Below are 54788 nucleotides of genomic sequence, written 5' to 3' on the forward strand. Positions count from 1 at the left end.
AGATGTGTATAAGAGACAGATACTAAGACCATCCGGCAGCGTTTGAACAAAAACATTCTGCCCTGGCTGGGATCCCGCCCGATAGGAATCATCACCCCCTCGGAAATCCTGGAAGCTATCCGACGAATTGAGGCCAGAGGAGCCCACGAGACGGCCCGCCGCTGCCTCAGCTCAGCCCGCTCGAACCTCAGGCCCATGAGCAACATGGCCATGCTGGCGGCCTTGCGATCCCTAGGGATCACCCAAGCGGAGATGACCTGCCACGGCTGGAGAGCTACAGCCCGTACCTTGTTGGATGAGGTCTTGGGCTACCTGCCCCATTTGATCGAGCACCAACTAGGACACACGGTCAGGGATCCCCTAGAAAAAGCACCGTCGCTGTGCTTTTTTGATGAGCGCTTTTCGTGTATCTTGAGGTTAGCCTCAGGGTTTGTCTTGGAGTTTCCCTGGGGTGAGCTGGGCAGCTCCTACCAAGGAGGTGGACGCTGGCAAGGTTTTGTATTTGCAAGGAGATCTGCTATGGCTTCCCGCAACTCAAAACCTCGCCTTCGTCACCCGCTAGCCCCCCTGATTTTGGCTTCCTCCCTAGCGGGAGGCGTGGCTGCTTGTTCCCTTACTTCTGATCCCCCGGCTGTTACTCAGGTTCCACCGACAATTTCTGCTCAGGTGCCGGAAATAGCGGAGCGGGGTTCTGAGAGCATTGCCTTCTACTACGACGGGGTAAAGACCTCGGTCACTGCCAAGGATGCAGCGGTGCTCTTTGCCGTCTGCACCCTCAACACCAGTGACCCCGCGAGGATTGTTAACTTCGTCAATAACACGCTCAAAGTGCCGATTACGGCTAGTGATGTTACTAGGCTGGGTGACCCGCGCAGTCCGGCCATCTCTGACTTCACGGGCGACGGCAGAGTTGACTGCAGCGATGCAGCGGTGCTGTTTGCCGTAGCCACGAGGGGGAGAGATGCGGCCAGGGTTAACGAATTTGTGTCCGGCACCCTGAAGGTTCAGGGGGTAAGTGTTACTCAAACTCGGTTGGATAGCTTTTTCAGCCCAGCCCCGGCACCGACGCCCACCCCGCCTGTAACGCCCACACCCACTCCGGCTCCGACGCCGACAGCGAGGCCGACTCCGACACCGGTGACTTTTCAGCTTGCTAGCTCTGCTTTTGCCCCCTCAGAACCCATCCCCTCCCGCTACACTTGTGAAGGGGAAGACCTTTCTCCCCCCTTGACCTGGTCGGGGGCACCTGTAGGAACCCGAAGCTTTGCCTTGATCATGGAAGACCCAGACGCGCCTGGAGGCACCTTTGTCCATTGGGTAGTCTACAACTTGCCTGCCAGGGTCACGAGTCTGCCAGAAGGGATCCGCTCCGACAGCGATCTCCCCCAGGGGGCCGTCCATGGGCGAAATAGTTTCGGTCGGAACAACTATGGCGGCCCTTGCCCTCCCAGGGGCCCTCACCGCTACTTCTTCACCCTCTACGCCCTGGACAGGCAGCTAGCCTTAGCTCCAGGAGCCACCAAAGAGGCCTTGCTACGGGCCATGGAAGGCCACATCCTCGCCCAGGCGCAGCTGATGGGCACCTATCAAAGGAGGGGAAGCTCGGGGTAGGCCCCCCATCCCTGCGTAGATCTTAGACTGAGGAGATCCCACAGCTCTTCTCTCCACACCACCGAGCCAGCCACTGCTTTTCTACCCAAAACGGGGATCCCTACCTGGGCCGGCAACTGCCAGACCAAGGCAGGCTCTAGTCGGGAGGAGAGGGCTGGTGCCGCTTCCAGGAGCACCCACCCTAGGCAGTCGGCCTTGGTTTGCCGCAGCAAAGCTGCAAAGGCGGCTGCTTGGCTAAGGGCAGCTTCTTCAGGCAGCGTCAGAAGTACCTTGAACCCCCACGCAGCAGCTAGGTCAGCCCAGGTTTGGCCAGGCCCCAGAGGGTCGGCAAGGCTTCCGGGCACCACCAGCAGCGGGGCCTTCTCTCCCTCCCAAGCAACCATCTGCCGCCAGAGGGTTCTAAGCTGGGCTTCAGAAGGGCTGGGATCCACCTCGAGCAGGCCCCAAGGGGCTTGCACCGCTTGCTGCCAGGCCTCTGCCACTCCTAGTGCTGCCCGACTTCCAGGCCAGGTGTCTGCCACCATCACTCTCATGGCTCCCCTGTCTCAGCTTCCCAGAGGCTTAGAAACTCGGGTTGCACCTCAAAGCCAAACACCAAGGCCATGTCGCGCAGCATCGAGACCGATCCCAGTTTCTGCTGCTTAAACCAGCGCATCAGCACAAAAATCTTCTGGTAGACGAAGATCTCCAATGCCTCCGGGTTGTAGACGATCCCTTCGCGCGGGTTGAATTGGTGAGGCACCAGCATGGCGGCGTAACGGGCCAGCTCACCACTGCGCCAGTCGAGAAAGTAGGGCATCCAGGGGTAAACCGTGTCCCAGCGGATGAACCACAGGCGCACTTCTGGGATCTCCGAGAGCTCGCGCGGATCGTCGGGGCTGCGCGGCCAATCGATGGCGCACTGAACCTGCTGAGCGGCGCCAACGGGATCCGCCATCAAGGTTTTCACCAACTCATGGCCCGGCGTTAAATCCAGGGTTTGAATGGCTTTGGCCGGCAAGTAGAAGGTAATCGGCACGACGACAAGCAGTTACCTTAACGTCTTAAGTCCTGGCCAGGGATGTGGATAGCATCAACCCCTTGCAGCTTATCTCAGCTCTGGGCTATTCACCCCTGCCAGCGGGATCCCCAGCCGAGTTAGGTCGAGGACAAAGCCTGCCGCCACCAGGAACACCTGGTCTGCCAGCGGGGCCAGCTTCTGGGTGAGCTCCCCCATCCGATCGCGAAACTGACGCCCCAACGGATAGGCAGGCACCACTCCCCAGCCTACTTCTTCGGAAACCAGGATCACTTTTCCTCGGCAGCCTTGCAACGCTCTCAAGAAGGATTGCGCCAAGGGATCCCATTCCCCAGGCGAGCAGTCCAAGCTCTGGGCCACCCAGCCCCCCAGCGAATCCACTAGGGCACAGCAGGGCTGAGGTAGCTGCTGCAGTTCGGCGCCCAGGTCAGGCCCCGTTTCCCAGGTTTGCCAGGTGGGAGGACGCCGCTGCCGATGCTGTCGAACCCGCTCCGCCCACTCTGGGTCAGCCTCAGGATCCGGCTTGGGCCCCGTGGCCAGGTAGAAGACCGGCAGGCCGGAAGCGGCAGCTAGGCTCTCCGCCAGCCGACTTTTGCCGCAGCGGGCAGGGCCGCAGATAAGTACAATCGGCATTAGACATCAGTCAGGAAGAAGTTTATCGCTAGGTTAGCTTAGCGGTTAGCAGCTTCTACCTCTTCTGGCTTCGTTCGTAATTAGGTTAAGATCTGGAAGCTCCTAGGCGGATTTTGAGCCCATTCTACTGAGGCTTGCGTTCTGGCAGGTGAAGCCCCGATCTAGCGACCTAAGGTTCTATGCCCATCCGCATCGAACATAGTCCCCAACTGGAGGAGAAAACATACTTTGCCTACAGAGGCTTAGCACCATTTCCCTTGGTTACTATTGGCTCCCTAAGCTATGGATATGAGTTCTTTATCCATTGGATGGGAGAGCCTTCGCAGGTAAAGATTGGCCGCTGTAGCTCGATTGCACGAGAGGTGCATTTTTTTGCAGGCTATGAGCACCACACTGACTGGGCCACTACCTATCCCTTCACTCATCTACCTGAGTGTTGGAGCGAGCTGCGCGCCCTGGAAGGCCACCCTCTGACCCGGGGGGACATTGTGGTTGGCCATGACGTTTGGATTGGCCACGGTGCCATGATTCGCTCAGGAGTGACAATTGGAAATGGAGCAGTTGTTGGAATGGGTGCAGTGGTGACTAGGGATGTCCCACCATACGCGATTGTTGCGGGTGTGCCAGCCAAAGTAGTTCGCTATCGCTTCTCACCTGAGGTCATCGAGCAGCTCAGCCAGCTTAGCTGGTGGGACTGGCCTCTTGAAGCCATACGTAAAGCGGCGCCTCTTCTTTGTTGCCCCCTGAACCAAGAAACTCTTTCGGCACTAGCTGAGTTTAAGCAAAAGCTCCTGGCTCCGTGAGTTTGGAGCTAGGATAAGGCTCAATTAGGAGCAGTTTTACAAGAGGCATGACGGATCCCAAGCCAGCATCTTCCCCTGGCCAAAATGCTGCTTCAGCTGCCTCGCCAACCTTTCCTCCCCTTTGGCTGAGCCTGGCGTTGGGGATCACCACCGCGCCGGTTTTGTTGGGCTTGGTCTTGGCGGATCGGGCGGGGAAGTGGCTGGGATCTCTGAACTGGGAGGATCCGGGCTGGTGGTTGGGGGAACGGCTGCCCAACCTCGACAGCGCCTCTCTCGGCTGCCAGGCGCAAGAGCACCCTGATTCTGAGCCGGTGAAGTAGCTGGCCTGTTGCCTGCATATCATCATAGGTAGAACAGGTTCCTAGCAGGAGTGAGCAGTCTTTGCGGAGATCGCTTAGGCCAGCCCGAGATTTCACCTCCAGCTTCTTGGGAGAGGTGGGTTGGCTAGTGGCTTTTTTCTTTACGGCAGTGGTGAGCGGCTGCGTGGGTTACCTCTTCGGCCAACGTGCTCTCTCGGGGGTCTCCTCCCCAGTTACCGAAACCAGCACTTCTTCTGCCTCGCGGGTCATTCGCGATCCCCGCACTGTGCCCCTCCTCAACGAGGCAGAGGTGATTGCAGCAGCGGAAGCCCTTCTTCGCCCGCCTCCCCCTCCTACTCCGCTTTTCACACCCCCACCCGTAGCCATTGCCCCTCCTACCCCCACTCCTCCACGCCGCTTGTCTCCCGAGTTGGCCTCGGCTCCCTCTCCCTTGTCTACCCCGCAGCCTGTTTCCCCCTCTCCGCCGCCGCGTCCTTCGCCACCACCTCTGTCCACGCCCTCTCCTTCGCCTCTCCAAGTGGCTGCCAGCGGGCAGGTGGCCATGCAGGTGCTCTCCGTGCGTCGCGAGGGAGGGCAGGTGGTTTTAAACGTTGCTCTGCAAAACAATTCACCGGAAACGGTGCGCTTTCTCTACAGCTTCCTCAACGTTACCGACGACAACGGCCGGCCAATCGACGCTCTCATTGAAGGCCTGCCTGGAGAGCTGCCTCCCAACAGCCAAGTTTTCCAGGGAACGATCCGCATCCCTGCCTCTAGCCTAGCTGGCTCCCGCTCATTGTCTTTGAGCCTAGCGGATTATCCCAGCCGCCGCCACCAAGTTGGGGTCAGCGGGATCCCTGTGCCACCCTAGCCCCTTCTTCTGCCCGTGGAGTTGAGAACCGGTGCCCAGCCCAGCCTTTGAGCGCCCTGAGCAAATCCGGGAGCTCTTTGACCGCATTGCTCCTCACTACGACGCCCTTAACCAAACTCTAAGCCTGGGGCTGCATCAGGTTTGGAAGCGCATGGCCGTACGCTGGTCGGGTGCGGCTGCGGGGGAGCGGGTGTTGGATCTCTGCTGTGGCACTGGCGACCTGGCCCTGCAACTGGCCCGGAGAGTGGGACGAAGTGGACTGGTGGTGGGACTGGATTTCTCCCCAGCCATGCTGGCCATTGCCCAGCGCCGGGCCCGGCAATTGTTCCCCGACTACTCCCTGGAGTGGGTCTTGGGCGATGCTCTGGCCTTGCCTTTTCCGGATGGCAGCTTTGACGCCATTACGATGGGCTACGGCCTGCGCAACGTAACCGACATTCCTCAGGCCCTGCGGGAGATTTGCCGGGTGCTCAAACCTGGCCGCCGCGCTGCCATTTTGGATTTCCATCGCCCCAGGGGGATCCCTTTCCTGGAGAGCTTTCAGCGCTGGTACCTCAGCCGCTGGGTTGTGGCCCAGGCCAAAGCCTTGGGATTGGCAGCCGAATATGCCTACATTGACCCCAGCTTGGATCGCTTCCCCTCCGGAGAACAACAGCAGCAAATGGCCTTGCAGGTGGGATTTTCTGCTGCCAAGTTCTATCCTCTCGCCGGCGGCATGATGGGGGTGCTGCTGGTGGCTCGCTAGTCTTCCACCACCCTAGCGCTGAGGAGAACCTTGCCGCCAAGTTCTGGCAGGGCAGGGGCGGCCGTAACCAGCACTTCTTGGACGCGCGCCTCCTTGGAGGGGGGTTGCGGCAGGCGCAAGGCAACAATGGCGGTGCCCTGGGCATCTACCTGAAAGCTGCCGCAGTAGAGCATCTCCTCAGTGTCCAGCTTGAGCCAAAGGTGGTAGCGCTCCCCTTCAGGCAGAGGGGGCAGAGCCCTTGCTGCCAAAACCACCGCCTGCCACTCCCCCGGGCGAAACAGCAAGTTAGCTGACCCTGCCTCCCCTTGCAAGGTAACTAGGCGAGATCCCGGCTGTTGGAGCAACTGGGCCAGCGCCTGCCCCGCTTCTAGGGGAGCTGGCTGCGAGGTCTGCCGTAGCCGCCAGTTATCGAAAGCCAGCAACAGCAGGGCCACTGCCCCTAGGCCCTTCAACCAGCGCTTTTTGAGGCGAGCCAGCCCTAGAGAGGGCAAGGCTGGCTGGGGGGGGATGGGCGGGGCGCCCGCTTCTGCCATCACCTGGCTTCGCACGCTGGCTGACGGGATCACCCCCGGCAGCCCATAGGGCAACAGATGCAGGGCTTCTTGGAGGGCTTGCAATTCTGCCGCTAGCTGGGGCTCTTGAGCCAAGCGCGCCTCTAGGGCCCTTGCCTGCTCGGGTGGCAAGATCCCCAGCAGATAATCGGCTAGGATTTCTTCTCCCAGCTCAGAGGAACATGTAGACATGGCCATCCCAAAGCCCCGCCGCCTTACTGGTCAAGCAGAGGCCGCAGGGATCTCCGCAACTTGCAGAGGGCTTGGCGAGAGCGGGCTTGGACGGTTGCCAGGGGCATCCCCAGCTCCTGGGCAATGTCTGCCGCGCTTAGGCCTCGATAGTAGAGTAACTCCAGCAGCTGGCGCTGGCTTTCCGAGAGTTGACTGAGAGCCTCCTGAACGGGCTGCCGCCGCTCTTCGACGGAGAGCTGCTCAAAGGGGGCTGGGGATCTATGGCTGGCAATCAGCAGAGGCTGCCAGGGTTTCCCGAGGCGGCGCTGGCTGCCTCGAGAGCGCAGACGCTCAAGGGCCTGCGCCCGAGTCAACCTACACAGAAGACTGTTGATGGATCCCTGCCTTGGATCGTGGCTGGGCTTCCGCCAGAGAAGGGCAAACACCTCCTGAGTCAGATCCTCCGCCTCAGTCATACAGCCCAGGATCTGGAGGGCCAGGCCATAGACCAAGCTGGCGTAGCGATCATAAAGGGCCGCTAAAGCAGCAGGCTGCCCCGCTTTGAGGCCTTCCATTAGCTCCAAATCGGTGCAGGCTGGCCAATTCCTCACCCGCTTGCGCCAGAGGAAACCGACCTGCATGTCCATCATTTGCCCCCCTGCCGCCGAAGTTGACAAGCAGTACGCCTAGGCCTCCGCCTAGCTGCGCTTCGGGGTTGGGAAAGATCCGGTGACCGCCTGGATCTTTTGCCGCCGCCCACCGCGCTCAATCTCCAGCTCCAGCTTGCTGCCTACCTCCATGCGCTCCACCTCTTGCTGCACCTGGTCGGCAGTGGTTACGGGGCGGCCATTGATGGAGAGAATGATGTCCCCAGCGCGCAGGCCGGCCCGCTCGGCTGGGGATCCCTGAACAACCTCGCCGATGAGCACCCCCCGATCCACCGTTACGAAAATGCGGCTGTTGGGATCCTGGTTGAGGCGTTCCTTCAGCTCAGGAGTGAGAGTAAGCATGCGGATGCCCAAGTAGGGGTGATCCACCCTGCCTCGGGCAATCAACTGCTTGGCCACCCGCTGGGCTGTCTCAATAGGGATGGCAAAGCCCAGCCCCTGCGCTCCCTGGATGATAGCGGTATTGACCCCAATCACTTCCCCTTGGGCGTTGAGCAGCGGACCGCCAGAGTTGCCGGGGTTAATGGCTGCATCGGTCTGGATGAAAGACACCCGCTTGTCGGGCACGCGGATCTCGCTGCTGGAACGGCCCAAGGCACTGATGATCCCAGCGGTTACCGTGTTGTCTAGCCCTAGCGGGTTGCCAATGGCAATGGCCCACTGGCCCGGCTCGAGAAGCTCGGAGCGGCCCAGCTTCACCGTTGGCAAGTTTTGGGCGTCAATCTTCACCACAGCAATGTCCGTAACTGGATCCGTGCCGATGACCTTGCCCTCAAAGCTACGGCTATCTTTCAGCGTCACCGTTACTTTGTCAGATCCCTCCACCACGTGGGCATTGGTGATGATCTGGCCGTCCGGGCTAATGATAAAGCCGGAGCCGGTGCCTTGCTGTCGCCGCTGTCGCGGCAGGGGAGGGATCACCTGGCCAAAGAACTCGCGGAAAAACGGGTCGCTAAAGAACTCCTCTGGGAAAGCCCCAGGAACGTTCACTGTCCGCTCCGCGTCGATGCGCACTACTGCCGGCCCCACCTTCTGGGCCACCTCGGCAATAAAGTTCAGGTTCGGCTGGGGCGGAGTTGCCGTCGTCTGAGCCAATACCCCCTTGCCTCCCACCAGAGCTGCCCCCAGACCCATGCCCAAGAGCACCAGCAGCACTGACGAGAGAAGAGCCCTTAGCGCCGAGACAGCCCAAGGCCGCAAAAAGGGAAAGCCTCTTTCCCCCTGCGACAAACAGTGCGGTTGGGCAGAAGCGCCTGAACTGGGGGAGAGTTGCTCTGGTGTGGAGGGGCTGTGCTTCATGGCCACAGGAAAAGGGTGTAAGCCCTACCTGAAGGGAGAAACCTAGGGCCTAATCTAGCACGGACAGCAGAGTTCCCAAAGCGGCGACGGCAGCGCTTTTCCGCACTTCTATTAAGGCCAAAGAGCAGCAGAATCTACTGGTTTGGGGTAGTCCACCCCACTTTTGGACGGGGTTTGATGGAGGGGGAATGCCAAAGTAGCTCTTGCCCTTGGCTTTGGCCAGCTTGCCGCTAACGTAGAAGTGGAGCTCAGGGATTGAGACCATGACCAACCTAGCCCGTCGCCTGTTGGCCCCTCTAGTGGGGGGGATGCTCTGGCTACCGGTGGCTACGCCGGTTCTGGCGCAGAGGGATCCCTTGCCACCTCCGCCCCGTGGCGAGGGATGGCGGCCTGTAAATCCAGGGACAGGCGGAAACGGCTTTGGCCAGCCCTTTCAACTGCGAGCCACGCTGCTGTTGCGCTCCGGAGACTTGATCCAAGCAGTGCACCGCTCTGCTGAGCCCCTTTTCTTGGCCCCTGGCGAAACTCGCACCGTCAGGCTCACTCTGGAAACCCCCCTGCGGGATATCTACGGCAACACGGTTGTCCCGGCAGGAGCTCTCCTAGAAGGCCAATTCCAGCCAGTAAGCGGCGGCGCCCAGTTTGTCTCGCGAGCTTTGATTTTCAATGGCCGATCCTACCCCCTCTATGCGCAAAGCCAGGTGATCCCGCTGCGCAAGGATCCCCGTCACACCTCCGCGGAAGCAATTGTCCAAGATGCCCTGATTGGGGCAGCCGCAGGGGCTCTCTTGGGGGGCCTTTTGGGCGACCGGGTGATCTCAACCGAGAAAGTGCTGGGCGGAGCAGCCGCAGGGGCGGTGATTGGCAATGTAACAGCGCCAGAAGTGGCGGTGATTGAGGCCAACGCCAGCCTGACCTTGAAGGTTACGCAAGACTTTCAACCCTATCTGCCCTAGCGGCGAAGGGAGAGCTCCTTTCCTGGGAAAGATTTTAAGAAGTGTGAAGATCTAAGATGGCAGACGGCAGGCATATCGGAAAATAGCATGCGGGTATGCCTGCCATACTCCTTTTTTAAAAAAGCGACTTGAGGATGGATATCCATGAGCGTTATCACGAAGTCGATTGTGAATGCGGATGCGGAGGCCCGCTACCTCAGCCCGGGAGAACTGGATCGGATTAAGTCCTTTGTTACCTCGGGGGAGAAGCGGCTGCGCATCGCTCAAGTCTTGACGGAGTCGCGCGAGCGCATCGTTAAGCAAGCAGCCGATCAGCTCTTCCAGAAGCGTCCCGACATTGTCTCTCCAGGGGGCAACGCCTATGGGGAGGAAATGACGGCAACTTGCCTGCGGGACATGGACTACTACCTGCGCCTGATTACCTACGGGATCGTTGCCGGCGACGTTACCCCGATTGAAGAGATCGGCTTGGTGGGTGTGCGGGAGATGTACAACTCTCTGGGCACGCCCCTCCCGGCAGTGGCGGAGAGCATCCGCCTCATGAAGCAGGTAGCCATGGGTCTTTTGTCTCCCGAGGACGCGGCTGAAGCGGCCTACTACTTCGACTTTGTCGCGGGAGCCATGAGCTAGGCTCTTTTTCGACTGCCCTCTGTTTAAGGTTGTTTGATTTAGGAAGCTCATCATGCAAGACGCCATTACTGCTGTTATCAACAGCTACGATGTCCAAGGCAAGTACCTCGACAGCTCGGCCATGGACAAGCTAAGGGCTTTCTTCGCCACGGGCGAGCTGCGGGTGCGAGCGGCTGCCACTATTGCCGCCAACGCTTCCAACATCATTAAGGAGGCTGCTGCCAAGGCCCTGCTCTACTCCGATCTCACCCGCCCTGGTGGCAACATGTACACCACTCGTCGCTATGCTGCTTGCATTCGCGACATGGACTACTACCTGCGTTACGCCACCTATGCAATGTTGGCGGGGGATCCCTCCATCCTCGACGAGCGGGTGCTCAACGGCCTCAAAGAAACCTACAACTCGCTGGGGGTGCCAATTGGGGCAACGATTCAGGCCATCCAAGCTATGAAAGAAGTAACCGCTGCTTTGGTGGGCCCTGAAGCCGGCAAAGAAATGGGTGTGTACTTCGACTACATCTGCTCTGGCCTCAGCTAACTGCCAGCCTCGTGGCCTTGGCGTGAAGTTCATCTAACAAGCACGACAGGCGACTTGCCCCAGGGATCTGGTGTGCTAACTAAGGTACGCGAGCTTTCTGAGGTGGGTCGCCTGTGTTGCTGGTCAAGTTAATCCTTGCCAGGGGGGATCCTCTACCATGCGCATGTTTAAGATTACCGCTTGTGTGCCTAGCCAAACCCGAATTCGCACCCAACGGGAGCTGCAAAATACCTACTTCACCAAGTTGGTGCCCTACGACAACTGGTTCCGCGAGCAGCAGCGCATTCAGAAGTCGGGTGGCCGCATCTTGAAAGTAGAGCTCGTTGCCGGCAAGCCAGGAATAGACGTGGGGCTGCTGTAGTGCCCCTGCCCATCTGCTGTGGCCTCCTTGCCAGATCTGGCAGACTCAGCTTCAGGGAACTTGGCTCTGGGGTTGGGGAGGCCAGGCTGGCTATTTTGTGGGGATGAGGTTGACGGAGCGGGAGCCGGTCATTACTGTTAACAACCTGAGCAAGGTTTACCCCGTAGCCATCAAGGAGCCGGGGGTAGTGGGTACATTACACCACTTTTTTCGCCGCACCTATCGCTACATCCCGGCGGTGCAATCCCTGAGCTTTCAAATTCAAGCGGGGGAGGTGGTAGGCTTTCTAGGGCCGAACGGGGCTGGCAAGACCACCACCCTTAAAATGCTGACGGGTCTCATCTACCCCTCCAGTGGCACGGTACAGGTGGTTGGTCATTTGCCCTACCGGCGCGAGCCAGCTTTTTTGCGGCAGATTACCCTGGTGATGGGGCAAAAGCAGCAGCTCCTCTGGGATCTGCCGGCGATGGACTCCTTGCGCATTAACGCCGCTGTTTACGAGATCCCGGAGAAAGTGTTTCAGGAGCGGGTGGAGGAGTTGGCGGAGCTGCTCAACCTGAAGGACAAGCTAAAGCAGCCGGTGCGCAAGCTTTCCCTAGGGGAGCGGATGAAGGCAGAGCTGCTGGCGGCCCTGCTCCACCGCCCGCAGGTTTTGTTTTTGGACGAGCCCACCTTGGGGTTGGATATCAACGCTCAGGCTGCAGTGCGGCAATTTCTGCGCGACTACAACCGCCGCTATGGGGCAACAGTGCTCCTGACCAGCCACTACATGGCCGATATTACCGCCCTCTGTGAGCGGGTGTTGGTGATTAGCGGCGGGCGGCTTATCTACGATGGCGGCCTGGAAGAGCTGCGGCAGCGCTTTGCCCCCTACCGAGAGGTAAAGCTGGAATTGGCCCACCCCTGTCCCCTGGCGCAACTGCAGTCCTATGGCGAGCTGCGCAGCGAGGGGGATCCCGGCAGCAGCTGCGAGGTGCGGCTGTGGGTACGGCGGGAACACCTCACCCAGACGGTAGCCAGGCTCCTGGCGGAGCTGGAGGTGTTGGACTTGGCGGTAACCGATCCGCCCCTTGAAGAGGTCATCGGGCGAGTGTTTGCCGGAGAGATCTAGGCCGCTCCCCCGCCAACTCCTCTTCCTCTTGGGGAGGAGGCAGCCGGGAAGCCTAGCCTTGCGCTCAAACCTTCTGAGTGGCAGCCTCCCGCTGGGCAGCCGTTGAGCGAGCTGCGTGCAGAGCGGCGTAGAGCTTATTGAGGGCATTCATATAGGCTTGCGCGGAGGCAACAATAATGTCCGTGTTGGCAGCATGTCCTGAGAAAATGCGATCCTCATGGCGCAGGCGGATGGTGACTTCCCCCATGGCGTCAATGCCGGCGGTAACCGACTGGACGGAAAATTCAATGAGCTGGTTAGGAATGTTAACAATGCGGTTGATGGCTTTGTAAACTGCATCTACCGGTCCCGTGCCCACCGCCGCATCCACCTTTTCCTCGCCTTCAGGGGTAATCAGGCGCACGGTAGCTGTGGGCGTCTCGTGATTGCCACACACCACTTGCACATGCTCCAGCCGGTAGAGATCCGGCACTGGCCGGGTTTCGTCGTTAACAATGGCCTCCAGGTCGAGATCGGTGATCTCTTTCTTCTTGTCGGCCAGCTCTTTAAAGCGCAAGAAAGCCTTGTTGAGCTCTTGCTCTGACAACTCGAAGCCCAGCTCCTTAAGGCGGGTACGGAAGGCGTGGCGGCCTGAGTGTTTGCCCAACACCAAGGTGCTCGATTGCAGACCGATGGTTTGGGCGTCCATGATCTCGTAAGTCTGGCGGTTTTTGAGCATCCCGTCTTGATGGATGCCGGACTCGTGGGCAAAGGCGTTGGCCCCAACAATTGCCTTGTTGGGCTGCACCAACATGCCGGTGAGGTTGGAGACAAGGCGAGAGGTGCGGTAGATCTCCTGAGTCTTGATGTGAGTAAGGGGTTTTTCAGAGTCCACTGGCAGGCCAAAGTAGGGGTTAAAGTAGCTGCGGCGCACATGCAGGGCCATCACTAATTCTTCCAGCGCCGCGTTACCGGCCCGCTCGCCAATGCCGTTAACGGTTACTTCCACCTGGCGCGCGCCCTGCTTGATGGCCTCTAGGAAGTTAGCTACTGAGACTCCCAGGTCGTCGTGGCCGTGGACAGAGATGATGGCCTGCTTGATGTTGGGCACGTTCTCACGGATGCCTTTAATCAGTTGGCCGAATTCCTCGGGCATGCTGTAGCCGACCGTGTCAGGGATGTTGACGGTTTTGGCCCCGGCCCGGATGGCTGCTTCAAGAACCTGGTAGAGGAATTCGGGATCGGAGCGGGTGGCGTCCATGGCGGAGAACTCCACATCGTCGACGAAGGATTTGGCATAGGCCACCATCTCCTCGGCAATCTGCAGCACCTCAGCGCGGGTTTTGCGCAACTGATATTTGAGGTGGATGTCAGAGGTGGAGATGAAGGTATGGATGCGGGGCTTGGCAGCAGGCTTGAGGGCTTCAGCTGCCGCTTCAATATCAGCCTTGCAGGCACGAGCCAGGCTGCAGATGACGGGGCCATCGGGGGTGCCCACGTGTTCCGCTATCTTCTGCACCGCCTCAAAGTCGCCGGGGCTGGCGTAGGCAAACCCCGCCTCAATGATGTCGACCCCTAGCCGAGCCAATTGCCGGGCAATGGCCAGTTTCTCCTCAGCGTTGAGGGTTGCGCCAGGACACTGCTCCCCATCGCGCAGAGTAGTGTCGAGAATAAGCACATGATCCAAAGCTTGGCCATCGAATGAAGAAGAGGGAGAAGATGCGGCAGCGTTCATAACTTGTTCGATTGAAGAAGGGGACAGTAGGCAGTGCTTTTTATTTTGGCATTCCTAGAAGCGGCGTAAAGAGCCACCGGGGACAGGTCAGCGGCTGGCAAAGGCAAAACCCGTTGGGTGGCCTCGGGAGGAGGCATTGCCGACCGCCTTTGGCGGTACTCGACCGAGGGAGAAGGGGAGGGGGTGAGGCTGAGCTAGCCAATGCAAAAGAAGTAGCTGCAGACCAACCCCTGGCTGGACAAGGGTTGCCTTCTCCAGCAAGCCAAAGTGCTACGATAGCGGCAAGGAAAAAAGGAAGGCAAAGCGTTACATGGCAGAATATACTCGGTCGATTTCCTTTTACGGACGGGAAATTGACATCAATATTGGCTTGATGGCCCCCCAGGCAGGCTGTGGAGTCTGGTTAACCTGTGGGGAAACTTCCGTCTTGGTCACGGCTACCCGCCAGGCAAATCGCGAGGGGGCTGACTTTTTGCCGTTGCTGGTGGACTACGAGGAGCGCCTCTACGCTGCTGGTCGGATCCCAGGGAGTTATCTGCGGCGCGAGGGTCGGCCCCCGGAGCGGGCTACTTTGATCTCGCGTCTCATCGACCGACCCCTGCGGCCCTTGTTCCCGGAGTGGCTGCGGGATGACGTACAAATTGTAGCCACTACCCTCTCTGTGGACGACAAGGTGCCCCCTGACGTGCTGTGCATCTTGGGAGCCTCGCTGGCCCTCCACGGCGCCCGCATTCCCTTCAACGGCCCGGTGGCAGCGGTGCGGGTGGGCCTACTCCAGGATGAGTTTATCATCAACCCCACCTACGCCGAAATCGAGGCTGGCGACCTGGATCTGGTGGTAGCTGGCTGCGCCGACGGCGTGATCATGGTCGAGGCAGGCGCCAAGCAGCTGCCGGAAAAGGACATGGTCGAGGCTATCGAGTTTGGATTCGAGGCTGTTCAGGAGCTCCTCAAAGCTCAACAGCAAGTCTTTGCCGATCTCAACATCCCTCGTGTAGAGCTACCTCCACCCCCCGTCAATGAGGAGCTGGTTGCCTTCGTAGCAGAACAGGCCCAGGAGGAGATTCGCGCTGTCCTCAAGCAGTTTTTGGACAAGACCAGCCGCGAGCAGCAACTGGAGGCCATCAAGGCCAAGCTGGCGGCCCAAATCCAAGAACGGCCAGAGGGGGATCCCTTGCGGCTTTACCTGCTGGAAAACCCCAAGGAGTTGGACAACCAGTTCAAGGCTCTCCTCAAGAAGCTGATGCGCCGACAGATCCTGGAAGAGGGGGTGCGGGTAGATGGGCGCAAGCTGGATGAGGTGCGGCCAGTCTCTTGCCGAGTGGGCTTGATCCCGCGAGTCCACGGCAGTGCTCTGTTCAACCGCGGCCTCACTCAGGTTCTTTCCATTACCACTCTTGGCACCCCTGGCGATGCCCAGGAGTTGGACGACCTCCACCCCGTGGACGAAAAGCGCTACATGCACCACTACAACTTCCCTGGCTTTTCCGTGGGAGAGGTGCGGCCCTCTCGTTCGCCAGGGCGGCGGGAGATTGGCCATGGGGCGCTGGCGGAGCGGGCCCTGGTGCCCGTGTTGCCCAAGGAGGAGGAGTTTCCCTACGTGGTGCGGGTGGTCTCGGAGGTGCTCTCTTCCAATGGCTCCACCTCGATGGCTTCGGTCTGCGGCTCTACCCTGTCTTTGATGGATGCCGGGGTGCCGATCAAGGCACCGGTCAGCGGCGTGGCCATGGGCCTCATCAAAGAAGGGGATGAGGTGCGCATCCTCACGGACATCCAAGGGATCGAGGACTTTTTGGGCGACATGGACTTCAAGGTGGCCGGCACGCGGGCAGGGATCACCGCCTTGCAAATGGACATGAAAATTACCGGCATCACTGTTGACATCCTCGAGAAAGCTCTCCTGCAAGCCAAGGCTGGGCGCGACTCCATCCTCGACAAGATGCTGGAGGTCATTCCTGCCCCCCGGCCGCAGTTGGCCAAAACAGCTCCCCGTCTGCTCACCTTCAAGGTGGATCCAGAAGACATCGGCAAGATCATCGGCCCTGGCGGCAAGATGGTGCGCAGCATTACTGAAGCCACAGGAGCCAAGGTAGACATTAGCGACGACGGCACGATCACAGTGTCTTCCACCGTCAGCGGCCAGGCCGAAGCGGCGCGGGCGATGATTGAAAACCTGGTGCGGCGAGTGGAGGAGGGGCAAGTTTACCTGGGCCGGGTGACCCGCATCCTCCCCATTGGCGCTTTTGTGGAGTTCCTGCCCGGTAAGGAGGGCATGATCCACATCTCGCAGCTGGCGGAGTACCGTGTCACCCGAGTAGAAGATGAAGTTGCCGTGGAGGACGAAGTGGTGGTCAAGGTTCGCAGCATTGATCACAAGGGCCGGGTCAACCTCACTCGGCTTGGCATTAGCCCTGAGGAAGCGGCGCGGGTGCGCAGCCACCGCCGTTGAGGCTAGGGTTTCTCCCCAGTCCCGTAGGGGCCAAGGTTCTGGCTTGCTCGCTCAACTAGCTGCCTCCCGCGGCGAAGTGGGCTGGGCCTTGGCTTGGGGGCTGGGGTGGGCTGCCTTGCTGAACCTTTCCGCTCAGCACCCCTTGCTGGTGCGGCTTGAGAGCGATGCCCAAGAATGGCTCTATGCCCTGCGCGGCCCCCAGCAGCCTTCCCCGGAGGTGGCAATCGTTGGCATCGATGGCCGCCTCGAAGGACAGGGGGAAAGTGGAGAGAGCAAGCCTCATCCCCATGTTGACTTTCTCCTGGAGCGCTCCAACTACGCTGCCCTGACCCTGCGCTTACTGGAAGAAGCAGAAGCCAGGGTGGTGGTGCTGAATCTGCCCAGTAGCTTTGTGGTGCCCCAGACGCTGGGTGACGAGGATCTGGATGCTCCCCTGCGTCAGGTAGTCCAGCGCTACCCAGATCGCGTAGTTCTGGCTACCCGCAGCAGTGAGAGCTTTGGCCGCCCTGAGATCACCATCTACAACCACTTCTTGCCTTTTTCCTCCCTACGGCTGGAGTATTTGGTAGCACCAGAACATGTTCAGGGAGTGGTGCAACACCGCCTGGATGGGGCTGGGATCCTGCGCCAGGCCCAGTTGCGAGGGCTCTACCTGCGCCGCGACAGCCAAAAGGAGCAGATGTTTGCCTCGGTGGAGGCCTTGGCTTTTGCCAAGTACGATCCAGAGCGGGCCAGCCGCTGGCTGCGCGAGCGGGGCTTCCGGCCGGTGCAATTCAACCCTCTCGGCGCCCAACACTCCATTCCCATCCTCCCTGTCGAACAGGTTTGTCCGCCCCTCCAGCTCAACCTCGGCCAGACTTGCGGCGCTCATGAAGGGATCCCTCCCCTCAAGCCCGAGGTAGCTCGTCAACTGCAGGACAAGATTGTTCTGGTCGGCTTTGTCGGCGGCTACCCCGAGACCTTCCCCGTGCGGACAGCGGATGGATCCCAGATTGCGGCAGTAGAACTCCAGGCGCAAATCCTCTCCAGCCTGCTCACTGGCCAGGTCTACCGATCCCTGCCGGCGGAGCTAGCAGCGGGAGTTGTCTTCCTCCTAGGCGCGGCAACGGGCCTGCTCTTGGTGCGCTATCGCTCCTCTTCGCGCGAAAACCGCTGGAAACAGGCGCGCTCTCTCCTCTTGCCGCTGCTAGGGCTAGCCGTTTACGAGGGCTGGGCTGTGGCCCAATTCTTGCTGGGGCGTTGGATTTGGCCGCTGACCTTGCCAGCTTTGGCCGTTGGCCTGACGGGGGTGAGCTTGCTGCTGACCCTGGTGATCTTGGAAAACCACCAGCGGCTTTTGGCTCAACAGCAGGAGTTGGAGCGCCTGCGCCGGGCTGAGCAGGAGGCAGCCATTGACCAAGCCCGTAAGCTCCTTTACCGGGTAGCCACCGACATTCACGATCGCGAGCTGCAGGAGCTGAAGGTGGTCATGGACGAGCTGGAGAGCTTGCAATGGCAACAGCAGCAGGGCAGGGCTCCCGATCCGGCTATTTACGATCGTCTGCTGGAGCAACTGGAGCAAATTGGGCGGGGCATTCGCGCCCAGCTCAACGACGTGCGCACCCTGGCCACCAAGCTGCACATTTCCCCTAGCTTGCGGGAAGGGCTGCACCGGGGCATCGACACCTACCTGGACGAGCTTATCCAAACGGGCAGCCTGACTTTACCTGTGGAGCGCCACCTACAGCCCTTAGCGGAGCCCAATACCAGTGAGTGGTTTGACCAGCGGGAGGACATCTTGCGCTTTTTGCGGGAGGCCATTGGCAACGTCATTGCCCATGTCCAGCCTCCCAAGGGCAACGCTTCCTTCGTCAAGGTGTCGCTGGTTCAAAGGGATCGCCTCTGCTGTCTGTCAATTATCAACGACGGCATAGAGTACGCCCCTACCCCGGGCGGCGGCTACGGCAGCAAGGCCATGAATACCATCGCCCGCTACCTACCCAAGGGCTCTTGGCACCGCACCCAAACCCCGGAAGGCTACACCCATGTAGAGCTACGCTGGGAGATGCCTGGTCCCTAGCTACAAAGAAGGCAAGAGAAGCTCTTCGGAAGCTCCCGCTTGCCTTCCCTTCTCCTAGCGACCCAAGGCCTGTAGCCAGCCGATGAGGGTGGTGCCGGACAACGCTTCAAACAAAATCAGCGCCACAAAGCCAATCATCGCCAAGCGCCCGTTCAAGCGCTCCGCATACTCGGTAAAGCCCACCCGTGGAACAGGGTCTACGTACATCTCTGGCTCAATGGCGTAGTTGTTGAGGCGGCCACCGTCTTCGACAACCACGGAGCGATATCTGCTCATAGGGTTCTCCTCATCCTTTCTTTAGCAGTGTAGCCTGCTCTATAGAGAATTGTAAAGTTTTGTTGAGGAAGCTGGGTAAGCAGGGTTGTGGCTTTCGTGAAGAGGTGCGAGCTCGGTGACTGAGACGCGGGATTTTGCTCCCTCCCGCTCCCCTGCAACCCGAAGACTACATCCCACTCTTCTCAAGCCAAGCCAGGTTGGGGATAATAGCAGCGGCTATGGGAGCAGCCATGTCAGCCCAGGAAAAGTTGCGAGCACTGCTGGAGACCCAGCCAGTAGCCAGTCTGGCAGTGCTGGAGCGGGGAGCGCCGGCGGTGTCGCTGGTGCCGTTTGTGGTGCAGTGGGATCCCCTGCGTTTTGCCATCGTCATTAGCGACCTTTCCCCCCACACTCAGGCCCTGCGGGAGGATCCGCGGGTCGGCCTGCTCATCCACGAGCCGCCCACGGCAGGGGATCCGCGCAGCAACCACGCCTTGCCGCGGCTAATGGTCAGTGGAACAGCCCAGTTCCTCAGCCGCGAGGAGGCCCAAGTCCAGGGGTTCGAGGCCCTCTACCGCTCCAAGTACGAGATTGCCGAGATAATCCTGGGGCTAGCGGACTTCCACTTCTGTCAGATCACCCCCACTGGGGGCAGCTTCATCCAGGGGTTTGGCCAGGCCTTCCGGCTGAGTGGGCCCAACTTGGATCACCTAGAGCACCCAGGGCGTGCGTAGGGGATCCCGGATCCAGGCCAGGAGCAGGGGGTTGACTAGCTCCGGCGCCTCATCTTGGGGGCAGTGGCCCACCCCCGGCAGGGGGATAAACCCCACCACGCAGGGAAACTCGGCCAGGGCCCGCCCTAGGGCAATGGGCTCCCAGGGATCTGCCTCCCCCCAGAGGATGAGGACGGGGCAGGTGACCTGCGGCAGGAGATCTTCGGCCAAGGGCCCCTGGGAGTAGCGGACAAAAGCCAAGAAGACCTCTGCCGCCCCTGGGTCGAGAGCCGGTTGCAGCAAAAGCTGCACTAGATCCTCCGTAACTGCCTCCTTGCGCCCATAGGCTTGGAGGAGGATCTGGCGAATGGCTCGGGGCTGAGCTAGCTGGGCAAAGAAAAACCGCCCGAAGGGGGGCCACCCCAGCAGGAACTGCAGCAGAGAAGCAGTCCAGCGGCGCAGCCAGGGGAGCTGGTGTCGCTTGCGCTCGTGCAGCAGCCGCAGCGAGGGATCCAACATCGCCACTCCCAAGACCTGGGCTGGCTCCAAAACAGCCGCCTGCAAGGCCACAATGCAGCCAATGGAGTTGCCCACCAGATAAGCCGGCTCCCCCACCACCTCCCGCCCAAAATCGGCCACCTGGGCACCCCAGGTTTCGAAGGTGTAGGGGAGCGGGGATCCGGGCAAGGGCTTGGCGGATCCCCCAAATCCCAGAAGGTCAAGGGCGTACACGCGGCAGTGCCGCCCCAGCTCCGGCAAATTCTTCCGCCAGTGGTCGCTGCTAGCCCCAAAACCGTGGATGAGCACCACCGCTGGACCAGCAGATCCCGCCTGCTGGTAGCGAATGGGCTGGCCCCGCCAGAGCCAGCGCCCCTCGCAAGGAGCAACACCGCTTGGAGAAGGCTGTTCGGGGAGCATGGGGATTAGGATGGCGCTCTTTTTTGCTGGCACAATTTGAATTGGGAAGCAAGTCCTCTTCCCCCTCGTGGCATGTCGCTGGTCACCTGCCCCCTCTTGGGCGTCAACCTGCACCTTACCCTGCCGGAAGCCCACCTGCAGAGCTACGCTGCCTGGATTGAAGCGCGCATCAGCCAGGGTCTGGGCGCCCAGGTGGTTACCTGCAACCCGGAGATGATCGTGCAGGCGCAGCGGGATCCGGCCTTTGCCCAAGTGCTGCAGGAGGCCGAGCTGGTGATCCCAGACGGCATTGGGGTAGTGTGGGCGTTGCGGCGGCAGGGGATCCGCGTCCAGCGGGTGCCAGGGATCGAGCTGGCCGAAGCCCTAATCTCGACGGCAGCTGCGCGGGGGTGGCGCCTGGCTTTGGTGGGGGGGAAGCCGGAGGTCAACCGGGCCGCGATTCAGCATTGGCAAGCCCGCTTTTCTTCCTTGGCCATCTGGGGCCACCACGGCTACTTCTCCCCCGCCGAGGAGGAAAACCTGCTGCCAGCTCTCCAGGCTTTTCAGCCGCAACTGGTGTGGGTAGGGCTGGGCTCCCCGCGCCAAGAGCTGTGGATTGCTCGCTGGCGAGCTCTTTTGCCCCAAGCCATCTGGATGGGAGTAGGCGGCAGCTTCGACATTTGGGCTGGGCAAAAACGACGGGCCCCCCGCTGGTGGCGCGACCATCACCTGGAATGGTTGTATCGTCTCTATCAGGAACCCTGGCGCTGGCGACGCATGCTGGCTCTGCCCAGGTTTGCCTGGCAAGTGCTGTGGTCTTCCTCCTCCTCCCCGGCTTCCTCCTTGTAGGTGCTTTGCTGTAAACTACCCTACGGCTAAAGCCGGGAGCTCTAAGGACGCCGCTCCGCTGGCACAAGCAGGGCAAACGGCTCCCGAAAGAAGCAGTGGCTCGCTTGCAGGCCAGGGTTGTAGAGGGTGGCGCTCCTTGCCACGGCTAAGTCTGGGGATCTGTGCGCCGCGTTTTTCCATATGGCTGGTCAGCCCGTTGGCTATGCTTCTTGCTACTTGGCCAATCCAAGCCCAAGCCTCTCTCTTCCAGCTTTAACGGACTTAGGCCTTCAACCTCGCCCGCGATCCCTGCCAAGCGGCTCCGAGAGCATGGTGTTGCTGCGGGGTGTGAGCAAAGTCTTTCCCAACGGCGAGTGGATCTTGCGGGAGGTAGACTGGGAGGTGCGCCGCGGCGAGTTTGTCTTCCTAACGGGGGCCTCGGGAGCGGGCAAATCCACCCTCCTGCGGCTGCTCTACGGGGCTGAACAGGCCACCAAAGGCACGGTGATGGTGGATGGGGTGTGCCTGTTTTCTTCGGAAGGTCGGCAGCGGCCCTACCGGATTTCCTCCCGTCCCCTGGCGATGTTGCGGCGGCGTTTGGGAGTGGTCTTTCAAGACTATCGCCTGTTGGCCAATCGCACCCTAGCGGAAAACGTGGCCTTTGTCCTGCGCGCCCAAGGGCTCTCCCCAGCAGAAATTCGCCGCCGCCTCGGGCCAACCCTGAAGATGGTGGGGCTGGCTGACAAGGAGGATCGCTTTCCCCACGAACTTTCAGGGGGAGAACAGCAGCGCCTCAGCCTGGCCCGTGCCATTGTCAACCTGCCGGTGCTGCTGCTAGCAGACGAGCCAACGGGCAACCTGGATCCGGAAAACTCGCTGTTGGTCCTTCAGATTTTGGAGCGGCTCAATTCCTTTGGGGTGACTGTCATCATGACCAGCCACGACCCCTATCTTGTGGAGCGGGCCGGCCACCGGGTGGTGCGCATAGAAGGAGGACGTCTGTATGATATGGGCTGAGGATCTGCTGGGATTCCCAACGCAAGGCGGCGCTCCAGAGGGCTGGAATCCCAACTTGGGTTTAGGTGGCGGTAGGCAGCATGCCATTTCTCTATAAGATCCGCTATCTCCTGCAGGAGACTCTTTTGGGGTTGCGGCGGGGAGGCTGGCTGAACTGGGCTGCTATCAGCACCCTGCTGGTGTTGCTGTTTTTGGTCGGGATCGGCTTGGAGCTGTCTTGGGGCGTGGAGGCGACGGTGCGCTCCCTGGGAGGACAACTGGAGATCTCCGTTTATCTAGAGCCGGGGCGCCGAGGGGTGGAGCTGGAGCCGCAAGTTGCCCGACTGCCTCATGTAGAAGCGGTGAGAGTGATCACCAAAGAGCAGGCCTGGCGCGACCTTTTGCTGGAGATGGGGATCCAAGATGAGGCGGCCCTGGAAACCCAGTTGGGAGAAAACCCCCTCGTAGATACCCTGCGGGTCAAGGCGGATTCTGCCGCAACCCTGGCTCAAGTGGCTGAGCAGATCCGTCGCCTGGAAGGGGTGGACGAGGTATACTACGGCAGCCGTGTTGTGGAGGAACTGGCCCAGCTTCAGGAGCTGCTGCGGCTGGGATCCCTGGGCATCCTTGGGGTGCTGACCCTGGCCGCGGTGGCTGTAACCACCACTACCATTCGCCTTGTCGTCATCGCCCGGCGGCGGGAGATTGAGGTGATGCAGCTGGTGGGGGCAACAGCAGCCTGGATCTACCTGCCCTTTGTTTTGCAGGGCTGCCTGTTTGGGTTGATCAGTGCCCTGGGGGCTTGGGGCTTGGTTCTGGGATCCCGGCAGTTGCTGCAGGAGGCGCTGGAGCAGCTCATTGCCCTGCCCTTGATCAAAGTGTTCCAGGCAGGTTCGGATCCCCTGAAGGCTTGGTTCTTACCGCTTTTGCTTTTGGGGATGGGAATTTCCCTAGGCACCAGCAGTAGCCTCATTGCAGTGCGCAAGTCAGCAGGTCGCGGGTTCTAAGCTTGGGACTTCTATGCCAGTCTACTCGGCCCCCTTACGCTACGATTTACTCAGGAACAGGAAGACTCCAACTATGGTGTCCCGCAACCCTCACTTGGCCATCGACAACGACGAACTCATGCGTCGGGTAGAGGCATTGATTAACGCTTCCAAAAATCGCTATCGCATTACCGTACAGGTAGCTAATCGTGCCAAGCGTCGCCGCTATGAGGATCCCGACGATGTCGAAGAAGGCTGGATGAAGCCCATTCGCCGCGCCATCCTCGAGATGTCGGATGAGCTGACCCAGCCAGAAATCATTGGCGATGAGTAGAAGTCGGCCCACCTCCTTGGAGCGGGAGGGAGCGCTCTTGAGGGACAAAGCTGGGTTTTTTGTCTACCAGCAGGCGCAGTTACTCCAAGAAGAAAAAGGCAATCCCAAGAATGGCATAGGTGGCCAAGAGCAAAAGCCCCTCCAACCAATTGGAACGCCCGTCGCTGGTAACGGAGTTAACCAGCAGCACGGAGACAGCAATTGCCACCAACTCCACTGGCCCGAAGTTAAAGTTCATCGGTTGGCCGAGGAGGCTACCGGCCAGCACCAAGAGAGGAGCCACGAACAGGGCAATCTGCATCGTCGAGCCCAGGGCCACCGAGAAGGAGAGATCCATCTTGTTTTTCAAGGCCACTGTGATTGCCGTCGCGTGTTCGGCCGCATTGCCGATGATTGGCAGCAGAATCACCCCCATAAACAGGGGCGTGACTTGCAACTGCTCGAGGGCGGTCTCCAGGGTATCCACCAGCAGCTCCGACTCAAGGGCCACTAGCACCGTTAGCCCCAAAAGAGCGAGCACCCAGGGCCACAGCCGCCTTTGCTCCGACGAGGCCGTCAAGATCTGGGGGATGGATCCCTCTGCCTGGAGAACCGGATTGGGGGCAAGACGGGCGGCAGCTTCCTCTTCCGCGGCTTCAGCTTCGTGAATGCTGTAGAGGTAGCTGTGGGTTTTGAGGGAAAAGAGCAAGGTGAGACCGTAGACGACTAGCAACACCAGAGCCACTGCCGTCGAGAGCTCCTGAATCGAGATCTCGCCCAAATTGGCATCGGCATAGGTAACCACGCTGGGCAGGATCAGCGCCACCACGGCCAGGTTCATTACTGAGGCGTTCATGCGCGCTACCTCAGGCCGAAAGCTCTGCTCGCGAAACTTGATCCCGCCCAGAAGCATGGCCAAGCCAGCCACCAGGAGCAGGTTGCTGATGATGGCGCCAGTGATGGAAGCCTTGACCACCTCCACCAGGCCAGCCCGCAGGGCCACCAGGCCAAGGATGAGCTCGGTGGCATTGCCAAAGGTGGCGTTGACCAGCCCCCCAATCATCGGCCCCGTCAAGGCAGCAATCTCTTCTGTGGCCTGGCCGGTAAACTTGGCCAAAGCCACCACTGCCAAAGCGGCGCAGAGGAAGATTAGGTTGGGATCCCAACCCCGAAGGTGGCCTATCCAGGAGAGGGGAACCCCCGCCAGCAGCAGAAACGGCAAGACGTTTAGGACTTTCTGCCAACCTGCTGCAGAACGAGCCGGGAAATTTGCATCCGCCAGAGTCATAGCTCCAAAGATGAAGACCAATAGCTAGTTCCATTTTCAGATAAAGCGGCTGCCGCTGCAGCTTTGAGACTTTGCGGAGAATAGAACTGCCCAAAGCAAGAGCCACCGTCTGGACATCCCCCGAAGCAGTCTAGCCGTTGCTGGGGAGGCGCGGGTAGGGGCTGCTGAGCTTCCCCTGCCAGGAGCTCTCTCCAGCCTCTCAAAACGAGGAGTGCCAGAGGTAGCTTTCAGCCTAGGTCCAGTTGCAGGGCCAGATCCAGCAGCCGATGGGCCAGGGTAGCCTTGGGGGCCAGGGGGAGCCGCTCGGGATCTCCCTGACGCGGGATCCAATAGCCCTGGTTGTGGCTGCTGCCAAAGCCGCTCTCCGGCTGGTCAATGGGGTTGGCTACGATGGCGTCTAGCCCTTTTTGCTGGAGCTTCTTGCGGGCTAGGGGAAGAGGATCCCCGCTCTGGGCAGCAAAGCCAATCAGGCGCTGGCCGGGACGTCGCTGGCGGGCCAAAGCTGCCACTAGATCAGGGACGGGTTCCAAAGCCAGCAGCGACGGCAGCTCAGTCTTAGCCAGCTTGCCCGTGTAGGTCTGCACAGGTCGCACATCCCCCACCGCTGCTGCCATCCACAGGAGATCGGCCTGGGGAAACTCGGCCTGCAAAACCTGCTCCAGTTGGGCTGCTGTCTGCACAGGGATGGCCCGAATGGCGAAGGGTGCTGGATCAAAGGGGATCCCCAGTGGCCCGTGCACCAGGGTAACCTTGGCACCTCGGCAGGCGGCAGCCACCGCCAGCGCCACCCCCATCCGTCCACTGGCCGGGTTGCCGATGAAACGCACGGCGTCAATGGGCTCCCGTGTACCCCCCCCTGTCACCAACACCCGCTTGCCCTGCCAATCTTTTTTCCCCCCTGTCCAAAACAAAGCCCGCACGTACTCCTGCAACACCTCCGGCTCCAGCATCCGTCCTTCCCCCACCGCATCGCAGGCCAGGCGGCCACTGGCAGTAGGCAAGGCCCAAAAGCGGGGATCCCGTTGCAGTCGCTGCCAATTCTCCGCCACCGCCTCAGCCTTCCACATGTGTGTATTCATGGCCGGCGCCAAGGCCACCGGACAGCGGGAAGCCAAAACCACATTGGTGAGCAAATTGTCCGCCAGCCCCTGGGCTAGCTTGCCTAAGGTGTTGGCCGAAAGCGGCGCAATCAGGAGAGCCTCGGCCCATTCCCCCAGCTCGATGTGCAGCGGTCGCCCCCGCGTAGCTTGCCAAAACTCGGCATCCGTAAAAACTGGCTGACGGGACAGGGTAGCAAAGGTCAGCGGGGAGATAAACTGCTCGGCGGCTCTGGTTAAAACCACCCTTACTTCTGCCCCCTGCTGCGCCAGAGCTGACACCAAGGCTGCCGTTTTGTAGGCTGCAATTCCCCCGCTCACCCCAACCAAAAGACGCCGCCCCGACCAAAAGAGATCCATATCAGTGAACACTCAAACAGCCTTGCTTCCAGTTTCCCTACTTTTGCCTCCTGCCAGCGACACAAATCCCTCGCCCAAAGGCGCTAGTACTCCGACAGTAGACCTAGCTGAGAACAGCACTTGCAAGCCTATGGCTTGCCTGCGGAGAACCCCTCTTTGCAAAAGTCCAACCCAACTCTACAGGCTCCGTCCCCTAGACAGAATTCACTACTGCGGCTTTGCGCACCCGCCTCCTTAGATCCTACTCGGTTGCCAAACTTATCCCTTCTAACAAGTCTAACAAGATAAGAAAGAGCTGAAGGCAACTCTATTGCAATCGCTATTTGTTTTTGGCTACACTAACTGTTGTCCTTAAACGCGCTTGATATGACTACGACCGGAAAGCCGAAGCCACTCACTGGCCAAGAGCTCCTCGACAGGGTAACCTCCATGGGAAACGCAGATCCCAAGGAGAAAGCTCGCGCTTGCGGTTACGTCACCTATACCAAGAACGGGCAGGAGCGAGTAAATCTGATGCAGTTCAACAACGCCTTGCTCAAGGCTATTGGGGTAGATCTCGGTACCAGTGATGAGAACGGTTCCCGCGGTCGCGCTCCTACCTTCCGGGTTTCGGTTCATAAGAACGGCAACATCCTAATTGGGGCCGCCTATACAAAGAAAATGGGACTCAAGCCCGGAGATCAGTTTGAGATCAAGTTGGGCCACCACAACATCAAGCTGGAGCGCGTCGACTGATTTCCCATCACCTACCTTGTCGAGGTTCTCTCTAGTAATGCCAGCGTTTCAGGGAGGTACGGTGGGTGGGAAATCTTCCCCCTCCTTGAGGCAGAGAAGGGATCCTCACATCTGTTGAGGATCCCTAGTTGCAATTGTTGAGGGCTCCAGCGTAGAGGGTTCATGAGGGCAACGGATCCGCAGGTTGGGTCACTGCCAAGGGAGTTGCTGCAGTGGGTCTCCTCTCAGCCAGCCCCTGGGCAGCAGGACGCATTTGGCTGCAATTTGAACAACGGCTGACGGTTCAGTTGGAGCCGCTGACAGCGGTCGTTTTCGACGTGTAGGGTAGGGCAGCGAGCTGCTGCTTAAACCGCAGGAGCTCTTGCGCTTCAGCACCAACTCTGCCCTCACCATCCCGATGCAGCCAGGGCTGCCCCTGCAGCAGGTTAGTCAGCTGCGCTTTCGCCCTGAGCCGCAGGACACCTACAAGCTGCACTTGTCCTGTCGTCAAGGCCGTGCTCCCACGAGTGGCAGGCAACCAGAACCTGAAGACGGTGCTAGTTAAGCTGGATTCGAAGCAGCAGCCCCTGATCCTTGGCCATGCTGTACCCATGCCGGTGGTGGTGCGAACCCGCCCCTACGACGAAAAGTTCTACGCTGAGATTGCCAAGCCCAACCGGTTGCAGGTCGAGGATGCGGAGGTGCTTTGGGCAGCTCAAAAAGCCAAGGAGGAGCTGGGGTTGTAGGGAGGACTCCCCCACAGGCCAGTCATCAGGCGCAGCAGAAAGCGCCGCAGTGGCGGGAAAACTATCATCCCCTGGAGAACCCAGCGCCGCCCAACCACTACGGGCCAGTAGGAGTTGGAGAAGGTGCGGGTGAGCAGGTCGGTAAAGAGCAGCACCACCCAGTTTTCCCAACGGCGACGGCGGCCGTAGCGCCGCAGGACTCTAACATCCCCCAGATCCTCCTGCCGCCTGCGAGCCTCCAGCAACACTTGGGCCAGGGCGGCAGCATCGCGGATACCGAGGTTTAGCCCTTGGCCAGCCACCGGATGGCAGTGGTGAGCCGCATCTCCCACCAAGGCCAAGCGGTGCTGATAGTAGCGGCGGCTCTGGCGCAGACGAGCGGGGAAGAGCTGAGGCGGGTTCAGCAAGGTCAGGCAGCCGCCCTGGGAACCATAGTAGCGCTGCATCTCGGCCAAGAAGTCAGCCTGAGAAAGAGCCAGCGTGGCTTTGGCCTGCTCATGGGGCAAGATCCAAACTACCTGGCAGCGATTGCCAGGCAAGGGCAGGATGGCAAAGGGCCCAGCAGGCCAAAAGCGTTCGTAGGCGATGTTTTGGTGGTCTTGGGCAGGGGCCACCAGGGCAGTGATACACGACTGCCAGTAGTCCCAGCCGTCGCTCGGGATCCCTGCCCACTGCCGCACCTGGGAGCGCAGACCATCGGCGGCTACTACCAGCGAGGTCGCCAGTCGGCGCTGACCTTGGGCTGTTGTCAGCTCCACCTCAGCCGCGCTTTTCCCGTAGGTAACTCGCTCCACCCTGGCTTCGTAGTAGCAGGTAATGCAGGGATCGGCAGCCACCTGCTCCTGGAGCACCTGCTGCAGCCAGGCATGTTCGCCGCAGTAGAAAACTGCTGTTTCCCCCACATCCTCCGGTCTAAACGTCACCCGCTGGGGAGCGTCGGCATCTGTCAAAATGACTTGGGCAAAGGGGGTAATGTGGGGAGCTAGGGCCTCCCACACGCCAATTGACCGGAAGATGCGGATTGACAGGGGCGAAAGGGCGTAGGCCAGGGGGCGTTGCCGAACAGCCTCAGACGACTGGGCCTCAACGAGGGCTAAACGCAGGCCGGAGGCTCGGAGGGCACAGGCTAGGGTTAGACCCGTGATGCCTCCGCCGACAATCACCACATCGTAGAAGGCTTCCAAGGTATCTAAAGGGGAAGCAAGGGCTGTCATTTCCCACTTGGGTAGTCAGGTGCTGTAGGCCACTGCCTCCACGCAACTCGAGTTAGCTGGCGTGGCCGCTCGCACGGCTCGGAACATGCCAAAGCGGCAGAGGCCGGTACTGAAGGCCAGGTGCATGAGTAAGAAAGTGGGCACCTCCCGCAGCGACTTGATCAGGCCCACCAAGCCAAACTTTAGCAACCCCTCCGGCCGGACAACCCCCTGCCAGATGGAATCTAACCAAGAAGGAAGAGTCTCTTGGGTCCAGTCGGCAGTCTCCACTCCTCCCTCTACCAGCCCTGTGGCTTCCAGCGCTTCCACAAAGCCTTCGATGCTGGAAAAAGCAGGGTGCGCCCACTGATCCAACAACTGCCGCATCACCAGGCGCTCCCAAAAGTTGAGGGGCTTTTGGCGGTCGTCGCGCTGGTTCCAGTCCGCCACCACTAGAATGCCGCCTGGCTTGAGCACCCGCAGCATCTCGCTAGCATAGCGGGCCTTGTCTGGCATGTGGGGGCCGGCCTCAATGGACCAGACGACATCGAAGCTGGCGTCGGGAAAGGGGAGGTCGAGGGCGTCGGCCACCTGAAATCGCACAGGCAGATCAGGAGGGGTGAGCTCTTGGGCCCGCTTCACCTGCTGCGGACTGATGGTAATGCCGGTTACCACAAAGCCATAGTCGCGAGCCAAGATGCGGCAGCTGCCGCCAATGCCACAGCCCACATCCAGCACTGTTGACCCCGGCGGCAGCCGATCCAGCCCGCCCCAGCGCACCATCTCATGGACAAAGTCGTGCTTAGCCTGGATGAAGTTTTTCCGCCGCGGCGGGGATCCGTAGTGGCCCAGGTGGATGTGTTCGCCCCAGTAAAACTCCAGGATCCCGTCCCGCGTCCACTCGTCATAGGCGCGGGCTACCGACTCAGGAGAGCGATACTTGCGAGCAGTCAGCACGTAGGCCGCTAGACCTACGCCTAGGAGCAAAACTGGGGCCAAAATCCAAAGCATTGGGCGCATGAATAACTAGAGGCTGCCCGAGTTGAGACAGACAGAATCCCAAAAGCTCGCTAGGGCATTATAGCCTTGGAGAGCCAGTTTTCTTGACCCCGCGGAGGTTACTAGGCTCCTCCTCGCGAGTCTGAGAGATACAAAAAACAGCGCCCTTCCCCCTGCTAGCAGCAGGAAGACTTCTGGCGCCTCTTGCAAGGGGCCTCTTTGAGGATCCCCCCAAAGCACTTGCCTGGAGGTTAGCTCATGCTAACTCGCGTACGGTCGTAAGTCAAGCGGAAGGTGGGATGCACTTTCCCTTGGATACGATTCCAGAAGTTGCGCACATTGGTGTGCAGGCCAACCCGCTCTGTACCGCGTACCAGCATCGCCTGCTGCCGAATTCGAATAGCGCGTTGGTGGCCCGCCATCAGCCGACGAGCTAGCTCATCCAAAACGTGGGAACGGCCAGGGGTTGCTGCCGCCTCGGAGGCTACTGCTGGAATCTCTTGAGCCACTGCCTCAGCAGCTTTGGGACGATAGGCTACTCCCCGGTAGAGAAAGTCCAAGTTGGTGGACAAAACCAGCGGCTTGGTTAGGTGGCGGAACCGCCAGTCCAGCCCTCGATAACGGCCCCCCACCTTGCCAGGGGAAACGGTCACGGTCGCCGGTGAGAAGGTGTAACCGACACCACGGTAAGAGAGTTTCATCATCTTCGCCTCCAAAGTTGAGAGTTGTTGGTATCCCCTTCACCTCCCAAGGTGAGAGGTGAGCTGGGATATTTTGCAAACAGCTACAGGGGTTGAGGCGCGTTCCTTCGGGATAGCTCCCTACTTCCGTCCTCTGGCTGTGGGGTTGCTCTTGAACCCGCCAGAGGATGAACGATTTCTTCATTTCGTATTATAAGCTACGGTTTTGAGGTTTTCTAGGTAACCTTTAACAAAAATTTTGGCCGCTCTCCCCCGGGGCTACCCCTGCTGGACTGGAGTGCGCGGGGATCTGTCCACGCGGCTGAGGGAAGCAGTATCGTGGAAGAGCCCTTAGGATCGGCTACAAAAGTTCATATTTCGGGGTGGGTGTCCCTGTGCAGGAAGACTTTCGCCTGATTCTGGACATTGCCACAGTACTGGCGGCAGCGGCAGCAGGAGGGCTTCTAGCGGCACTGCTGCGGCAGCCAGTGCTTTTGGGTTACTTGCTAGCCGGGATCCTAGTGGGGCCGACAGGGCTGGGGTGGATTAAAGAGGTGGTGCAGGTGGAAACCCTGGCCCAGTTTGGCGTGACCTTTTTGCTGTTTACCTTGGGGGTGGAGTTTTCCCTCAAAGAACTGCGCCAAGTGCGCGGGATTGCTCTAGGCGGCCTTTTGCAGATTGGCCTAACGATTGCAGTCACAGCGGTGCTAGCGATGGCCAGTGGCTGGCTGACGCCGGTGCAGGGGATCTTTTTGGGAGCGGTGCTCTCCTTGTCTTCCACGGCGGTGGTGCTCAAAAGCCTCACCGAGACCAACCAGATGGGCACGCCCCAGGCCCAGGCCATGCTGGGGATCTTGATCGTGCAGGATTTGGCGGTAGGGCTAATGCTGGCGGTGTTGCCAGCTTTGGATGCTCCCCTGCCAGAGCTGGCGGGATCCCTGGCTAAGTCAGTAGCGGAAATTGGCCTGGTGGCAGTAGGAGCAGTGCTGGGGGGTATTTGGCTGGTGCCCGCCTTGCTGCGGCTATTGGCCCAGCAGGAGAACAAAGAGGTATTCCTACTGGGGGTCATCAGCCTCTGCGTGGGGATTGCTCTCCTAACCGAGCGGCTGGGCCTTTCCAGCGAGATCGGGGCTTTCATTGCGGGGCTGATGATTTCGGAAGTGGAATACGCCGACCAAACCCTGGCCTACGTAGAGCCCTTGCGGGATGTGTTTGCTGCCCTCTTTTTTGCTGCCATTGGCATGCTCATCGATCCCCGCTTCATTGCTGACCACCTGACGCTGATTCTGGGGCTGGTGGGGCTAGTGATGGTGGGCAAGTTTTGCCTGGTGGCGCCTCTGGCTGGGCTGTTTGGCTACCCCCTCCCGGCGGCGGTGTTGGTAGGGCTGGGCCTTTCTCAGATTGGCGAGTTTTCCTTTGTCCTGGCCAGCGAGGGGCAGGCCCTGGGACTGGTGTCGCGGCAGCTGTATTTGCTCATTGTCAGCACCACTGCTGTTACCTTGCTTGTCACTCCCTTTTTGCTTAAGGGCGCGCCGGGGCTGCTGAGGAAACTGCAAGGGATCCCCTTCTTGTCTCGCTGGCTAGCAGCAGACGAGCGGCCTCGCGACCTGGATGCCAGGGCTCCTCAAGAGGGCCACGTGGTGGTGTGCGGCTACGGTCGGGTGGGGCAAGATGTGGTGCGCATTCTGCAGGCCCGTCGCCATCCCCTTTTGGTAGTTGACTCCTCGGAACAGGTCATCCAACAGCTGCGCTCGCAGGGGATCCCCTACCTCTACGGCAATGCTGCCAGCGCCCTGGTGCTGGAGAAAGCTCGCCTGAACCAAGCTCGCGCCCTGGTCATTGCCTTGCCAGATTGCCTAAGCACCCGCCTCTGCCTCAAACAAGCGCTAGAACTGGCGCCCCACCTGGAGGTAGTGGTGCGGGCCACTCACGAAGAGGACATCGAACAGCTCTACCAGTTGGGGGCTAGAGAAGTCGTCCACCCGGAATTCGAGGCCAGCTTGGGGCTGTGCAGTCACCTGTTGCTCCAGCTGGGCGAGCCCCTGGAGGTTGTCCAGCAGGAGATCCTAGCCATCCGCAGCAGCCACTACCGCAACCTGCGACCTCTCCCCCCCAGTTGCCTAATCCCCACGTCTGTCAGCTGGCCGCCACCACCTCCTGCTAACGGCAGCCATGACGCTAGTCCATCGGAATCGGTGCTGGCTTGGTGGGAGCAGTGGCGGCGCCCCGGGCAGCCGGAATGGGCAGGGATCCCTAGCTCGGCTGAGTGAGAACACAAGCTGGGGCAAGATTAAGCTGAGTGACTTACTCTCTGGGAGGTCTCTATGCGCTGGCCTGTTTGGCTACCCAGACCACTCGCTTGGTTGAGAGCCTTTGCTCTGCTTGCCCTTTCGGCTCTCGTGGCAGGGGTAGGGAGGACTCTTCTATTTTGGGGAGCAGTAGCCAGCGCTATTTTCGAGAACAAGGCACTTCTGGGGGTAGCCTTTGCCACGACTTGGGTGTCATGGCGTGCCTTGTTGCCTACGTCCATCATTGGCTCACCGGCCCAGAGAACAGGCGTCACCCCACCTTGAGAAGTTGGAGAGGAGGGATTGGGGCAATAGGCGTGGCCGGGGCCAGCTCAGTTATAGGGTAGTTTCAACGCTGCCCTCAACTTGGTCAAGTGGTATCTGGCTACCTGCAGCTTGCGGGGGAGAGAATTCAGCAGCAGCAACTACCCCCGGGCTGGGGTCGCCGCTTCCGGGTAGATAACCAACATCCCCTCGTAGAGGATCTGGCCGGGCTGCAGCTCCAAGCGATCAATGCGCACACCTGGATCCAACTGGATGGGAAAATCTGCCAGGCCGGGGATAGGGATCTCCTGACCTTTACTTATCCACACAGGGTTAACCAGCCGCAACTGGCTAGGGCCCTGAGCCTGCAGCCCAGTCACCACCGTAACGGGCACCTCCGCCCCCTCAGGAGTAACCAGTTGGGCCCGGATGCGTAGCCGCCCTGGCTCTAGGGCAACCTGGGGCTGGCGGATTAAAAAGGGAACCGTTTGCTCTCCAAAGGGCAGTTGCACCCGCGCTTGGGCCAGTTGCGACTGGATGAGGGGAGCCTGAAGGGTGCGATTCAAGTCTGCTTCCGTGAGGCGCAAGCTTACCTGCACTGGCACAGGGGCCAACAGCCGCAGGGGGCTGCGCCCTTGAATAGCTTCCCCCACATTGAGGCGAATATCTTGGCCCCGCAGCCGCAGATGGCTGATCTGGAAGCCTTGGTAGATGAGGTTGTCTCCTGAGACCTGAGCTTGAGGGATCTGACCCTTGAGAATCTGGGCGTCGGAACCGGCAATTTGCACCTGCAAGTTGTCCACCTGCTGCACCTCAGAGCGAATCCAGGCAGCCACCAGAGGATTGAGCAGGGATCCGGCAATTTGGGCAAAGGCAGGCCAGGGCAAAAACATAGCAGGCAGGCCAAGCAGCAGAGCAAACCCCAGCCGCTGCCCCCCGGCGGAGGGCTGTTGTTGGCGGCTAGTTGTTGGCTTCAGGGGGAGAGAGTCCTGTTCAGGCCAAGATGGGGACAGCACGAGGCACCTCAGGGGAATAAGAACCAAAAGGCGAGAAGCTAGGGGGCTTTCTCGGGCCAGGCTAGGACTAGATTACGACAGGGCGGTGGCAGCGCCCAGGGGCTTCTCGCGCACTCTTGGGGAAGCTAGCCGTCTATCAACTGCCACCAAAGATACCCCAACCGCAGGTAGTGAAGCCGCAAGCCAGGGAAAGGGAAAACCCGCGGCGGCTGACGAAAGAGGGCACTGATCTGGGGTCGATTACCGGCGATATCCTGAGCCAAGATTTTGCCCGCCCACACCCCTGTGGCCACACCGCTGCCATGGTAGGCTAGGCCGTACCACAGGCTGGGATCCGTTGGCGAAGGGCCGATGTGAGGGTGAAGCTGGCGGGAGAGGCAAACCAAGCCATTCCAGGCGTACTCAATCTCCACCCCCTCCCAGGCGGGAAAGAGGCGGTAGAGCCGCTGCACCATCCAAGCTTGCAGGCGCTGCCGTTGCGCTGGGTCGTCGCAGGTGCCATCCCGCCCCCCAAACAGCAGCCGCCCATCGGGCAAGAGACGGTAGTAGAACAGAAGCCGCCGCGTGTCGTAGACAGGGGTCGGATCCCACCAGCCCTGAGCTTTTTGCTCCGCTGGCGTCAGGGGGCGGGTCACCACGATGTTGGAAAGCACCGGCAGCAGGGATCCCGCCAGTTGGGGATAGAGGTGGGCTGGCGTGTAGCCGTTGGTGGCAATCACCAGGTGGCGCGCCCGCACCGTCCCCCCCGGTGTATGGCAAAGGTGGTAGGATCCCACTTTCTCCCAGGCGATAACCGGGCTAGCACTGTATAGCTGGGCTCCCCACCGGCGGGCAGCCTGAGCTAGCCCCTGGGTAAGCTTGAGGGGGTTGAGGCCAAAACCAATGCCAATGTGGAGAGCGCCGTAGTTCTCCCGACTGTCGAAGCCCCGCTCCCGCAGCTCTTTGGGGCTAAGGAGCTGAACGGGGTAGCCGGCCACCTGGGTGTAGATCTGGTATTCCGCCTCCAACTCCTGCCAAGCACTGGGGCGATGGGCCACCGCGTACCAGCCCTGGCCCTGGGCATCCAGGGAAAAGCCCTCGGTAGCAGCCAGCTCTTGGACGGTTTCCACTGCCTGCCATTGATCCCGGTAGTAGCGCTCCGTCTCCGCTAGCCCTACCCGCCGTACCATCTGGGCGTGAGTCAGGCAGCTTGCCCCCACGCCGCAGAAACCGCCATTACGCCCCGAGGCTCCCCAGCCCAGGGATCCCGCCTCCAGCAGGCAGGCGGAAATGCCGTGATCGCGGACTAGGTGCAGGGCTGTCGAAAGCCCTGTGAACCCGCCCCCAATGATGGCTACCTCAGCCTCCACCTGCCCTTGCAGAGGTGCTGGGTGTCGCCAACTGGAGTCTGCTATCGTGCTGTCCCAGTAACTGCCAACTGGATAGGAAGGATCGTAGGTTCTAGCAGGATAGGGGTTTGTTTTGGGGCAAAAACTCCAAGAAAGCATAGAAGCCCTGAGGTCAAGAACTCGTTCTTGAAAGTTCAGAAAATCCGCTTCTGCAGCAGCAGCCTCTTCGGCAGCGAGCAGCAGTAGGAAGCTTTGCTGCCTGTCCCCGCTGGCCAAGGCCCTGCAGCAGCTACTGAAGATGGAAAACAGCAGCCAACTGTTGCCCACACCCCTTACTAGGGGCGCATAGCTAGCTACCCCCCTCGCCTGAGCTAGGGTAGGGGCGGGGCGGATCCCCTGCCGGGATAGACAAATTGGACAAACTTTCCCTCTGCCCCAATGAGCCTTTCTGCTGGCCAAAGGGTGCGGCTGTTGCCAAAGGCTGGTATTCCAGCCCTAACCAGGGCTGCAGTCTCGACTGTTACCGCTAAGGATTTTGGTGAGCAGGTAGAGCTTGTCCATCTTTCTTTCCAAGGTCAAACCGCTTTCCCCGCACGGGGAAGCCAGGCTGCCCAAGCCAGCGCCCGTGTCACCGACCCAGTAGCTTCACCAGCAAAACGCCCAACCCGTACAGGAACGTGATCGCGCCGGCTAGGAGGCTCTGGGTAAGGGGATCCGTGGAAGGGGTAAGAATGGCCCCCGCCACCACTGAAGCCACAACGACGTAGCGCCAGCCCTTGAGCATCTGCTCGGCAGTTACCAGCCCCAAAGCCCCCAGCAGTGCCTGCAGAATTGGCACCTGAAAGGCCAAGCCAGTGCTGAACATCAACAGCAGCACAAACTCAAAGTAGCGATCGATGGACCATGCCTGCTCCACTACCCCTTCCCCATAGCGAATAAAGAAGTTCAGCGCTGCCGGAATGAGAAGGTAGTAGGCAAAGGCTAAGCCCGCCACAAACAAGAGGCTGGATCCCAGCACCGCCGGTCCCAGCAGCCTGATCTCCTTGACGCTTAGCCCTGGCAACACAAAGCGGACGATTTGGTAGAGCAAAAAGGGCGTGGCCAAGAGCAAGCCGGCATAGGCCGCTACCTTGAGGGAGACGAAGAAGTACTCGCCCGGCGCCAGTTGCAGGAAGGTTACCCCCTGGGCTGGCACCTCCAGAAAAGCAACAAGGCGGTTTACCCCCAGAAAACAGGCGACGATGCACAGGCCCACAGCAATGAGGCTGGCCAAGAGGCGGCGGCGCAGCTCCTCCAGGTGCTCCATCAAGGTCATCTCGACCTCGTAGGGAAACTCTGGATTGGGCAGCCGCGTGGGCGCTTGCGCTGGCGCAGCTTGCTGCGAGGAGTCAGTCTCAGAGGCAAGGGGCATGAGCCGGCTGGTAACACAACCTTTCCCGCTATCTTAGCCTTGCCCCAGCCTCAAGGAAAAGCGCCCGCCCAACACGCCCCCCTCAGCATGGGTCAGCGCACCGCTGTTCCAGGAAACTCTTTATAGGTGGCGGTTAACGGCAAGCAAGGGGAGCCAACTTCCCCTCCCAGGTAAGATGGTTACGCGGTGCTAACTGCCAGCTTTGCGGCAAGACAGCGTCTATTCCAGACTGGGGATGGAGGTATGGGACAAGGGCAACTCCGGCGCGGCATCCTAATTGGTCTGGGCCTGCTGGCGGCCATGAGCGTGTGGGTAATCGCTTGGCTGCTCACCCAAAGTCCGCTGGCCTTGTTGCTGGTTCGCCATGAGCTGCCGCCGATTGTGGGCCTGGCCCCCCGCTCCACCCAGGCGCTGCTGCTGCTAGCTGTTCCCCTGGAAAATCTGCAGGCGTTTTGGCAAGCGGCAACCCCCGCCTCCCAGCGACGCGCTACCCGCCAGCAGTGGCGCAAATTTTTCTCCAGCGAAGGTCCAGGATGGCTGGGATCCCTCTTGGCGGGGGGATCCCTGAATTTCGAGCGGGAGGTGCAGCCCTGGCTGGGAAAAAGCACCCTCTTGGCCAGCTTGCCGGAGTGGGGCACCTTGGTTGCCCTGGAAATCCGCAAGCCGGCGCTGGCGCAGTTTGAGCTCAACCTGTTGTGGGAGCGGCAGAGTTTGGCCGGTCTGCCGGTCCAGGTGGACACCTACAAGGGCATCCAGGTAGTTTCCAGTCCGCTGCCAGGGTTGCCGGGGTTTGCGGCAGCCCTTTTCGGGGAGCGCTACGTGCTGTTGGCGGAGAAGGCAGCAGCCCTTCGCGCCGCTATCGATGCCTGGCAGGTGCCGCAGTTGTCGCTCATGGCCGAGCCGCAGTTTCGGCAGGTCATCCAGGCGCTGCCACCGGCGCAGGTAGGTTGGGCCTTCTGGCAAAATCCGCAGCCGGCCTCCGCCGAAGGGTTGACCTTACAGGCGGTGGGGCTGGGGCTAGGGGTGAGCTTTCAGGGTTTGCTAGCAGAAACGGCTGCCCTTTGGCATACGCCTGCCAACTTTGCCCTGCCTAGGAGCGAAGCTTTTCGTCCCCAGGTTATTGGTCAGCTGCCCGACGAGACGCTGGCGCTGGTGTCCGGCCGCAACTGGGCTGTCTTTTGGCAAAGCCTGGGCCAGGTGCAGCCCCTCCGCCTTCTGGGATTGCCGCTGGATCCGGGTCAGTGGGGGCCAGCCCAGGTCGACCTGGACTGGCAGCGGCTGGTGCCGGAAACGGGAGAGTTTGCCCTTGCCCTTCTACCCGCGGATGGGAAACCGGCCTGGCTCTGGGTTGGCAAGAGGCCGGAGGCACCGACGCTGGATGAGCGGGCAATTGCCCAGGGCTGGCAGGTGGTGTCGATGGCAACAAAACACGGCGTCGCCACCGCCTGGAGCAAACCCGTAGTCCAGCCCCTAGCAGAGGCGCTGCCTCAGAACCTGCCCGCGATCCCAAAGCCGCCGCTAGCCCAGGTGTATCACGCTGACCGGGACGGCTATTCCTATCTGGCTTCGTCTTTGGCGGCTCTGGAAGCGGCCCTGGCAGATCCCCCCTTGAGCGCCACTCGCGCCTGGCGCCGCCTGGTGGCTCCCCTGCCTCACCGCAACCTGGGTTATGGATATGGATCCTTAGGCTTACTGGAAACCTGGCTGCCTCAGCTTTCGGGATCCCGCTGGTCATCCACTCGCTTTGCCTTTGCCACTACTGCCCTGAAGTTCTCTGAAGCTCCCTACCCCGATCGGGGCCGCTGGCTTCTCCAGAGGGGCAAGCTGTTTTGGCAGTGGTATTAGACTATCCAGGGATCGCGGCAGCCGGGGTAGATGAACTTGGCCAAATAGACTTGGTTGCCCGTCTCGTTCCATTCCACAAAGTCAAAGATTTGGGTCAGCAGGAGCACCCCCCGGCCCGATTCCTCTGTTTCCAAGAGGCCGCAGCGGCAGCGCTGCAGCTCTTGCTGGGGACAGAAGCCGGATCCCTGATCCCGCACTAGCCACTGGTAGAAGCGCTCGGAGCTGGTGTATTCGACGATCACCCTCTTGTTGGGATCCAGACCATTGCCATGGCGGACAGCGTTGATGAGGGCTTCTTGCAGGCCCAGGCGTACCTCTGCCCTCCAGGGAGGAGGAACTTTGGCAACCAACAGATCCAGAATCGGCTGAGTGTAGAGGGTGGAGGGAAAGCTGATAACGCTCCAGGAGCAATGGGCGGGTTTTAGGGACAGGGCAATCACAGGGGCGGTCTTCCCGGCGCACAACGCTCTTGTCGATCTTAGCAATGGCCGTCTGCGTCGGCCGGCGCAGGCCAGTTTGGGGAAAGGGATAGCTACTTTTGCCGTACCATCTTGAGTGGTGAAGCTCTTCGCGGTTACCTCTGGTGTTATGGCGATCAAAGTTGGCGATAAAGTTAGGGTGCGCTCCATTCGCGATCGCGGGCAGGAAGAGGTGAGCGCCTTGGTGGGCAAGGAGGGCGTGGTCCTGGCGCGGCGGGTGGTCGATGGCAGCGGCATTGGCTATATCCTGGAGTTTCCTGACCGCTCGCGGCACTGGTTTTTCGAAAGTGAGGTGGAGGAGGTCGATTCTAACCCGACGCAGGAGAAGGCTCGCTGAAGCGCTGGAGGTGGCCTAGCAAGTTTCCCTAAGCGGGTGTTTGGCTGGGTAGCCAGCTTTGGCGCTGTTGCTAGAGAAGCGCGTGTTGGTTTATCTTGCCGTTGTTGGGATTAGGTAGCTGTGGCTTCTCCCCATTTAAATCGCCGTTTGTTGGCCCGCCAGATGGCTGCGCAAGTGGATGGCCTGACCGTCAAAATGGCTGCCGCTGCCCTAGAGGCAATGCTAGACAGCATCAGCCAATGTCTGGCGGAAGGAGGATCCGTGCGGCTGGCGCGCTTTGGCACCTTCTTGCTGCGGCCCCGTCCGGCCCGGCAAACCTATCACCCCCGCACTAAGGCTCCTGTCCACATCCCGGCTGCCCAAGTGCCCTATTTTGTCCCCAGCCCGGAGCTGGGACGCCCTAGGAGAAAACGCCGAGGGGATCTGGAAGCGCCGGCATCCGTCTAGAATGGCCGTTCTGGTTTGGTTTCGCACCGATTTGCGCCTGCTGGATCACCAGCCGCTGACGCGCGCTTGCCAGCAGGGATCCTTCCTCATTCCCCTCTACTGCCTGGATCCGCGCCACTTTGGCCGGACGGCCTTTGGCTTTCCTAAGACCGGTCCTTTCCGCGCCCAGTTCCTGCTGGAAAGCCTGGCTGACCTGCGGCAGCAGCTTCGGGCCCGCGGCTCTGATCTGGTCATCCGCCAAGGCCAGCCGGAGCAGGTGATCCCGGCCCTGGCGCGGGAGTGGGGGGTGAAGGCTGTCTATGCCCACGAAGAGGTGGGCACGGAGGAGGAGGCGGTTGCCAGGGCCCTGCAGCAAGCGCTTCAGCCCTTAGGGATCCCGCTGCACCTGGAGTGGGGCCACACCCTCTACCATCCTGCTGACCTCCCCTTTGCCCTGGCAGACCTGCCGGAGGTGTTCACCCGCTTCCGCCAGCAGGTGGAAGCCAAGGCCGCCGTTCGCGCTCCCCTGCCCATCCCCTCCCTGCCGCCCCTGCCGCCAGGGCTGGACCCTGGCCCTCTGCCCACTCTGGCGGAGCTGGGGTTGAGCTTGCCGCCGCCGGATCCCCGCGCCCGCTTTGTCTATACCGGCGGCAGCACCGCTGCCCAGGCGCGCCTGCAGATCTACATCTGGGATCTGGATCGGCTGCGCGTCTACAAAGAAACCCGCAACGGCATGCTGGATCCCAACGACAGCTCGCGTCTTTCTGCCTGGTTGGCGTTGGGTTGCCTTTCTCCTCGCACGGTGTATGCCGAAGTCAAGCGCTACGAGGAGGAGCGGGTGCGCAACGAATCCACCTACTGGCTGGTCTTCGAGCTGCTGTGGCGGGATTACTTTCGCTTCATCCTGGCCAAGCATGGCGCCAAGCTGTTTCGTCCCTCGGGGATCCAAGGGATCCCCATCCCCTGGCAGCAGGACTGGGACCGCTTTCAGGCTTGGTGCCGCGGCGAGACCGGCTACCCTCTGGTGGATGCCAACATGCGGGAGCTGGCCGCCACCGGCTTTATGTCCAACCGCGGGCGGCAGAATGTGGCCAGCTTTCTCACCAAGAACCTGGGGATCGACTGGCGCTTGGGGGCGGAATGGTTTGAATCGCTGCTGATTGACTACGACGTGGCTAGCAACTACGGCAACTGGAACTACACCGCCGGCGTGGGCAACGATGCCCGCGGCTTTCGCTACTTCCACATTCCCAAGCAATCCCGCGACTACGATCCCCAGGGCCACTACCTACGCCACTGGCTGCCGGAGCTGGCCGGGATCCCGGGGGACAAGATCCACGAGCCCTACCGCCTCAGCGCTGCTGAGCAAAAGCAGTTTGGCGTGCGGCTGGGGGTAGACTATCCCCGCCCCGTGGTGGATTTGGAAAAGTCCCTGCAGGCCAGTCGGCGGGCTTACGAAGCGGCCCTGGCCCGCCACCGTGGCGGCTAGGAGGATCCCCTCGAAACGGGAGTGGCGGGCTAGGGGACGACGCGGCTAAGACGCCGCAAGCCAGGCAGGCCAGCATCCGCCACCACCAAGCTGCCGTCCGGCAAGGCAAGCAGAGAGCCAGGCCGCTGGAAGCGAGCTGAGACCACCGGGCCATCCTGCCAGCCAGGCTCATCCCCCCCGGCCAGGGTAGAGACCTGCCCGCTGGGCTGAAGACGGCGAATGCGGCGGTTGTCTTGGTCGGCCAGCCAGAGGACCCCCGCACTGTCGAAGGCCAGCCCTGCAAGGGTTTGAAAACGGGCCTCCGCCAGAGGGCCATCGCGGTAGCCTGCTTCCGCCTGGGAGAGGGTGGTCAGGTGTCCGTCGGCAGAGAGCCGGCGCAGGCGATGCCTATCGGCAATCCAGAGGTTACCCGCCTTGTCCACTGCCAGAGCTGTCGGCTCCAGAAGCTGGGCTTGGTCTGCCGGCCCATCCGCGGATCCCGGCTGGCCGGTGCCAGCGGCCGTCGTCACCTTGCCCGTGGGAGTGATGCGGCGGATGCGGCGGTTGGCGCGATCGGCCACGTAAAGGCTGCCGTCCAGACCCAGGGCCAGGCCAAAGGGTTCGCGAAACTGCGCCTCGTCGCGCTCTCCATCTCGGTGGCCGGCTGAACAGGTGCCGGCAAAGGTGCTCACCCGCCGCTGTCGGCTGATGTAGCGCAGGCAATGGTTGCCGCTGTCGGCCACCCACAACCCCCCCTTGGGATCCCAAAGTAGCCCTTGGGGGGAGTGAAACTGGGCCTGCTCCGCCACCCCATCCCGGTGGCCGGCCTTGCCGCTGCCCGCCCACACCTCCAGTTCCCCTTCGGGGGAAAGCCGGAAAATGCGGTGCTGGGCCGGGTCGGCTAAGTAAAAGAACCCCTCGGGGTCTGCGGCAATGCCGCCGATCTGCTGCAGGGAGATCCCGGCCTCCCCCTCGTTATCGGAGCTGCTGCCCTCCGGCTTGGCTGCCGCAGCGGTGCGGCCATCGAGGAGGGTCTCCACTCGCCAGCCCGAGGCCGCTGTAGGAGTGGGGGTGGGAGTGGGCCACTCGTAAATCCAGGTTCCCAGTCCTTGTCCTTCAGCGTCGGCCACCGCCACCCAGACCGTGCCGGAAAGAGAGGCTGGCGGCATCACCGTCAGACTGTTGCGGCTGCGCGAGCGAATTTCCCCCCTCAGGATGCGCTCCGGATTGGCGGCTGAGGCAAAAAGAACGCTTTCCACCCGCTCCAGATTTTCCCCCGACAGCAACAACGGCTGGCCAGGCGCCGGCACCCCTGCCCCTGCGTGCAGCAGCGGCACTTCCACCTCGGAGAGCACCAGCAGGCTCAGGCGGCGACTGCTGCTGTCAGCGCTTCCAGAGCGGGCAGAAAGAGTCAGGGATCCCTTTCCTTGTGCCAAGGTGGTGGATCCCCGGTAGGCGACAGCCCTAAGCTCGGCTTCGCCAGCGGGCGGGTCGGTAAAGGTGAAGGTGGCTGGTTGCCCCGGGCGTAGGGGCGCGTTGGCAGTCTGGCGATAGCTGCCCAGGTTAATGCTCAGGTCGATCCCTTCCACCCCCGGCCAGGTAGGGGTGCGGGCCAGCCAGCGCTCCACCTCAGAAGCCGGCAGCTGGGCCACCAGATCGGATCCCTGTTCTTGGAGCAGCAAAACGATGCGGTTGCTGGGCACCGCCAAACCCGATTGGCGGGCCTGTTCGAGCGTGAGGGCAAAGGTGGAAAGACCAAGGGGAGTTGGCGTGAAAACTGGCTGCAGGGTAGAAGGGGGAACAAGGCTGGGAGAGACATTCGAGGAAGAGAGCTTGCCGCAGGCTGAGAGGGCCAGCACCAGGGCACTGAGTGCAGGCAGGGAGAGCAGCGCAGGGGAAACCCGTCGTTGCATCGTGCAGCTCATCCTCTTCCACAAACTGGGAAGTGGCAGCAACCCAAACCCCTCATGTTGACACCGACTACCTAAAAGCCGGCAGAAATTGCCCCGCTGCCTTCCTTCCGACAGCCACGCCCCAGCGTCTATTGGGCAAGGAGAAGCCCCCGAACCACCGTCCTGGGCCTTTAACCCTAACTCTATTCATGCTTAACCTGTCTCACCCAAGGGTGAGTTGCACCCCTCACTCCCTCTATCCTTACGCAAATCCCTTTCGAAAAGCCAGCTGCAATCTGATGCTTCCTAAGCCAGGTCTGTTTTTGTTCGCCCAACGGTCAGAGACGGGATCCCGAGCAGAAGCTTTCGCTGCCGTCGCTTCTGGGGATCGACACCCCTCCAGCTTGCCTCCGCCCCAGGCAGAGCTGAGGACTACCGGCACCCCTAGCGCAATCCAGGTTTCTGCTGCCAAAGAGGTGGGGCTGCCCCAAGCGGCAGAGCAGCCAGAAGCAACAAGCTCCCCCACCGGCGAAGGGCTTGGGTTCATCTTGCCTTCCTAGTAGCAAGATACCGCCGGATGCCCCTTAATGTACCAGCGCCACGGGAGCTCCACCCCACGGGTAATGCCGATGCGGGTGGTCTGGACAATGGGGAACTGTGCCTCCCAGGCAGGGGATCCCTCCAGCCAAATGCCTTCCTGGCCGACTGCCACCGGCTCCAGCCGCCAGCCGTTGTGGGATCCGTCAATGCGCAACGCCTGACAGAGCAGGCCTGGCCCCGCCGCCACCCGCGCCGGTTTCATGCGCTTATTGGCCGGGATCCACTCCGGCAGGCAATCCAACTGGGCTGCGCGGATTAGAACGGCTGACGCGATCCCCTCCGCGTCGGTGACGATGTTCAGACAGTGGTAGAGGCCGTAGATGCGATAGACGTAGAGATGCCCTGGCGGCCCAAACATCACCTGGTTGCGGCGGGTCTTACGGCGATAGGCGTGGCAGGCCGGATCCCCAGCTGTGTAGGCTTCTGTTTCCACAATCTGGGCCCGCACCTGCAGCCCATCGGCAAATTGCCGCACCAGCACCATGCCCAGCAGAGCAGGCGCCACCATCGGCGCCGGCTGGCTCAGCCAGTCCCTAGCGTCCACCGTAGGCTCACTAGCCCTCAGCCCCCTGCCACAGCAGGGACAATGCTCACCTCATCTCCATCCTGCAGAGGGGTGTCGGATCCCTTCAGGAAGCGAATGTCTTCGCTGTTAACGTAAAGATTGACAAAGCGGCGCAATTCTCCCCTCTCATCGCACAGCCGCGCCTTGATGCCTGGATAGCTTTGCTCCAGAGCCTCCAGCAGTTCACGGATGGTGGATCCCTCGCAACTCACCACCTCCTGGTTCCGGGTGAGCGCCCGCAGCGTGGTGGGAATTAACACCTTGACTGCCATAAGCCCAGTGCTTCGTCCATCGACCAACATTAGAAGACCAAGGTAGCAGCACCCTGTCAATGCCGTGAATTGTTCACGTTGACCCCCTTGACCCGAAGGCGGGTCTGTACCAGGAAAGTTCTTGGGGGATCCCCCCTCTTCAAACCGAGGCCTCCTGCCAGTCCAGCCGCTCCAGGGTGCGGGCCCGCTCCAGCGCCTGTTCAAAGCTCTCCAGCTTGGGCGAAATTACCAGCGGGTGGCCCACATGCGCCTGCACCGCCTCCTGGGTTTTCAAGCCATTGCCGGTAATATAGGCTACCGTAATCGCCTCGGGATCGAGCTGGCCGGCTTCGGCCAGGCGTTTGAGCACGGCAACGGTGGTGCCGCCAGCCGTCTCGGTGAAGATGCCCTCAGTCTCGGCTAGGAGCTTGATGCCGGCAATGATCTCGGGATCCGTGGCCGTCTCGATCTGGCCGCCGGTCTTGCGGGCAATCTCCAGGGCATAGATGCCATCAGCAGGGTTGCCGATGGCAATGGATTTGGCGATGGTGTTCGGCTTAACGGGAGTAACAAAATCCCGCCCCTCGCGGAAGGCCTGGGCGATGGGCGCACAGCCCCGGGCCTGGGCGCCGTGGAAAATAACCGGCTTTTCTGCCACCAGGCCCACCTTCACGAACTCCTGAAAACCTTTGTAAACCTTAGTGTACAGGGATCCCGACGCCAGCGGGATCACCACCTGATCCGGCAGTTGCCAGCCCAGTTGCTCCGCCACCTCGTAGGCCAAGGTTTTCGAGCCTTCTGCGTAGTAGGGGCGCAGGTTAATGTTGACGAAGCCCCAGCCGTAGCGATCCGCCACCTCGGCGCAGAGGCGGTTCACCTGGTCGTAGTTGCCCTCCACAGCCATGACGGTGGGCCTGTAGATGAGGGATCCCAGTACCTTGCCTGCCTCCAGATCCGCCGGGATGAAGATGGTGCACTCCAGGCCGGCATGGGCGGCAATAGCAGCCGTGGAGTTGGCCAAATTGCCCGTGCTGGCGCAAGAGACCGTGGTAAAGCCCAGCTCCTTGGCGCGGGTCAGGGCTACCGACACCACCCGATCCTTGAAGCTGAGGGTGGGCATGTTGACGGCATCGTTCTTGAGGTAGAGGTTTTTTAACCCCAGTCGCCGCCCCAGCCGCTCCGCTTTCACTAGGGGAGTCATGCCGGTGCCGACATCGATAGGGCGCTCCGAAACCACCGGCAGGAAAGGCCGATAGCGCCAGATAGACAGCGGCCCAGCTTGGATGCTCTGCCGGCTAACGACGCTCTTGAGCCAGTCGTAGTCGTAGACCACTTCCAGGGGGCCAAAACACAGGTCGCACACGTGCTTGGCAACCGGCTCGTACTCGGCCCCACATTCTCGGCAGCGCAAACGGCTAAAGCCCACCTGCGGGTTGCGCAAGGCAGAGCTGGAGGGCAAGTCGGCAGAGCCGAGCAGGCGTTGGGAAAGGGTTGGCGTCATAGGAAGCCTTCAGCGGGAGAAATGGATCTGGCTTACCCAGCCCGAGGTCAATCCTATCACCCGCGATCTAGCCCGTCAACCAAACCCGACTAAAATAGTCTGGATTTGGCTCTGGCCAAGAGGCAGGAAGGTTCCTACCCTGGAGTGTCAAGTGACGAGCAAGGGACTGGCTGGCGCTGCTGGGGTCAAGGGCCCCCACAATCTCAGGCGTTGCCCCTCTCGCTAAACTGGAAAAACAAGCTGAAACAATCTGATGCCCTTTGGGATCCCGGTACTCACCAGCAGAAGCCAGCGTATGCTCAAAGTCGGACGGGACAACGTGGACTTTCTTGACCACTACGACGTGATCGTCGTGGGTGGGGGGCACGCCGGCTGTGAAGCGGCCCTAGCGTCAGCGCGACTGGGCTGTAGGACCTTGATGCTGACGTTGAACTTGGACAAGATTGCCTGGCAGCCTTGTAACCCCGCCGTGGGTGGCCCGGCCAAGTCGCAACTGGTGCATGAGATTGACGCCCTCGGCGGTGAGATGGGCAAAGTTACCGACCGCACCTATTTGCAAAAGCGGGTGCTCAATCGCTCGCGGGGCCCAGCAGTATGGGCCTTGCGGGCGCAAACCGACAAGCGGGAGTACGCGCGGGTGATGCGCTCGGTGGTAGAAAACCAGCCCAACCTGACTCTTCGAGAGGGCACCGTCACCGACCTGGTGCTGGGGCTCAACGAGGAAGTGGTGGGCGTGGTTACCCATTTCGGCAGCGTCTTCGGCTGTCGGGCGGTGATCCTGACCACGGGCACCTTTCTGGGAGGGCGCATCTGGATTGGCCGCCACTGGCAACCTGCTGGACGTGCGGGGGAATTTGCCGTCGAAGGCCTGACTGACACCCTGCGCCAACTGGGCTTTGAGGTAGGCCGGCTGAAGACGGGCACCCCTGCCCGCGTGGATCGCCGCAGCGTTGATTTCTCCGTGATGGAGCGGCAGCCAGGGGATCCAGACCTACGCTGGTTTAGCTTTGACCCAGAGGTGTGGGTGCCGCGGGAGCAGATGGACTGCTACCTCACCTACACCACGCCGGAGACGCACCGCATCATCCGGGAAAACCTCCACGAGACTCCTGTCTACGGCGGTTGGGTGGAGGCCAAAGGGCCGCGCTACTGCCCCAGCATTGAAGACAAGATCGTGCGCTTTGCCGACAAGGAGAGACACCCTGTCTTTATCGAACCCGAGGGGCGGGATCTGCCGGAGCTCTACATCCAAGGGTTCTCGACGGGGATGCCCGAGAAGATCCAGATCCAAATGTTGCGCTCCTTGCCCGGCCTAGAGCGGTGCGTGATGCTGCGGCCTGCCTACGCGGTGGAATACGACTATCTGCCGGCCACCCAGCTCTATCCCACCCTGATGACCAAGAAGGTGCAGGGGCTCTTCTGCGCCGGCCAGATCAACGGCACCACCGGCTACGAAGAAGCAGCAGCCCAGGGGCTCATTGCCGGGATCAACGCCGCCCGGTTGGTGCAAGGCAAACCCTTAGTCACGCTGCCGCGCGAGTCCAGCTACATTGGCACCCTTATCGACGACCTCTGCACCAAAGAGCTGCGGGAGCCCTACCGCATGCTCACCAGCCGCTCCGAATACCGCCTTATCCTGCGCGCCGACAACGCTGACCAGCGCCTCACTCCTTTAGGGCGAGAGTTGGGCCTCATCGACGACCGCCGCTGGGCTCTCTTCCAGGCCAAGCAGGCTCGTATTGCCGCCGAGATTGAGCGCCTGGAAACCCAGCGGGTTAAGGCCCACGACCCCGCCGGGATCCACCTCAGCCAACTGACTGGCCAGGGGATCAAAGGATCCGCCACCTTAGCTGAGCTCCTGCGCCGCAACCAGATCCACTACGCCAACCTGCTGGAGCTGGGGTTGGGAAATGAGGAGCTGGATCCCTTTGAGCAGGAGGCAGCGGAAATTGCCGTCAAATACAGCGGCTACATCCAGCGGCAACAAGCCCAGATCGAGCAGGTGAGCAAGCAGTACCACCGCCCTCTGCCTCCCGATCTGGACTACCACTCCATTCCCACCCTCTCCAAAGAGTCGCGGGAGAAACTGGCAGCAGTCCGGCCTCTGACCGTAGGCCAGGCCGCTCGCATTGGCGGCGTCAACCCTGCCGACATCAACGCCTTGCTCATCTACCTCGAGGTGAGACAGCGTCAGAGAGCGACGGCAGAACCTGTTGGCAGCTCGCGGTAATCTTTGCGCCCAGCCGTGTAGAGAGCAGGGATCTCCTCCAGCGCCATGCGCGAAGCCACGCCCAAATCCAAGGGGGAGACCTCCCCGCGCAGCCAGTGACAGAGGCCGGCTGCCCCAATCATGGCGGCGTTGTCGGTACAGAGGGCAACAGGCGGGATCACCACCCGCAGGCCCTTTTGCTGACCCGCTTCCAGAAGGCGAGCGCGCAGCTCCCGGTTGGCAGCCACCCCGCCAGTCAGCAGCAGGGTTGAGAGGCCAAGAGCTTCGGCGCAGGCCACTGCTTTTTCCGTGAGGACGCGCGTTAGGCAGGCCTGAAAGCTGGCGGCAATGTCGGCAATGGGCAGCTCCTGGCCTTCCTGCTGCAAGTGCTGGACGAGGCGCAGCACAGCCGTCTTCAGGCCACTGAAGCTGGTGTCGTAGGGGTGGTCTAGCTTGCCTTCCGGCAGGGGAAAGCGATGGGGATCCCCTTGTTGCGCCCAGCGGTCGATCTGGGGCCCCCCCGGGTAGCCCAGCCCCAACAGCCGCGCCACCTTATCAAAGGCTTCGCCGGCAGCGTCGTCGCGGGTGCGGCCCATTGTCTGGTACTCCCCGTAATCCTTCATCCAGATCAAGCTGGTGTGGCCTCCCGAAACCAAAAGGCACAGGCAGGGAGGTTGCAAGTCGGCTGTGGCCAAAAAGCCGCTGAAGAGATGGCCCTCCAGGTGATGTACCCCAATCAAGGGCTTATCGTAGAGCAGCGCCAAGGTCTTGGCCGCCATCAGCCCCACCAGCAGGGATCCCACCAGGCCCGGCGCACAAGTTACGGCAATGGCATCCACCTCGGCTACGCCTAGCCCGGCCTGCTGCAGCGCTGACTCGAGCACAAAGGGCAGAGTTTCCACATGGCGGCGGGAGGCCACCTCCGGCACTACGCCTCCGTAAGCTGCATGGAGGTCGATCTGGCTAGCCACCACCGAGCTGAGCTGCCGCGGGGCAAAGGTTGGCCAGGTTGGCTCCGCCTCCACCACCGCCACAGCCGTTTCGTCGCAACTGGTTTCAATGGCAAGGACACAGGCCATGGGAAAAAGGGGTGGGAATGCCTCAGGATCCTTAAGAATTGTGTGAGCTAAAACCCGAGATCCCTCCGGATAAGGCGCTCAGGAGTATGATACTAACCGTTTAGTGCTCGTTTCTGCACTGAGCATTCCTCCCCATTGAGTCCCTAGCTCAAGGACACATCCTGCCATGCGAACCCTTTTGAGTCTCCTTTTGGCCCTTTGCCTAGTGCTTGGTTTTACCCAGGCAGTGCAGGCAGAGCCTTTGATTGGCCTGAAGCCTTGTAGCGAAGTTCCCGCTTTCCAGGCTCTACGAGATCAGCGCCTGAGCAGCCTTGAAGAGAAAATCCGCAATGCTAGCCCTGAGTTGGCTCCCCTTTACCAGCAAAAGTTGGTCCAAACCGAAAAGCGTTTTGAGCGCTACAGCAAGCTGCTCTGTGGCGAAGAAGGCTTGCCTCACTTGGTTACCGATGGCCGCTGGAGCCATGCAGGTGAGTTTCTCATCCCTGGCTTACTTTTCCTCTACCTTGCCGGCTGGTTGGGCTGGGCAGGCCGCTCCTACCTAATTGCCGTTCGCGATAGCGAGGAGCCGGAGATGAAAGAAAGTATCATCGACGTCCCCTTGGCGCTACGCTGTTTCCTCACGGCTTTGGCCTGGCCTGCCGCTGCTTTCAAGGAAATTGCCAGCGGTGAAATTCAAGCCCCAGAGGAGGCTATCCCTGTCTCTCCTCGCTGAGGAAGGAACTGAGTCAACCCATTCCCTGTGAGAGGTCGATATGGCTGACTTCACCAAATTTCTCACCACCGCTCCAGTAGCCCTCATTTTGTTTTCCAGCTTCTTCCTTGCCCTGTTTATTGAGATCAATCGCTTCTTCCCTGACATTTTGACCTTCTAAATAAAGGGGTAGGGATCCCCACAGAGCCTCGGGGATCCCTGCTTCTCTTGGCCTGGACACAAGATTGCCTCATGCCTGAGTCCCCTGTCGACACTGCTCCCTCTGGCAAGGAATACATCACGGCCCCAGAAGGGGATCCGCAAATTGGCAACCTCCAGACACCGATTAACCACGCGCCTGCCGTTCGTCTCTTCCTAAGTTGGCTGCCGATCAACCGACCGGGAGCCAGTCCTATCTGGCGGGGTCTGGAAATTGGTATGGCCCACGGCTATTGGCTGGTGGGGCCCTTTGCCAAGCTCGGGCCTTTGCGCAACGAGCCTATTGGCCTGCTGAGTGGCTTCTTGGGAGCCTGTGGCCTCATTTTGATCCTGACGGCGGCCCTCTCTCTCTACGGCACCGTCTCCTCGCCGCGCCATGGCGGGCCAGTCCAGGGATCCCAGGCCTGGAGCGAATTGGCTGCCGGCTTTTTAATAGGGGGAGTGGGGGGAGCCATCGTTGCCTACCTGCTTTTGCTCAATGGCGATCTCCTGTTTCCGCTCTGAAAGAAAAAGCTGACGGTAGCTGCTCCCTGCCCTTAGAGGGCGCACAAGCTACAGACGGAGCTAACTTGAGCCTAGGCAAAATGCCTACCAGAAGAGATGTACCTGCCAACCTACTAGCCTAGCTAGTCCACGTTAAGTCAGAAGGTTCGTTGGCAAGGTTGCCGATTATGCCACAAAGTAGCGAATAAGGTGCTCCGCACCGCTGTCGCCAACGAGGACTAGAGTGAAGCCCCCCTTTCGCTAAACAGTCGGGAGCAGTTTCCATGTCAGCAGCCGTGAGCGATCCACTCCTTGGACTTGATCCCAGTTTCGAAAGATTGCCGTCGACCGAGATCCGTCGCCTGTCGCCGGCTGCCTTAGCTTACTTGGGGGATGCCATTTACGAACTCCACGTGCGGCGGCAACAGTTGTTTCCCCCAGATCGCTTAGAGCGCTACCATCAGCGGGTGGTGAGGCGGGTGTGCGGCTCGGCTCAGGCCAAGCTGCTGTTAGCGCTGCTACCATATCTCAGCCCTGAAGAGCAGGCTATTGTCTGCTGGGGCCGCAATGGTTGCGGTCGCCCACCTCGGCATCTGCCCCTAGCCGACTATCAAAATGCCAGTGGCCTGGAAACCATCCTGGGCTACCTCTACCTCACCAATCCCGACCGCTTGCGCTCCATTCTTGCCCTCACCGATGTTTTGGCTGAGATGATTTAGGTCTTCCTCTCATGCCTAAGCCTTCTCGCCTACGCAAGTTGCGGCGACCCATGGAGCCCAAGCCCGAAGCGGAACAAGAGATCATCTACGGTCGCCAGACTTTACTTGCGGCCCTGCGGAGCGGTGCTACCCTCAACCGGGTTTGGGTGGTGCCGAGGCTACGGTATAGCCCCCAGTTTTTGTCGCTCTTGGAGGAGGCCAAAGCGCGCGGCACGGTTATTGATGAGGTCTCTCCCCAGCGGCTAAACCTCCTTACGGGTGGAGCCAACCATCAGGGGATCGCCGCCCAGGCTACCCCTTATCGATACGTGGATCTAGAAGAGCTGGTGGAACGCAGCCGCCAGGCTAGCCCCCAGCCGGTGCTGGTGGTGCTGGACGGGATCCAGGATCCCCACAACCTAGGAGCTATTGCCCGTAGCGTGGAGGCGTTTGGCATGCAGGGGATGGTGATCCCGCAGCGGCGGGCGGCAGGGGTGACCGCGACAGTGATGAAGGTGGCAGCTGGCGCCCTCTCCACCCTGCCCGTGGCGCGGGTGGTGAACTTAAATCGCGCTCTAGAGTACCTTAAAGAGCAAGGGTTTTGGATCTATGGCACCACCAGCCAGGGAGCTGCCCCCGTCTATAGCGCCGACTTTCGCCGACCCGTCGCCTTGGTGATTGGATCGGAAGGGGAAGGCATTAGCCTGCTTACCCAGCGCCACTGCGACCAACTGCTGTCGATTCCCTTATCGGGCCGCACGGAAAGCTTGAATGCTTCGGTAGCAGCGGGCATCGTCCTCTACGAGATCCACCGGCAGCGCTCCCCTCACCAGCTCAAGCGCACTGAAACATTTCTCAACAAATTCTCAACAAACGCAGTAGAATCTAAGTGACTGCAGGCAGTTCCGAATGTTTGCTGGCACTTCTTAGCGGGGGATCGATCCTGTGAGCAACCCTTTGACTAGTCTTCTGAAGAGGTTGATCAGCCTCTTGGATAGGCTGCGCGGCTTAGCGGTTTGGATCGAGATTGCCACCGACGACTGCACCTACTATTACGGCCCCTTCACTAGCCTGGAAGAAGCAGAAGCGCACAAAGGCAGCTATATCGCCGACCTGAAGGCGGAAGGGGTTCAGAAGATCGAGGTTCAGGTAAAGAAAATGCGCCAGCCGCAGACGCTAACAGTGGCTCGCACCTCTTCGCAGGCGGGTTCTTGAGGGCCGTCATGGTTTACCAGATAACTGTCCACCACCGGGGCCAAACCTACCGCTTTCCTGCGGCAGCGGAGCAGACGGTTTTACAGGCGGCTCTTGAACACGGCTTAGAGCTGCCCTCTTCCTGCCAAGCAGGTGTCTGTACCACCTGTGCAGGGCGACTGAAGTCGGGATCCGTGGCCCAGCCTAACGCCATGATCGGGCCCGAGCTCAAGGCTCAGGGGTTTGTCCTGCTGTGCGTGGCCTATCCTACCTCCGATCTGGAGGTGGAAACAGATCAGGAGGAAGAAGTCTATCGTTTGCAGTTTGGCCGCTAGCCCTGTCCTCCTTGCTTGGCGCGAGTTCAGCGTGAGGAACCTGTGAAGCTACATTTTCTGCGTCTAGCTTTGCCCCTGAGTTTGCCGCTTTCTGCTGCTCAACTGGAGGGATCCCTTCTCCACCAAGTCGCCCGAGAGCTGGGGCAAACGGCCCGCCTCCTGCGCTGGAGTCTGACGGCGGTGGAGGGGGATAGGGTTTGGGTAGAGGTGGTGGCTACTACCGACAATGGCTACTAGATTCACGCTTAGCCAGCTTCTAGCCCCCTCTAGGGGGTTGGGAGCCAGCAAGCTGATAGCTACCAGCAGTGCCCTCGTTAGCTTTTCTCGTTTAGCCAATGTCTGTATCTGAACCAGCTTCACCAGCTCCAACTTTGGCCGAGCAGCGCCCCCCTGTCGCCCTCACCATTGCCGGATCCGATAGCGGCGGCGGAGCCGGCATTCAAGCGGATCTGCGCACTTTTGCCTTCCAGCGGGTTCATGGCACTTCCGCCCTCACCTGCGTAACTGCCCAGAATACCCTGGGGGTCAACCGCGTGGATGCGCTGCCGCCAGAGGCAGTGGCTGCTCAAATTGAAGCGGTGGTGCAGGACATTGGGGTGCAAGGGATCAAAACCGGCATGTTGCTCAATGCCGAGATCGTGCGCGAGGTGGCCCGCCAAGTGGAGCGCTGGGCGCTGCAGCCACTGGTGGTAGATCCGGTAATGGTCTCCCGCACGGGGGCCAAGCTGCTGGCGGAGGAGGCCATCCAGGCCATCCGCGAGCGGCTAATTCCCCTGGCTCAGGTTGTTACCCCCAACCGCTACGAAGCCCAGATTTTGGCAGGGATGGAACTGCAGTCGCTGGCGGATATGGAGACGGCGGCCCGCCGCATCCACGCCCTAGGCTGTAAGGCTGTACTTGTCAAGGGGGGAGGCATGCCGGGAGAACTGCAAGGGGTGGACGTGTGGTTTGACGGCGAGCGGCTCGAGGTGCTCAAAAGCGAGCGGATCCTCACCCGCCACACCCACGGCACCGGCTGCACCCTCTCGGCAGCCATTGCGGCGCAACTGGCTTGGGGGAAGGATCCTCTGACGGCAACGCTGCTGGCCAAGGCCTATGTTACCGAAGCCCTGCGGCATCCTTTGGCCATTGGGGCCGGTCAGGGGCCGGTGGGTCACTTCTACCCCCTTCTTGCCTCCTCTAGCTCCGACTAAAGCAGCGTCCGCACGTCCACCACTTTGCCGCTCACTGCTGCTGCCGCCACCATGGCCGGGCTCATGAGCAGAGTGCGCCCTGTGGGGGATCCCTGGCGGCCCTTAAAGTTGCGGTTGGAGGAAGAGGCGCTAATCTGCCGCCCTACCAAGCGGTCTGGGTTCATAGCCAAGCACATGGAGCAGCCGGGATCCCGCCACTCAAACCCTGCTGCCTCAAAGATTTCCCGCAAGCCTTCCTGTTCGGCCTCCTGCTTGACCCGCTCGGAGCCAGGCACCACAAACGCTTTCACTCCAGGCGCTACCCGCCGGCCTTTGGCAACCTTGGCTGCCTCCCGCAAATCGCTCAAGCGGCCATTGGTGCAGCTGCCAATAAAGCAGACATCTACCGGCGTGCCTACAATGGGATCCCCTGGTCGCAAGCCCATGTAGGCGTAGGCTTCCCTAGCCAGTTCCCGCTCACTTTC

General features: G+C 60.8%; 59 protein-coding genes and 1 riboswitch (1 of these 60 running past the window's edge). Of the genes, 35 read left to right on the forward strand and 24 right to left on the reverse strand.

The genetic code is table 11. The annotated features are described in order from the left end of the window. Positions 1-30: 30 nt before the first annotated feature. Positions 31-1611: a YbhB/YbcL family Raf kinase inhibitor-like protein gene (locus NW804_RS02240; protein ID WP_414422814.1), complete on the forward strand. Its 1581-nt coding sequence runs from the start codon at positions 31-33 to the stop codon at positions 1609-1611. Here the strand turns inward: NW804_RS02240 and NW804_RS02245 are convergent. From NW804_RS02245 to cobU, 3 genes are all read right to left on the reverse strand, one after another. Then, positions 1587-2135, reverse strand: coding sequence for a hypothetical protein (locus NW804_RS02245; protein WP_414405681.1), 549 nt, complete (start codon positions 2133-2135; stop codon positions 1587-1589). The genes NW804_RS02240 and NW804_RS02245 overlap by 25 nt on opposite strands. Positions 2136-2140: 5 nt before the next feature. Then, positions 2141-2629, reverse strand: a complete 489-nt coding sequence (locus tag NW804_RS02250) for a CRR6 family NdhI maturation factor (protein WP_414394621.1) — start codon at positions 2627-2629, stop codon at positions 2141-2143. A gap of 69 nt (positions 2630-2698) precedes the next feature. After that, positions 2699-3262 carry a bifunctional adenosylcobinamide kinase/adenosylcobinamide-phosphate guanylyltransferase gene (gene cobU / locus NW804_RS02255; RefSeq protein WP_414422757.1) on the reverse strand — a complete coding sequence of 188 codons (564 nt, stop codon included), beginning with the start codon at positions 3260-3262 and terminating at the stop codon, positions 2699-2701. 179 nt (positions 3263-3441) lie between these two features. Between cobU and NW804_RS02260 the strand changes: the two genes are divergently transcribed. The 4 genes from NW804_RS02260 (at position 3442) to ubiE (ending at position 5980) form a co-directional block, all read left to right on the forward strand. Then, a complete protein-coding gene (locus NW804_RS02260; RefSeq protein ID WP_011431050.1) occupies positions 3442-4065 on the forward strand; it encodes a CatB-related O-acetyltransferase in 624 nt (207 codons plus the stop codon). Between the two features lie 47 nt (positions 4066-4112). Then, positions 4113-4385 carry a hypothetical protein gene (locus NW804_RS02265; RefSeq protein WP_414409899.1) on the forward strand — a complete coding sequence of 91 codons (273 nt, stop codon included), beginning with the start codon at positions 4113-4115 and terminating at the stop codon, positions 4383-4385. A 61-nt stretch (positions 4386-4446) separates the two neighbouring features. Then, positions 4447-5235, forward strand: a complete 789-nt coding sequence (locus NW804_RS02270) for a hypothetical protein (protein WP_414422758.1) — start codon at positions 4447-4449, stop codon at positions 5233-5235. 31 nt (positions 5236-5266) lie between these two features. Beyond that, positions 5267-5980, forward strand: coding sequence for a bifunctional demethylmenaquinone methyltransferase/2-methoxy-6-polyprenyl-1,4-benzoquinol methylase UbiE (gene ubiE / locus NW804_RS02275; RefSeq protein ID WP_414422759.1), 714 nt, complete (start codon positions 5267-5269; stop codon positions 5978-5980). Here ubiE and NW804_RS02280 read toward each other — a convergent pair. Genes NW804_RS02280 through NW804_RS02290 form a run of 3 tightly spaced genes read right to left on the reverse strand, consistent with a single transcriptional unit; the run spans position 5977 to position 8669 of the window. Continuing rightward, entirely contained in the window at positions 5977-6729 is a 753-nt protein-coding gene (locus tag NW804_RS02280) for an anti-sigma factor domain-containing protein (protein WP_414422760.1), read from the reverse strand. The genes ubiE and NW804_RS02280 overlap by 4 nt on opposite strands. A 17-nt stretch (positions 6730-6746) precedes the next feature. Then, complete coding sequence (locus NW804_RS02285) at positions 6747-7379, reverse strand: sigma-70 family RNA polymerase sigma factor (RefSeq protein WP_414422761.1); 633 nt, start codon at positions 7377-7379, stop codon at positions 6747-6749. A 21-nt stretch (positions 7380-7400) separates the two neighbouring features. After that, complete coding sequence (locus NW804_RS02290; RefSeq protein WP_414422815.1) at positions 7401-8669, reverse strand: HhoA/HhoB/HtrA family serine endopeptidase; 1269 nt, start codon at positions 8667-8669, stop codon at positions 7401-7403. Between the two features lie 263 nt (positions 8670-8932). Between NW804_RS02290 and NW804_RS02295 the strand changes: the two genes are divergently transcribed. The 5 genes from NW804_RS02295 (at position 8933) to NW804_RS02315 (ending at position 12265) form a co-directional block, all read left to right on the forward strand. Beyond that, on the forward strand, positions 8933-9625 hold the full coding sequence (locus tag NW804_RS02295; protein WP_414422762.1) for a hypothetical protein: 693 nt from the start codon (positions 8933-8935) through the stop codon (positions 9623-9625). 144 nt (positions 9626-9769) lie between these two features. After that, positions 9770-10255, forward strand: coding sequence for an allophycocyanin (locus NW804_RS02300; protein WP_414359834.1), 486 nt, complete (start codon positions 9770-9772; stop codon positions 10253-10255). A 52-nt stretch (positions 10256-10307) separates the two neighbouring features. Further along, positions 10308-10793 carry an allophycocyanin subunit beta gene (gene apcB, locus NW804_RS02305; RefSeq protein ID WP_414394636.1) on the forward strand — a complete coding sequence of 162 codons (486 nt, stop codon included), beginning with the start codon at positions 10308-10310 and terminating at the stop codon, positions 10791-10793. Positions 10794-10950: 157 nt separating this feature from the next. Beyond that, the gene (locus NW804_RS02310; RefSeq protein WP_011431036.1) at positions 10951-11154 is read left to right on the forward strand and encodes a phycobilisome linker polypeptide; all 204 of its coding nucleotides are present in this window, start codon (positions 10951-10953) and stop codon (positions 11152-11154) included. A gap of 103 nt (positions 11155-11257) precedes the next feature. Continuing rightward, positions 11258-12265: an ABC transporter ATP-binding protein gene (locus NW804_RS02315; protein WP_414405688.1), complete on the forward strand. Its 1008-nt coding sequence runs from the start codon at positions 11258-11260 to the stop codon at positions 12263-12265. Between the two features lie 64 nt (positions 12266-12329). On the opposite strand, the gene NW804_RS02320 is transcribed toward NW804_RS02315, so the two are convergent. After that, positions 12330-13979, reverse strand: coding sequence for a 2-isopropylmalate synthase (locus tag NW804_RS02320; protein ID WP_414394640.1), 1650 nt, complete (start codon positions 13977-13979; stop codon positions 12330-12332). 310 nt (positions 13980-14289) lie between these two features. Here NW804_RS02320 and NW804_RS02325 point away from each other — a divergent pair, with 310 nt between their 5' ends. Together NW804_RS02325 and NW804_RS02330 are read left to right on the forward strand one after the other, a co-directional pair. Continuing rightward, positions 14290-16428 (forward strand): polyribonucleotide nucleotidyltransferase, encoded by a 2139-nt coding sequence (locus NW804_RS02325; protein WP_414422763.1) that lies wholly within the window; start codon positions 14290-14292, stop codon positions 16426-16428. Positions 16429-16471: 43 nt separating this feature from the next. Then, positions 16472-18487: a CHASE2 domain-containing protein gene (locus tag NW804_RS02330; RefSeq protein WP_414422764.1), complete on the forward strand. Its 2016-nt coding sequence runs from the start codon at positions 16472-16474 to the stop codon at positions 18485-18487. Between the two features lie 54 nt (positions 18488-18541). Here NW804_RS02330 and NW804_RS02335 read toward each other — a convergent pair whose 3' ends face one another. Further along, entirely contained in the window at positions 18542-18763 is a 222-nt protein-coding gene (locus tag NW804_RS02335) for a high light inducible protein (RefSeq protein ID WP_414394644.1), read from the reverse strand. Between the two features lie 230 nt (positions 18764-18993). Between NW804_RS02335 and NW804_RS02340 the strand changes: the two genes are divergently transcribed. Then, positions 18994-19476, forward strand: coding sequence for a pyridoxamine 5'-phosphate oxidase family protein (locus tag NW804_RS02340; protein ID WP_414409890.1), 483 nt, complete (start codon positions 18994-18996; stop codon positions 19474-19476). Here NW804_RS02340 and NW804_RS02345 read toward each other — a convergent pair. Continuing rightward, positions 19453-20373, reverse strand: coding sequence for an alpha/beta fold hydrolase (locus NW804_RS02345; RefSeq protein ID WP_414405727.1), 921 nt, complete (start codon positions 20371-20373; stop codon positions 19453-19455). The genes NW804_RS02340 and NW804_RS02345 overlap by 24 nt on opposite strands. A gap of 36 nt (positions 20374-20409) precedes the next feature. Between NW804_RS02345 and NW804_RS02350 the strand changes: the two genes are divergently transcribed. The 4 genes from NW804_RS02350 to NW804_RS02365 all read left to right on the forward strand — a co-directional run bounded on the left by NW804_RS02350 (position 20410) and on the right by NW804_RS02365 (position 23496). Beyond that, positions 20410-21201, forward strand: a complete 792-nt coding sequence (locus NW804_RS02350; protein ID WP_414422765.1) for a WecB/TagA/CpsF family glycosyltransferase — start codon at positions 20410-20412, stop codon at positions 21199-21201. A gap of 309 nt (positions 21202-21510) precedes the next feature. Further along, the gene (locus NW804_RS02355) at positions 21511-22197 is read left to right on the forward strand and encodes a cell division ATP-binding protein FtsE (RefSeq protein WP_414409888.1); all 687 of its coding nucleotides are present in this window, start codon (positions 21511-21513) and stop codon (positions 22195-22197) included. Positions 22198-22277: 80 nt separating this feature from the next. Further along, positions 22278-23183: a cell division protein FtsX gene (locus NW804_RS02360; protein WP_414422766.1), complete on the forward strand. Its 906-nt coding sequence runs from the start codon at positions 22278-22280 to the stop codon at positions 23181-23183. Positions 23184-23256: 73 nt separating this feature from the next. After that, the gene (locus NW804_RS02365; RefSeq protein ID WP_414405696.1) at positions 23257-23496 is read left to right on the forward strand and encodes a DNA-directed RNA polymerase subunit omega; all 240 of its coding nucleotides are present in this window, start codon (positions 23257-23259) and stop codon (positions 23494-23496) included. A gap of 79 nt (positions 23497-23575) precedes the next feature. On the opposite strand, the gene cax is transcribed toward NW804_RS02365, so the two are convergent. Together cax and coaBC are read right to left on the reverse strand one after the other, a co-directional pair. Beyond that, positions 23576-24763, reverse strand: coding sequence for a calcium/proton exchanger (gene cax, locus NW804_RS02370; protein WP_414422767.1), 1188 nt, complete (start codon positions 24761-24763; stop codon positions 23576-23578). A gap of 227 nt (positions 24764-24990) precedes the next feature. Further along, positions 24991-26220, reverse strand: coding sequence for a bifunctional phosphopantothenoylcysteine decarboxylase/phosphopantothenate--cysteine ligase CoaBC (gene coaBC, locus NW804_RS02375; protein WP_414422816.1), 1230 nt, complete (start codon positions 26218-26220; stop codon positions 24991-24993). A gap of 429 nt (positions 26221-26649) precedes the next feature. Here coaBC and NW804_RS02380 point away from each other — a divergent pair, with 429 nt between their 5' ends. Beyond that, on the forward strand, positions 26650-26955 hold the full coding sequence (locus NW804_RS02380; protein ID WP_414394661.1) for an AbrB family transcriptional regulator: 306 nt from the start codon (positions 26650-26652) through the stop codon (positions 26953-26955). Between the two features lie 506 nt (positions 26956-27461). Next, positions 27462-27680: a hypothetical protein gene (locus tag NW804_RS02385; RefSeq protein ID WP_414394663.1), complete on the forward strand. Its 219-nt coding sequence runs from the start codon at positions 27462-27464 to the stop codon at positions 27678-27680. Here the strand turns inward: NW804_RS02385 and NW804_RS02390 are convergent. From NW804_RS02390 to NW804_RS02400, 3 genes are all read right to left on the reverse strand, one after another. Beyond that, positions 27650-28894: an FAD-dependent hydroxylase gene (locus tag NW804_RS02390; RefSeq protein ID WP_414420993.1), complete on the reverse strand. Its 1245-nt coding sequence runs from the start codon at positions 28892-28894 to the stop codon at positions 27650-27652. The genes NW804_RS02385 and NW804_RS02390 overlap by 31 nt on opposite strands. 15 nt (positions 28895-28909) lie before the next feature. Continuing rightward, entirely contained in the window at positions 28910-29893 is a 984-nt protein-coding gene (locus tag NW804_RS02395; RefSeq protein WP_414422768.1) for a methyltransferase domain-containing protein, read from the reverse strand. A 230-nt stretch (positions 29894-30123) separates the two neighbouring features. Beyond that, positions 30124-30576, reverse strand: a complete 453-nt coding sequence (locus NW804_RS02400) for a DUF4278 domain-containing protein (RefSeq protein ID WP_414409883.1) — start codon at positions 30574-30576, stop codon at positions 30124-30126. 93 nt (positions 30577-30669) lie between these two features. Further along, positions 30670-30749: riboswitch (Glutamine riboswitch) on the reverse strand. Between the two features lie 198 nt (positions 30750-30947). Here NW804_RS02400 and NW804_RS02405 point away from each other — a divergent pair. Continuing rightward, entirely contained in the window at positions 30948-32822 is a 1875-nt protein-coding gene (locus tag NW804_RS02405; protein WP_414422769.1) for a cation:proton antiporter, read from the forward strand. 443 nt (positions 32823-33265) lie between these two features. On the opposite strand, the gene NW804_RS02410 is transcribed toward NW804_RS02405, so the two are convergent. The 3 genes from NW804_RS02410 to tatC form a co-directional block, all read right to left on the reverse strand. After that, the gene (locus NW804_RS02410) at positions 33266-34120 is read right to left on the reverse strand and encodes a DUF2993 domain-containing protein (protein WP_414422770.1); all 855 of its coding nucleotides are present in this window, start codon (positions 34118-34120) and stop codon (positions 33266-33268) included. 125 nt (positions 34121-34245) lie between these two features. Then, the gene (locus NW804_RS02415; protein ID WP_414394673.1) at positions 34246-35469 is read right to left on the reverse strand and encodes an NAD(P)/FAD-dependent oxidoreductase; all 1224 of its coding nucleotides are present in this window, start codon (positions 35467-35469) and stop codon (positions 34246-34248) included. A gap of 607 nt (positions 35470-36076) precedes the next feature. Then, the gene (gene tatC, locus NW804_RS02420) at positions 36077-36763 is read right to left on the reverse strand and encodes a twin-arginine translocase subunit TatC (protein WP_414394817.1); all 687 of its coding nucleotides are present in this window, start codon (positions 36761-36763) and stop codon (positions 36077-36079) included. Between the two features lie 339 nt (positions 36764-37102). Between tatC and NW804_RS02425 the strand changes: the two genes are divergently transcribed. Next, positions 37103-38704 (forward strand): DUF3352 domain-containing protein, encoded by a 1602-nt coding sequence (locus tag NW804_RS02425; RefSeq protein WP_414422771.1) that lies wholly within the window; start codon positions 37103-37105, stop codon positions 38702-38704. Here the strand turns inward: NW804_RS02425 and NW804_RS02430 are convergent. Then, positions 38701-39144, reverse strand: coding sequence for an ATP-binding protein (locus NW804_RS02430; protein WP_414409879.1), 444 nt, complete (start codon positions 39142-39144; stop codon positions 38701-38703). The genes NW804_RS02425 and NW804_RS02430 overlap by 4 nt on opposite strands. A gap of 148 nt (positions 39145-39292) precedes the next feature. Between NW804_RS02430 and NW804_RS02435 the strand changes: the two genes are divergently transcribed. From NW804_RS02435 to NW804_RS02445, 3 genes are all read left to right on the forward strand, one after another. After that, entirely contained in the window at positions 39293-39520 is a 228-nt protein-coding gene (locus NW804_RS02435) for a cytochrome b6f subunit family protein (protein ID WP_414405707.1), read from the forward strand. Between the two features lie 120 nt (positions 39521-39640). Next, positions 39641-39967, forward strand: coding sequence for an HU family DNA-binding protein (locus tag NW804_RS02440; protein WP_414421000.1), 327 nt, complete (start codon positions 39641-39643; stop codon positions 39965-39967). A 1-nt stretch (position 39968) separates the two neighbouring features. Next, complete coding sequence (locus NW804_RS02445; protein ID WP_414422772.1) at positions 39969-41435, forward strand: DASH family cryptochrome; 1467 nt, start codon at positions 39969-39971, stop codon at positions 41433-41435. Positions 41436-41464: 29 nt separating this feature from the next. Here the strand turns inward: NW804_RS02445 and NW804_RS02450 are convergent, their stop codons facing one another. After that, the gene (locus NW804_RS02450; protein WP_414422773.1) at positions 41465-43327 is read right to left on the reverse strand and encodes an NHL repeat-containing protein; all 1863 of its coding nucleotides are present in this window, start codon (positions 43325-43327) and stop codon (positions 41465-41467) included. 278 nt (positions 43328-43605) lie between these two features. Here NW804_RS02450 and NW804_RS02455 point away from each other — a divergent pair, with 278 nt between their 5' ends. After that, positions 43606-43866, forward strand: coding sequence for a hypothetical protein (locus NW804_RS02455; protein ID WP_414409875.1), 261 nt, complete (start codon positions 43606-43608; stop codon positions 43864-43866). Here NW804_RS02455 and NW804_RS02460 read toward each other — a convergent pair. The 3 genes from NW804_RS02460 to thrC form a co-directional block, all read right to left on the reverse strand. Beyond that, entirely contained in the window at positions 43863-44450 is a 588-nt protein-coding gene (locus NW804_RS02460; RefSeq protein WP_414422774.1) for a DNA-3-methyladenine glycosylase, read from the reverse strand. The genes NW804_RS02455 and NW804_RS02460 overlap by 4 nt on opposite strands. Before the next feature lie 17 nt (positions 44451-44467). Beyond that, positions 44468-44743, reverse strand: coding sequence for a ubiquitin-like small modifier protein 1 (locus tag NW804_RS02465; RefSeq protein WP_414394685.1), 276 nt, complete (start codon positions 44741-44743; stop codon positions 44468-44470). Positions 44744-44882: 139 nt separating this feature from the next. Continuing rightward, positions 44883-46223, reverse strand: coding sequence for a threonine synthase (gene thrC / locus NW804_RS02470; protein WP_414422775.1), 1341 nt, complete (start codon positions 46221-46223; stop codon positions 44883-44885). A 295-nt stretch (positions 46224-46518) separates the two neighbouring features. Between thrC and mnmG the strand changes: the two genes are divergently transcribed. After that, positions 46519-48453, forward strand: a complete 1935-nt coding sequence (gene mnmG / locus NW804_RS02475; RefSeq protein ID WP_414422776.1) for a tRNA uridine-5-carboxymethylaminomethyl(34) synthesis enzyme MnmG — start codon at positions 46519-46521, stop codon at positions 48451-48453. Here the strand turns inward: mnmG and tsaD are convergent. Further along, a complete protein-coding gene (tsaD, locus tag NW804_RS02480; RefSeq protein WP_099812538.1) occupies positions 48414-49511 on the reverse strand; it encodes a tRNA (adenosine(37)-N6)-threonylcarbamoyltransferase complex transferase subunit TsaD in 1098 nt (365 codons plus the stop codon). The two genes, mnmG and tsaD, sit on opposite strands and share 40 nt — an antisense overlap. A gap of 166 nt (positions 49512-49677) precedes the next feature. Here tsaD and NW804_RS02485 point away from each other — a divergent pair, with 166 nt between their 5' ends. The 9 genes from NW804_RS02485 to thiD all read left to right on the forward strand — a co-directional run bounded on the left by NW804_RS02485 (position 49678) and on the right by thiD (position 54324). Beyond that, positions 49678-50223, forward strand: a complete 546-nt coding sequence (locus tag NW804_RS02485) for a Photosystem I reaction center subunit III (protein WP_414422777.1) — start codon at positions 49678-49680, stop codon at positions 50221-50223. 40 nt (positions 50224-50263) lie between these two features. Next, entirely contained in the window at positions 50264-50383 is a 120-nt protein-coding gene (locus tag NW804_RS02490) for a Photosystem I reaction center subunit IX (protein ID WP_099812540.1), read from the forward strand. A gap of 71 nt (positions 50384-50454) precedes the next feature. After that, positions 50455-50925 (forward strand): photosystem I reaction center subunit XI, encoded by a 471-nt coding sequence (locus NW804_RS02495; protein ID WP_414422778.1) that lies wholly within the window; start codon positions 50455-50457, stop codon positions 50923-50925. Between the two features lie 263 nt (positions 50926-51188). Then, positions 51189-51623: a ribonuclease III domain-containing protein gene (locus NW804_RS02500; protein WP_414422779.1), complete on the forward strand. Its 435-nt coding sequence runs from the start codon at positions 51189-51191 to the stop codon at positions 51621-51623. Positions 51624-51634: 11 nt separating this feature from the next. Further along, positions 51635-52495 (forward strand): 23S rRNA (guanosine(2251)-2'-O)-methyltransferase RlmB, encoded by an 861-nt coding sequence (gene rlmB / locus NW804_RS02505; protein ID WP_414409867.1) that lies wholly within the window; start codon positions 51635-51637, stop codon positions 52493-52495. Positions 52496-52559: 64 nt separating this feature from the next. Next, positions 52560-52817 carry a DUF1816 domain-containing protein gene (locus NW804_RS02510; RefSeq protein WP_414422780.1) on the forward strand — a complete coding sequence of 86 codons (258 nt, stop codon included), beginning with the start codon at positions 52560-52562 and terminating at the stop codon, positions 52815-52817. 8 nt (positions 52818-52825) lie between these two features. Next, a complete protein-coding gene (locus NW804_RS02515) occupies positions 52826-53131 on the forward strand; it encodes a 2Fe-2S iron-sulfur cluster-binding protein (RefSeq protein ID WP_414409966.1) in 306 nt (101 codons plus the stop codon). A 42-nt stretch (positions 53132-53173) separates the two neighbouring features. Continuing rightward, positions 53174-53368, forward strand: a complete 195-nt coding sequence (locus NW804_RS02520) for a hypothetical protein (RefSeq protein WP_414421009.1) — start codon at positions 53174-53176, stop codon at positions 53366-53368. Positions 53369-53466: 98 nt separating this feature from the next. Next, complete coding sequence (gene thiD / locus NW804_RS02525) at positions 53467-54324, forward strand: bifunctional hydroxymethylpyrimidine kinase/phosphomethylpyrimidine kinase (RefSeq protein ID WP_414422781.1); 858 nt, start codon at positions 53467-53469, stop codon at positions 54322-54324. On the opposite strand, the gene leuC is transcribed toward thiD, so the two are convergent. Beyond that, positions 54321-54788: the end of a 3-isopropylmalate dehydratase large subunit gene (leuC, locus tag NW804_RS02530; protein WP_414410784.1), read on the reverse strand. The gene runs 936 nt beyond the window's last position; 468 of the gene's 1404 nt are visible here — the last part of the coding sequence; the start codon falls outside the window, past its right edge; the stop codon is at positions 54321-54323. The two genes, thiD and leuC, sit on opposite strands and share 4 nt — an antisense overlap.

It is taken from the genome of Synechococcus sp. WC10meta (genome assembly GCF_047461475.1).

Coding starts and splice junctions, on each gene's coding strand:
- NW804_RS02310 (WP_011431036.1), top strand. CDS start 10,951: ATGCGCATGTTTAAGATTACCGCTTGTGTGCCTAGCCAAACCCGAATT.
- NW804_RS02485 (WP_414422777.1), top strand. CDS start 49,678: ATGCGAACCCTTTTGAGTCTCCTTTTGGCCCTTTGCCTAGTGCTTGGT.
- NW804_RS02435 (WP_414405707.1), top strand. CDS start 39,293: ATGGCGATCAAAGTTGGCGATAAAGTTAGGGTGCGCTCCATTCGCGAT.
- NW804_RS02340 (WP_414409890.1), top strand. CDS start 18,994: ATGTCAGCCCAGGAAAAGTTGCGAGCACTGCTGGAGACCCAGCCAGTA.
- NW804_RS02260 (WP_011431050.1), top strand. CDS start 3,442: ATGCCCATCCGCATCGAACATAGTCCCCAACTGGAGGAGAAAACATAC.
- NW804_RS02395 (WP_414422768.1), bottom strand. CDS start 29,893: ATGCGCCCAATGCTTTGGATTTTGGCCCCAGTTTTGCTCCTAGGCGTA.
- cax (WP_414422767.1), bottom strand. CDS start 24,763: ATGACTCTGGCGGATGCAAATTTCCCGGCTCGTTCTGCAGCAGGTTGG.
- apcB (WP_414394636.1), top strand. CDS start 10,308: ATGCAAGACGCCATTACTGCTGTTATCAACAGCTACGATGTCCAAGGC.
- mnmG (WP_414422776.1), top strand. CDS start 46,519: ATGCTCAAAGTCGGACGGGACAACGTGGACTTTCTTGACCACTACGAC.
- NW804_RS02245 (WP_414405681.1), bottom strand. CDS start 2,135: ATGGTGGCAGACACCTGGCCTGGAAGTCGGGCAGCACTAGGAGTGGCA.
- NW804_RS02450 (WP_414422773.1), bottom strand. CDS start 43,327: ATGCAACGACGGGTTTCCCCTGCGCTGCTCTCCCTGCCTGCACTCAGT.
- NW804_RS02325 (WP_414422763.1), top strand. CDS start 14,290: ATGGCAGAATATACTCGGTCGATTTCCTTTTACGGACGGGAAATTGAC.
- NW804_RS02390 (WP_414420993.1), bottom strand. CDS start 28,894: ATGACAGCCCTTGCTTCCCCTTTAGATACCTTGGAAGCCTTCTACGAT.
- NW804_RS02365 (WP_414405696.1), top strand. CDS start 23,257: ATGGTGTCCCGCAACCCTCACTTGGCCATCGACAACGACGAACTCATG.
- cobU (WP_414422757.1), bottom strand. CDS start 3,262: ATGCCGATTGTACTTATCTGCGGCCCTGCCCGCTGCGGCAAAAGTCGG.
- NW804_RS02290 (WP_414422815.1), bottom strand. CDS start 8,669: ATGAAGCACAGCCCCTCCACACCAGAGCAACTCTCCCCCAGTTCAGGC.
- NW804_RS02265 (WP_414409899.1), top strand. CDS start 4,113: ATGACGGATCCCAAGCCAGCATCTTCCCCTGGCCAAAATGCTGCTTCA.
- tatC (WP_414394817.1), bottom strand. CDS start 36,763: ATGACCTTGATGGAGCACCTGGAGGAGCTGCGCCGCCGCCTCTTGGCC.
- NW804_RS02400 (WP_414409883.1), bottom strand. CDS start 30,576: ATGATGAAACTCTCTTACCGTGGTGTCGGTTACACCTTCTCACCGGCG.
- NW804_RS02500 (WP_414422779.1), top strand. CDS start 51,189: ATGTCAGCAGCCGTGAGCGATCCACTCCTTGGACTTGATCCCAGTTTC.
- NW804_RS02495 (WP_414422778.1), top strand. CDS start 50,455: ATGCCTGAGTCCCCTGTCGACACTGCTCCCTCTGGCAAGGAATACATC.
- NW804_RS02355 (WP_414409888.1), top strand. CDS start 21,511: ATGGTGTTGCTGCGGGGTGTGAGCAAAGTCTTTCCCAACGGCGAGTGG.
- NW804_RS02280 (WP_414422760.1), bottom strand. CDS start 6,729: ATGGCCATGTCTACATGTTCCTCTGAGCTGGGAGAAGAAATCCTAGCC.
- NW804_RS02515 (WP_414409966.1), top strand. CDS start 52,826: ATGGTTTACCAGATAACTGTCCACCACCGGGGCCAAACCTACCGCTTT.
- NW804_RS02335 (WP_414394644.1), bottom strand. CDS start 18,763: ATGAGCAGATATCGCTCCGTGGTTGTCGAAGACGGTGGCCGCCTCAAC.
- thrC (WP_414422775.1), bottom strand. CDS start 46,223: ATGACGCCAACCCTTTCCCAACGCCTGCTCGGCTCTGCCGACTTGCCC.
- NW804_RS02360 (WP_414422766.1), top strand. CDS start 22,278: ATGCCATTTCTCTATAAGATCCGCTATCTCCTGCAGGAGACTCTTTTG.
- NW804_RS02490 (WP_099812540.1), top strand. CDS start 50,264: ATGGCTGACTTCACCAAATTTCTCACCACCGCTCCAGTAGCCCTCATT.
- NW804_RS02380 (WP_414394661.1), top strand. CDS start 26,650: ATGGGAAACGCAGATCCCAAGGAGAAAGCTCGCGCTTGCGGTTACGTC.
- thiD (WP_414422781.1), top strand. CDS start 53,467: ATGTCTGTATCTGAACCAGCTTCACCAGCTCCAACTTTGGCCGAGCAG.
- NW804_RS02465 (WP_414394685.1), bottom strand. CDS start 44,743: ATGGCAGTCAAGGTGTTAATTCCCACCACGCTGCGGGCGCTCACCCGG.
- NW804_RS02455 (WP_414409875.1), top strand. CDS start 43,606: ATGCTTCCTAAGCCAGGTCTGTTTTTGTTCGCCCAACGGTCAGAGACG.
- NW804_RS02445 (WP_414422772.1), top strand. CDS start 39,969: ATGGCCGTTCTGGTTTGGTTTCGCACCGATTTGCGCCTGCTGGATCAC.
- NW804_RS02315 (WP_414405688.1), top strand. CDS start 11,258: ATGAGGTTGACGGAGCGGGAGCCGGTCATTACTGTTAACAACCTGAGC.
- NW804_RS02345 (WP_414405727.1), bottom strand. CDS start 20,373: ATGCTCCCCGAACAGCCTTCTCCAAGCGGTGTTGCTCCTTGCGAGGGG.
- NW804_RS02295 (WP_414422762.1), top strand. CDS start 8,933: ATGACCAACCTAGCCCGTCGCCTGTTGGCCCCTCTAGTGGGGGGGATG.
- NW804_RS02425 (WP_414422771.1), top strand. CDS start 37,103: ATGGGACAAGGGCAACTCCGGCGCGGCATCCTAATTGGTCTGGGCCTG.
- NW804_RS02300 (WP_414359834.1), top strand. CDS start 9,770: ATGAGCGTTATCACGAAGTCGATTGTGAATGCGGATGCGGAGGCCCGC.
- rlmB (WP_414409867.1), top strand. CDS start 51,635: ATGCCTAAGCCTTCTCGCCTACGCAAGTTGCGGCGACCCATGGAGCCC.
- coaBC (WP_414422816.1), bottom strand. CDS start 26,220: ATGGATCTCTTTTGGTCGGGGCGGCGTCTTTTGGTTGGGGTGAGCGGG.
- tsaD (WP_099812538.1), bottom strand. CDS start 49,511: ATGGCCTGTGTCCTTGCCATTGAAACCAGTTGCGACGAAACGGCTGTG.
- NW804_RS02320 (WP_414394640.1), bottom strand. CDS start 13,979: ATGAACGCTGCCGCATCTTCTCCCTCTTCTTCATTCGATGGCCAAGCT.